This window comes from Xanthobacter nonsaccharivorans (assembly GCF_043194755.2).
GTDB lineage: Bacteria > Pseudomonadota > Alphaproteobacteria > Rhizobiales > Xanthobacteraceae > Xanthobacter > Xanthobacter autotrophicus_G.
Map to the genome: position 1 here is coordinate 4,938,358 of NZ_CM195526.1, position 44,143 is coordinate 4,982,500.

At 69.4% G+C, this 44,143-nt stretch carries 47 protein-coding genes (2 of these 47 running past the window's edge); 18 read left to right on the forward strand and 29 right to left on the reverse strand.

Translation table 11 applies throughout. The annotated features are described in order from the left end of the window. From V5F59_RS22585 to V5F59_RS22610, 6 genes are all read right to left on the reverse strand, one after another. Window positions 1–28, reverse strand: the 5' end (the start) of a protein-coding gene (locus V5F59_RS22585) for a lysophospholipid acyltransferase family protein (RefSeq protein WP_393980546.1). Its footprint begins 800 nt before the window's first position; only the first 28 of its 828 coding nucleotides appear in the window; the start codon lies at window positions 26–28; the stop codon falls past the left edge of the window. Between the two features lie 34 nt (window positions 29–62). Then, window positions 63–827: a YdcF family protein gene (locus V5F59_RS22590; RefSeq protein ID WP_393980544.1), complete on the reverse strand. Its 765-nt coding sequence runs from the start codon at window positions 825–827 to the stop codon at window positions 63–65. A gap of 76 nt (window positions 828–903) precedes the next feature. Further along, window positions 904–1,911, reverse strand: coding sequence for a cell division protein FtsX (locus tag V5F59_RS22595; RefSeq protein WP_393980542.1), 1,008 nt, complete (start codon window positions 1,909–1,911; stop codon window positions 904–906). Then, the gene (gene ftsE, locus V5F59_RS22600) at window positions 1,898–2,557 is read right to left on the reverse strand and encodes a cell division ATP-binding protein FtsE (protein WP_393980540.1); all 660 of its coding nucleotides are present in this window, start codon (window positions 2,555–2,557) and stop codon (window positions 1,898–1,900) included. The genes V5F59_RS22595 and ftsE overlap by 14 nt, the downstream gene beginning before the upstream one ends. A 90-nt stretch (window positions 2,558–2,647) precedes the next feature. Continuing rightward, entirely contained in the window at window positions 2,648–3,370 is a 723-nt protein-coding gene (tolA, locus tag V5F59_RS22605) for a cell envelope integrity protein TolA (protein ID WP_393980538.1), read from the reverse strand. Window positions 3,371–3,426: 56 nt separating this feature from the next. Continuing rightward, entirely contained in the window at window positions 3,427–4,365 is a 939-nt protein-coding gene (locus tag V5F59_RS22610) for a tetratricopeptide repeat protein (protein ID WP_393980536.1), read from the reverse strand. 197 nt (window positions 4,366–4,562) lie between these two features. On the opposite strand from V5F59_RS22610, the gene hpt reads away from it, so the two are divergent. Continuing rightward, the gene (gene hpt / locus V5F59_RS22615; protein WP_393980534.1) at window positions 4,563–5,099 is read left to right on the forward strand and encodes a hypoxanthine phosphoribosyltransferase; all 537 of its coding nucleotides are present in this window, start codon (window positions 4,563–4,565) and stop codon (window positions 5,097–5,099) included. A 104-nt stretch (window positions 5,100–5,203) separates the two neighbouring features. Here the strand turns inward: hpt and V5F59_RS22620 are convergent, their stop codons facing one another. The 7 genes from V5F59_RS22620 to V5F59_RS22650 form a co-directional block, all read right to left on the reverse strand. Then, entirely contained in the window at window positions 5,204–6,544 is a 1,341-nt protein-coding gene (locus V5F59_RS22620) for a bifunctional folylpolyglutamate synthase/dihydrofolate synthase (protein WP_393980532.1), read from the reverse strand. Window positions 6,545–6,586: 42 nt separating this feature from the next. After that, window positions 6,587–7,480, reverse strand: coding sequence for an acetyl-CoA carboxylase, carboxyltransferase subunit beta (gene accD / locus V5F59_RS22625; protein ID WP_393980530.1), 894 nt, complete (start codon window positions 7,478–7,480; stop codon window positions 6,587–6,589). 160 nt (window positions 7,481–7,640) lie between these two features. Next, window positions 7,641–8,468: a tryptophan synthase subunit alpha gene (gene trpA / locus V5F59_RS22630; protein ID WP_393980528.1), complete on the reverse strand. Its 828-nt coding sequence runs from the start codon at window positions 8,466–8,468 to the stop codon at window positions 7,641–7,643. A gap of 43 nt (window positions 8,469–8,511) precedes the next feature. Further along, window positions 8,512–8,841 carry a hypothetical protein gene (locus tag V5F59_RS22635; protein WP_393980526.1) on the reverse strand — a complete coding sequence of 110 codons (330 nt, stop codon included), beginning with the start codon at window positions 8,839–8,841 and terminating at the stop codon, window positions 8,512–8,514. Beyond that, window positions 8,838–10,049: a tryptophan synthase subunit beta gene (gene trpB / locus V5F59_RS22640; protein ID WP_393980524.1), complete on the reverse strand. Its 1,212-nt coding sequence runs from the start codon at window positions 10,047–10,049 to the stop codon at window positions 8,838–8,840. Before trpB ends, V5F59_RS22635 begins: the two co-directional genes overlap by 4 nt. Continuing rightward, window positions 10,046–10,783, reverse strand: coding sequence for a phosphoribosylanthranilate isomerase (locus V5F59_RS22645; RefSeq protein ID WP_393980522.1), 738 nt, complete (start codon window positions 10,781–10,783; stop codon window positions 10,046–10,048). Before V5F59_RS22645 ends, trpB begins: the two co-directional genes overlap by 4 nt. Before the next feature lie 64 nt (window positions 10,784–10,847). Continuing rightward, complete coding sequence (locus V5F59_RS22650) at window positions 10,848–11,834, reverse strand: complex I NDUFA9 subunit family protein (RefSeq protein ID WP_393980520.1); 987 nt, start codon at window positions 11,832–11,834, stop codon at window positions 10,848–10,850. A gap of 301 nt (window positions 11,835–12,135) precedes the next feature. Here V5F59_RS22650 and rpsT point away from each other — a divergent pair, with 301 nt between their 5' ends. The 4 genes from rpsT to recF all read left to right on the forward strand — a co-directional run bounded on the left by rpsT (window position 12,136) and on the right by recF (window position 17,718). Next, window positions 12,136–12,402, forward strand: a complete 267-nt coding sequence (rpsT, locus tag V5F59_RS22655) for a 30S ribosomal protein S20 (RefSeq protein ID WP_393980518.1) — start codon at window positions 12,136–12,138, stop codon at window positions 12,400–12,402. Window positions 12,403–13,534: 1,132 nt separating this feature from the next. After that, on the forward strand, window positions 13,535–15,052 hold the full coding sequence (gene dnaA / locus V5F59_RS22660; protein WP_393981169.1) for a chromosomal replication initiator protein DnaA: 1,518 nt from the start codon (window positions 13,535–13,537) through the stop codon (window positions 15,050–15,052). A gap of 321 nt (window positions 15,053–15,373) precedes the next feature. Further along, entirely contained in the window at window positions 15,374–16,495 is a 1,122-nt protein-coding gene (gene dnaN / locus V5F59_RS22665; RefSeq protein WP_393980516.1) for a DNA polymerase III subunit beta, read from the forward strand. 77 nt (window positions 16,496–16,572) lie between these two features. Then, window positions 16,573–17,718 carry a DNA replication/repair protein RecF gene (recF, locus tag V5F59_RS22670; RefSeq protein ID WP_393980514.1) on the forward strand — a complete coding sequence of 382 codons (1,146 nt, stop codon included), beginning with the start codon at window positions 16,573–16,575 and terminating at the stop codon, window positions 17,716–17,718. Here the strand turns inward: recF and V5F59_RS22675 are convergent. The 4 genes from V5F59_RS22675 to ribA all read right to left on the reverse strand — a co-directional run bounded on the left by V5F59_RS22675 (window position 17,715) and on the right by ribA (window position 21,508). Continuing rightward, window positions 17,715–18,197 (reverse strand): DUF2269 family protein, encoded by a 483-nt coding sequence (locus V5F59_RS22675; RefSeq protein ID WP_393980512.1) that lies wholly within the window; start codon window positions 18,195–18,197, stop codon window positions 17,715–17,717. The genes recF and V5F59_RS22675 overlap by 4 nt on opposite strands. Beyond that, window positions 18,197–19,486 (reverse strand): SDR family oxidoreductase, encoded by a 1,290-nt coding sequence (locus tag V5F59_RS22680; protein ID WP_393980510.1) that lies wholly within the window; start codon window positions 19,484–19,486, stop codon window positions 18,197–18,199. The genes V5F59_RS22675 and V5F59_RS22680 overlap by 1 nt, the downstream gene beginning before the upstream one ends. Window positions 19,487–19,567: 81 nt before the next feature. Continuing rightward, window positions 19,568–20,314 carry an SDR family oxidoreductase gene (locus V5F59_RS22685; RefSeq protein WP_393980508.1) on the reverse strand — a complete coding sequence of 249 codons (747 nt, stop codon included), beginning with the start codon at window positions 20,312–20,314 and terminating at the stop codon, window positions 19,568–19,570. A gap of 81 nt (window positions 20,315–20,395) precedes the next feature. Further along, window positions 20,396–21,508, reverse strand: a complete 1,113-nt coding sequence (ribA, locus tag V5F59_RS22690; protein ID WP_393980506.1) for a GTP cyclohydrolase II RibA — start codon at window positions 21,506–21,508, stop codon at window positions 20,396–20,398. A gap of 99 nt (window positions 21,509–21,607) precedes the next feature. Here ribA and V5F59_RS22695 point away from each other — a divergent pair, with 99 nt between their 5' ends. The 4 genes from V5F59_RS22695 (at window position 21,608) to ptsN (ending at window position 24,395) form a co-directional block, all read left to right on the forward strand. Next, a complete protein-coding gene (locus tag V5F59_RS22695) occupies window positions 21,608–22,438 on the forward strand; it encodes a RibD family protein (protein ID WP_393980504.1) in 831 nt (276 codons plus the stop codon). 16 nt (window positions 22,439–22,454) lie between these two features. Continuing rightward, window positions 22,455–22,946, forward strand: a complete 492-nt coding sequence (locus V5F59_RS22700) for a cytochrome b/b6 domain-containing protein (protein ID WP_509211142.1) — start codon at window positions 22,455–22,457, stop codon at window positions 22,944–22,946. Between the two features lie 159 nt (window positions 22,947–23,105). After that, window positions 23,106–23,681 carry a ribosome hibernation-promoting factor, HPF/YfiA family gene (hpf, locus tag V5F59_RS22705; protein WP_393980500.1) on the forward strand — a complete coding sequence of 192 codons (576 nt, stop codon included), beginning with the start codon at window positions 23,106–23,108 and terminating at the stop codon, window positions 23,679–23,681. Between the two features lie 249 nt (window positions 23,682–23,930). Then, window positions 23,931–24,395: a PTS IIA-like nitrogen regulatory protein PtsN gene (gene ptsN / locus V5F59_RS22710; protein WP_393980498.1), complete on the forward strand. Its 465-nt coding sequence runs from the start codon at window positions 23,931–23,933 to the stop codon at window positions 24,393–24,395. 61 nt (window positions 24,396–24,456) lie between these two features. On the opposite strand, the gene V5F59_RS22715 is transcribed toward ptsN, so the two are convergent. The 6 genes from V5F59_RS22715 to V5F59_RS22740 form a co-directional block, all read right to left on the reverse strand. Further along, entirely contained in the window at window positions 24,457–24,720 is a 264-nt protein-coding gene (locus tag V5F59_RS22715; RefSeq protein WP_393980496.1) for a BQ00720 family protein, read from the reverse strand. Window positions 24,721–24,762: 42 nt separating this feature from the next. Then, window positions 24,763–25,188 (reverse strand): Hsp20 family protein, encoded by a 426-nt coding sequence (locus V5F59_RS22720; protein ID WP_393980494.1) that lies wholly within the window; start codon window positions 25,186–25,188, stop codon window positions 24,763–24,765. A 129-nt stretch (window positions 25,189–25,317) separates the two neighbouring features. Beyond that, window positions 25,318–26,940 carry an FMN-binding glutamate synthase family protein gene (locus tag V5F59_RS22725; RefSeq protein ID WP_393981167.1) on the reverse strand — a complete coding sequence of 541 codons (1,623 nt, stop codon included), beginning with the start codon at window positions 26,938–26,940 and terminating at the stop codon, window positions 25,318–25,320. A 209-nt stretch (window positions 26,941–27,149) separates the two neighbouring features. Next, window positions 27,150–28,073 (reverse strand): sugar phosphate isomerase/epimerase family protein, encoded by a 924-nt coding sequence (locus V5F59_RS22730; protein ID WP_393980492.1) that lies wholly within the window; start codon window positions 28,071–28,073, stop codon window positions 27,150–27,152. Between the two features lie 247 nt (window positions 28,074–28,320). Continuing rightward, window positions 28,321–29,052 carry a glutamine amidotransferase gene (locus tag V5F59_RS22735; RefSeq protein WP_393981165.1) on the reverse strand — a complete coding sequence of 244 codons (732 nt, stop codon included), beginning with the start codon at window positions 29,050–29,052 and terminating at the stop codon, window positions 28,321–28,323. A 16-nt stretch (window positions 29,053–29,068) separates the two neighbouring features. Continuing rightward, a complete protein-coding gene (locus tag V5F59_RS22740; protein ID WP_393980490.1) occupies window positions 29,069–29,857 on the reverse strand; it encodes a tellurite resistance TerB family protein in 789 nt (262 codons plus the stop codon). Between the two features lie 200 nt (window positions 29,858–30,057). Between V5F59_RS22740 and V5F59_RS22745 the strand changes: the two genes are divergently transcribed. Continuing rightward, window positions 30,058–32,913, forward strand: a complete 2,856-nt coding sequence (locus V5F59_RS22745; RefSeq protein ID WP_393980488.1) for a response regulator — start codon at window positions 30,058–30,060, stop codon at window positions 32,911–32,913. Between the two features lie 9 nt (window positions 32,914–32,922). On the opposite strand, the gene V5F59_RS22750 is transcribed toward V5F59_RS22745, so the two are convergent. Continuing rightward, the gene (locus tag V5F59_RS22750) at window positions 32,923–33,222 is read right to left on the reverse strand and encodes a hypothetical protein (protein WP_393980486.1); all 300 of its coding nucleotides are present in this window, start codon (window positions 33,220–33,222) and stop codon (window positions 32,923–32,925) included. 23 nt (window positions 33,223–33,245) lie between these two features. Further along, the gene (locus tag V5F59_RS22755; RefSeq protein ID WP_393980484.1) at window positions 33,246–34,052 is read right to left on the reverse strand and encodes a response regulator; all 807 of its coding nucleotides are present in this window, start codon (window positions 34,050–34,052) and stop codon (window positions 33,246–33,248) included. Window positions 34,053–34,311: 259 nt separating this feature from the next. Here V5F59_RS22755 and V5F59_RS22760 point away from each other — a divergent pair, with 259 nt between their 5' ends. From V5F59_RS22760 to V5F59_RS22770, 3 genes are all read left to right on the forward strand, one after another. Continuing rightward, a complete protein-coding gene (locus V5F59_RS22760) occupies window positions 34,312–36,069 on the forward strand; it encodes a sensor histidine kinase (RefSeq protein WP_393980482.1) in 1,758 nt (585 codons plus the stop codon). 208 nt (window positions 36,070–36,277) lie between these two features. Continuing rightward, entirely contained in the window at window positions 36,278–36,568 is a 291-nt protein-coding gene (locus V5F59_RS22765; protein ID WP_393980480.1) for a con-10 family general stress protein, read from the forward strand. Window positions 36,569–36,847: 279 nt separating this feature from the next. Continuing rightward, window positions 36,848–37,387 carry a sigma-70 family RNA polymerase sigma factor gene (locus V5F59_RS22770; RefSeq protein ID WP_393980478.1) on the forward strand — a complete coding sequence of 180 codons (540 nt, stop codon included), beginning with the start codon at window positions 36,848–36,850 and terminating at the stop codon, window positions 37,385–37,387. Window positions 37,388–37,402: 15 nt separating this feature from the next. Here the strand turns inward: V5F59_RS22770 and V5F59_RS22775 are convergent, their stop codons facing one another. Together V5F59_RS22775 and gloB are read right to left on the reverse strand one after the other, a co-directional pair. Continuing rightward, a complete protein-coding gene (locus tag V5F59_RS22775; protein ID WP_509211238.1) occupies window positions 37,403–37,780 on the reverse strand; it encodes a cupin domain-containing protein in 378 nt (125 codons plus the stop codon). Between the two features lie 65 nt (window positions 37,781–37,845). Continuing rightward, window positions 37,846–38,619, reverse strand: coding sequence for a hydroxyacylglutathione hydrolase (gene gloB, locus V5F59_RS22780; RefSeq protein WP_393980474.1), 774 nt, complete (start codon window positions 38,617–38,619; stop codon window positions 37,846–37,848). Window positions 38,620–38,834: 215 nt separating this feature from the next. Between gloB and V5F59_RS22785 the strand changes: the two genes are divergently transcribed. Then, window positions 38,835–39,590, forward strand: coding sequence for a class I SAM-dependent methyltransferase (locus V5F59_RS22785; RefSeq protein WP_393980472.1), 756 nt, complete (start codon window positions 38,835–38,837; stop codon window positions 39,588–39,590). Here the strand turns inward: V5F59_RS22785 and metW are convergent. Beyond that, window positions 39,574–40,227 carry a methionine biosynthesis protein MetW gene (metW, locus tag V5F59_RS22790; RefSeq protein ID WP_393980470.1) on the reverse strand — a complete coding sequence of 218 codons (654 nt, stop codon included), beginning with the start codon at window positions 40,225–40,227 and terminating at the stop codon, window positions 39,574–39,576. The genes V5F59_RS22785 and metW overlap by 17 nt on opposite strands. A gap of 3 nt (window positions 40,228–40,230) precedes the next feature. Further along, window positions 40,231–41,457, reverse strand: coding sequence for a homoserine O-acetyltransferase MetX (metX, locus tag V5F59_RS22795; protein ID WP_393980468.1), 1,227 nt, complete (start codon window positions 41,455–41,457; stop codon window positions 40,231–40,233). 199 nt (window positions 41,458–41,656) lie between these two features. On the opposite strand from metX, the gene V5F59_RS22800 reads away from it, so the two are divergent. The 4 genes from V5F59_RS22800 to V5F59_RS22815 form a co-directional block, all read left to right on the forward strand. Next, a complete protein-coding gene (locus V5F59_RS22800; protein ID WP_393980466.1) occupies window positions 41,657–42,148 on the forward strand; it encodes a MarR family winged helix-turn-helix transcriptional regulator in 492 nt (163 codons plus the stop codon). Between the two features lie 187 nt (window positions 42,149–42,335). Next, on the forward strand, window positions 42,336–43,088 hold the full coding sequence (locus V5F59_RS22805) for an SDR family NAD(P)-dependent oxidoreductase (protein WP_393980464.1): 753 nt from the start codon (window positions 42,336–42,338) through the stop codon (window positions 43,086–43,088). Window positions 43,089–43,097: 9 nt separating this feature from the next. Next, a complete protein-coding gene (locus tag V5F59_RS22810; protein ID WP_393980462.1) occupies window positions 43,098–44,000 on the forward strand; it encodes a DMT family transporter in 903 nt (300 codons plus the stop codon). Between the two features lie 75 nt (window positions 44,001–44,075). Next, on the forward strand, window positions 44,076–44,143 hold the start of the coding sequence (locus V5F59_RS22815; RefSeq protein ID WP_393980460.1) for a type 1 glutamine amidotransferase. Its footprint extends 802 nt past the window's final position; only the first 68 of its 870 coding nucleotides appear in the window; it begins with the start codon at window positions 44,076–44,078; its stop codon lies off the right edge, out of view.

The window sequence follows — 44,143 nt, forward strand, 5'->3', positions numbered from 1 at the left end:
GGATGGTCGGCAAGCGGGCGGTCAGCACACGGGTCTCCTCCATGGCCCCGGCCGGGGCCGCGTCACCGGGAGACGCGGGCCTCCACCGGCGCGGCGTGGAGAAGGGCCGACGCCGGAGCATCCGCCGGGCCGGCCAGCGCCTGGGCCGGCCGGATCTTCACCATCGCCATGATATACTTCACATATTCCTTGATGAGCAGCCGCGCCGTGGCGAAATCGCTCCACCACCGCTCCGTCTGCTGCGTCGTGGCGACCACGGGATAGGCCACCAGGTCCACTTCCGGCAAGACGCGCGCAAGCTCCATCATCGCCCGCGGCATGTGCCAGGCGGACGTGACCACCACCAGGGACCGGAAGCTGCGGCCGCGCGCCCACTCCGCGACCTCGATGGCATTGCCCCGCGTGTTCAGGGCCTTGTGGCCGAGATCGATGCAGCAGCGCATGAGGCGCTCACCGTCCGGCAGCACGCGGCTGAGATCCTCGGCGGAGAGGGACGGGTTCACGCCCGAGATGAGCAGCCGCCGCCCGCGCCCGTCCGTCAGCAGGGCCAAGCCGTCGAGGATCCGGGCGGGCCCACCGGTGAGCACAACGATGGCATCCGCCGGCTTCACGGCAACGGTGAGCGGCTCGCGCGGGGAAATCTGTGCGGTGAAGGCGAGGAAGCCTGCGACCCCAGCCACTCCGACGAGGCCCACGGACAGCACGAGCACGGTCAGAATGCGGCGCAGGATGGTGCGGCGGCGGGCGCGGCCATCCCCTGCCCGTCCTCCCCCGCTTTCCTGCGCGCCCTCCCGGCACGGCGCCATACGGCCATCCGCCTTGGACATGGTCATGCTCCGGACCATGCCTGTGGAATGCGGCGGAGGCGAGGACATCCCCGGCATCGCCCGTCGTGGGCGACAATCATTGGATTGTCCTCAACGTCCGGTAAACGGTGACCCGCGAGGTGAGCGCGGTCGCCAGCGCCACCACCACCACCGCCGCGGCGATGCCGAGAAAGCCCCAGATGCCCGGATGCAGCCAGCCGAACACGGCGGGCACCTCCGGGTCACTGCCGAGGCCGAGGCGCGGCAGCAGCGCCACGAGCCCGAACACGGCGGTGGCGGCAAGCCCGCCGATCAGGCCGCCCTGCGCGCCGATCTTCAGGAAATGGCGCTGGAACTGGGCGGCGATGAAGCCATCCCGCGCGCCGACGAAATGCAGCACCTCCACCACGGCGCGGTTGGTGGCCACCGCGGCGCGGGTGGCGAACACCACCGAAAGCACGGTCGCGAGCCCCACCAGGGCAAGCAGCACCACGCCCACCAGCATCACCCCGTCGGTCACCGCCACCAGGCGGCGGGACCAGCCGCGGTGGTCGTCCAGCGTGGCGGTGGGGATCTTGTCGGTGAGCGTGCGGCGCAGGCGGGCGAGGTCGGCGGCGCCGGCCCCGTCCAGCTTCAGCACCACCACGCGCGGCACCGGCAGATCGGCGAGATCAAGGCCGGAGCCGAGCCAGGGCTCCAGCAGCTTGGCCGTCTCCTCCGGCGTGAGGACGTGGGCATCGCCGATGCCCGGGGTCTTGCGAGCGATGTCCGCCGCGGCCTGCACCTGCGCATCGGTGGTCTGCCGGTCGCCGGCGCGGATCTCGATGGTGACTTCCCGCGTCACGTCGGCGCGCCACTGGCTGGCGGTGCCGCGCACGGCGAGCGCGGTGCCGATGGTAAGTCCGGCAAGGAAGGTCATGATGGCCACCACCGCCACCAGCGCCCGCCCGGCGATGGTGGCCGAGGGCACGATGGAGGCCTGGCCCCGCCCGCTGCGCGGGCGCGGCGCCTCGCCCGCCTTGGCGGGCTTGGCCGGAGCGGATCCGCCGGGCACGATGCCGGAAGGGGGGCCGGCCTTGGCGCGGCCAGGGTCAGTCGTAGACATAGAGGCGTCCGTCGGCGATCACGAGGCGGCGGGCGTCGTACTGGTCCATGAGCGCAATGTCGTGGGTCGCGAGCAGCACCGAGGTGCCCGACTTGTTGAGCTCGATGAACAGCCGCAGCAGCCGGCGCGCCAGCGTCGGGTCCACATTCCCCGTGGGCTCATCCGCCAGCAGGAACTCGGGCCGGCCGATGAGGGCGCGGGCGATGGCGGCGCGCTGCTTCTCGCCGCCCGAGAGCACCGGCGGCAACGCCTGCATGCGATCGCCGAGGCCGACCCACTGGAGGATTTCCGTCACCTCCGCACGGTAGGCGGCTTCCTCCTTGCCGAGCACGCGCAGCGGCAGAGCCACGTTCTCATAGGTGGTGAGGTGGTCGAGCAGGCGAAAATCCTGGAACACGATGCCGATTCGCCGGCGCAGCACCGCCACCTCGTCCGGGTCGAGGGAGGACACATCCCTCCCGAACAGGGTGATGAGCCCGCGCGTGGGCTTCAGCGAAAGGAAGAGCAGGCGCATGAGCGTCGTCTTCCCCGCGCCGGACGGGCCGGTCAGGAACTGGAACGAATTGGGCTCGATGCCGAAGGAGACGTCCTTCAGCACTTCGGGGCCCATCCCGTATCTCAGGCCGACATTCTCGAACCGGACCAACGCCCCACCCCTTGGTCGAATCGCGCCGTTGCGTAGCGGTCAAACATAAACCAAGCGTGGACGCCTGCCACCGCCAGCCATGCGAGGCGGTCAGTTGAGGGCGAGCAGCCCGTCCGGCGTGAATTCGAGCCGCATCGCCTTCCACTGGTCATAGCCCGTCGAGGGGAGCGTGTAAGGCGCACAACGGTTGATGGCGCGCATCAGCGCGAGGGCGAAGGCGGCGGCGCTCTCGCCGATGTCCGCCGCGACCAGGGTTGGGCTGGAGGCGAGCGAGCCGTCGCGGTTGAGCGCGACGGAAACCACCGCCTTCGTTCGCGCGGGGAACTCCCCGGCGCCGAACGACCAGCACCGGCGCACCGCGGACCGGAATTCCGACAGGCCGTCGACCGGGCTCGCAGGGGGCGGCGGCTGGCGCTTTGGCAACGCCGCGGCCGCCGGCGCGGCAGAGGTCTGCTGCGGCACGTCGCAGAAGGCGGTCTGGATGGAGCACTTGCGCCCCCCCTCGCTGCAATCCACCAGCGCTTTCTCGCGCGCCTGGTGGATGTCCTCGCCGGAGGTCCATGCCGCGAACCCGTTCTCCCGCGCCACCGACAGGGCGACGCAATGGCCCCGGCCGGACATCACCACCTGGCACCCCTTGAGGTCGCAGCCCTCGAGGGCGGATCTGCGCGCCGCCTCGATGGTGGGAGCGCTGTGGATGGAGCCATAGGCCCAGCGCTTGCCGCTGCGCCCGAAGGCCAGCGCATAATCCGCGCAGGCGGGCTGGATGAGAAGCCCGCCCAGGGCGGGACCCAGGATGATGGCCCTCCACATGCGCCTCTCCCCCAGCCTCTCCCCCCAGCCCCGGAAGCGGACCGCATGGGCCGTCATCAGGGGCATTTGCCGAGACCCGCCAAGGTCTCCAGCTCCTTCTGCACCTGTGGCGTGCTCCGCTCCACCGGGGCGTAGCTGACGTATTGCACGAGTGGCTTCATGGCATCGCAATAGCGGCCTGCCATCTTCAAGGCGTTGGATGCGTTCCAGAATTCGGCATACACCACGTTGGAGGGGTTGCTCCACAGCGTGAGCGAGCGCTGGAAGGCGTCCGCGGCTTCGGAATAGCGGCCGAGCTTCATGAGGGAACGGCCGATCCAGGCCGGCCAGAGGGCCGTGTTGGGGGTGAGGCGCTCGTTCGCCCGGGCCATCTGCAACGCCTTGGCGGCATCGCCCGCCTCGTAATAGGCCATCGTCGTCTGGTAGGCGATGCCGTTGTCCGCTCCGCAATTGGCAAGAAAGGCATCGCCCAGTCCTGCCGCCGCCCTGCTGTTCTGCCCCTGGCTCAGCCGCGTGACGAGAGCGAGCAGGGCTTGGGGATTGCAAAGATTGTCCTGCACCTGACGGGCCAGGCGTCGTGTATCGGCGCTGCTGGTCGTCTCGATCACGGTGGCGAGAAGGTCCGCAGGCGTCACATTTCCGGGAACGGCGACGAGGCAGTGCCGGCTGTGGCCGCGCCGCACCGACGAGGCGAGGTCCTTGCGCCCCGCATCCGCCAGGGCATCGGCGAGCGCGGAGGTTTCGATATTGCTGCAGGGATTGGCCGACAACCGCGCCAGCTTCTCGCTCACCATGGGAATGTTGGCGATGATCTTGGGAATAGGCGCCATGCCGAGGCGCGCGTAGATCGGGTCGTACTTCCTGTCTTCCACATAGAGGAGATAGGCGACGATCCCCGCCCCGATGGTGAGGAGCGCCCCCGCCAGCACCCACACCAGCGCTCGCACCGGATTGGGACGAGCGAACTCTGGCTGCGGAACCGGACGATCCAGCATTCTGGCAACCTTCAAGCTCGGCAATGGCGACATTGGACCAGAGCAGGCAGCCCGCTGCAACCAAAAGTTAGGTTGGAGATATTTGCCAGCTTTTGAAGGCCGAGCGCACCTTGCGGAGACATCCGCGGCCGGAATGCCCCCCGTCTGGACGCACCGGCCCGGAGGGTCCATGCTCGCGCGCCTTGCGACGAGGAACCATGCATCTGCCGAACATCACCGTTCTCTATGACGAGAACCGCATCGCCGCCCGCAACCACGCCCTTGCCGCCGAGATCGCGACGCTCGCGCCGGAGCGGCTGCTCGCCGTCGCGGTGCTGAAAGGCTCCTTCATCTTCGCTGCCGACCTGCTCCGTGCCATGCACACGTCCGGCCTGTCGCCGGAGGTGGAGTTCATGCACCTGTCCTCCTACCGGGAGGCGACCATCTCCTCCGGCCAGGTGGAGATCCTGAAGGATGTGGAGAGCGACGTGCGTGACCGCGACGTGCTGCTCATCGACGACATCCTGGAATCGGGGCGCACCCTCGCCTTTGCCAAGGACCTGCTGATGGCCCGCGGGGCGCGGCGGGTGCTGGTGTGCGTGCTGCTGGAGAAGCCCGGCAAGCGGGCTGTGCAGATCCAGGCCGACTTCGTGGGCTTCACCTGCCCGGACGTGTTCGTGGTGGGCTATGGCATGGACGTGGCCCACGCCTGCCGCCAGCTGCCCTTCATCGGGCACATCCAGGGGCTGGAGTGAGGCTTCATGGCAGGTGCGGATGCTGACGCGTCGGCACGGTGGCGCGCTCGCCCGCCGGCCTGCTTAGCTGAAATACGATCAGTCGAGCGCAGCGCGCTTCGGCATCAGGCCGGCTCCGCGCCGTTTGCGGCGAGCACCGCGCCGGCGAGATAGAGCGAGCCGGTGATGAGCACCCGCGGCGGCGGCACCACCGCCGCCCGGCCGATGCGCTCCAGCGCGCTGCCCACATCCCGCGCCACACTGGCGGGAATGCCCAAGCCGGCGGCCGCTGCCGCGACATCCTCCGGCTTCAGGCCCGCGTGCTCCCCCGGCACCGGCACCGCGATCGCTTCGCGCACCAGGCCCGAGAACGGCGCGAGGAAACCCGTCACATCCTTGGTGCCCAGCATACCGAGGATGAGCACCAGCGGGCGCGAATAGCGCTCCTCCAGCTCGCACAAGGCGTGGGCGAGGGCGGCCCCGCCGGCCGCATTGTGCCCGCCGTCGAGCCAGACCTCCACGCCCGCGGGCGCGCGCGCCACCAGCGGGCCGTTGACGAGGCGTTGCAGCCGTGCCGGCCAGTCTGCGCGCAGGATTCCCGCCTGGAGCAGGCCCGCATCATGCGCCGCCGGGAGCTTGACGGCACGCAGGGTGGCGACCGCGAGACCGGCATTGTCGATCTGGTGAGGCCCCACGAGGCGCGGCCGCGGCAGGTCGAGCAGGCCATCCTCGTCGGCATAGACGAGCCGGCCGCCCTCCTCCTGCACGTGCCACTGCTGGCCGCGCACGAACAGGGGCGCGAACTTCCGCGCGGCGACCCGCTCGATCACCGCCAGGGCTTCCGGCGGCTGCGCGCCCACCACCACCGGCGCGCGCAGCTTGATGATGCCGGCCTTCTCGGCGGCGATGCTCTCCACGGTGGGGCCGAGGAAATCCACATGGTCGATGGACACCGGGGTGATGACGCTGGCCAGCGGCCGCTCGACCAGATTGGTGGCGTCGAGCCGCCCGCCGAGCCCCACCTCCAGCAGCAGCACGTCCGCCGGATGCTCCGCGAACAGGATGAAGGCGGCCGCCGTGGTGATCTCGAACAGGGTGATGGGGGCGCCGGCATTGGCCGCCTCCGCCCGGTCGAGGGCGTCCGCGAGGGCCGCGTCCGAAACGAGGGTGCCGCCCCCGGCCGCGCCGAGGCGGATGCGCTCGTTGAAGCGCACCAGGTGGGGCGAGGTGTAGACGTGCACCCGCTGCCCCGCCGCCTCCAGCATGGCCCGCATGAAGGCGATGGTGGAGCCCTTGCCGTTGGTGCCGGCCACGTGGATCACCGGCGGCAGGCGCCGCTCGGGATGGCCGAGCGCCTCCAGCAGCCGCTCCATCCGCGCGAGCGACAGGTCGATCTTCTTGGGGTGCAGGGCCGCGAGGCGGGAGAGGATCTCGTCCGTGGCGTGGGCGGGCTGGGGCAGGGCCATCGTCGTTCCGGCCGGGACGGAGGGCCGCCCCGCTTCAAGTCGTCAGGCAGCCTCGGGGCGCGGCAGGCGTCCCTTGGGCGGGAGGGCCGGCGCCTTCATAAGAAGGCGGCACAGGCGGCCCAGGGTTTCACGCATCTGGTGGCGGTGCACCACCATGTCGATCATGCCATGGTCGCGCAGATACTCGGCACGCTGGAAGCCCTCGGGGAGCTTCTCGCGGATGGTCTGCTCGATCACGCGCGGACCGGCGAAGCCGATGAGGGCGCCGGGCTCGGAAATCTGCACGTCCCCCAGCATGGCATAGGAGGCGGTGACGCCGCCCGTGGTGGGGTTGGTGAGTACGACGATGTAGGGCTTCTTCGCCTCGCGCAGCTCCTGGATGGCTGCCGTGGTGCGCGGCATCTGCATGAGGGAGAGGATGCCCTCCTGCATGCGCGCGCCGCCGGAGGCCGCGAACATGATGAAGGGCGTGCCCTTCTGCGCCGCGGTCTCGAGCCCCTTCACCACCGCCTCGCCGGCGGCCATGCCGAGCGAGCCGCCCATGAAGCCGAAGTCCTGCACGGCAATGGTCACCGGCAGCTCGTCGAGCTGGCCGGTCGCCACCTTCACCGCGTCCTGGTAGCCGGTCTTGGCGCGGGCGTCCTTCAGCCGGTCGATATAGCGGCGCTCGTCGCGGAACTTGAGCGGATCGGTGGCAGCCTCCGGAAGCGGCACCTCCTCATAGACGCCGTTGTCGAAAGTGGCCTTCAGCCGCGTCACCGCATCCATGCGCATATGGTAGCCGGATGCGGGAATGACGTAGAGATTCGCCTCGAGATCCTTGTGGAACACCATCTGCCCCGTCTCAGGGCATTTCACCCAGAGGTTCTCGGGCACCTCGCGCCGCGCCAGGAAGTCGCGGATCTTGGGGCGGACGACGTTGGAAATCCAGTTCACGGGATCATCTCCGGCAGGCGGACGGCGGCGCTGCAGCGCACACCGGCGCGTCTCCATGTAATGCCAAGGACGCCGCGGCGAAAGTGCGGCAGGATGCGGCGCTCATGGTCACACGCCTCCGGAATGGCGGAAAAGGACGGGGTGGCGGCGCCCCGGCTCCTCACTTCCGGACCGAGCGGACCGCGTCGGCAAGCTCCTCGGCGAGGGCGACGACGCCCTGGAGGGTGTTTGCGGTGGCCTTGCCTTGGGCATCGAGGGTGCGGCGGACCACCTCCACCAGGGCCGAGCCCACCACGACCGCGTCGGCCCCCGCGGCGATGGCGGCGGCCTGCTCGGGCGTCTTCACGCCGAAGCCCACGGCCACCGGCAGGTCGGTGTGGCCCTTGATGCGCTTCACCGCCGACGCCACCGCATCCGCGTCCGGCGTGGCCGAGCCGGTGATGCCGGTGATGGAGACGTAATAGACGAAGCCCGCGGTGTGCTTCAGCACCGCCGGCAGGCGCTTGTCATCGGTGGTGGGCGTGGCGAGGCGGATGAAGTCGAGCCCGGCATCGAGGGCCGGGATGCACAGCTCGTCGTCCTCCTCGGGGGGCAGGTCCACCACGATGAGGCCGTCCACGCCCGCATCCCTGGCGTCGGCGAGGAAGCGCTCAACTCCATAGACATAGATGGGGTTGAAATAGCCCATGAGGACGATGGGGGTGAGCTGGTCCTCCTCGCGGAAGGCGCGGACCATGCCGATGGTCTTGGCCAGGGTCTGCCCGCCCTTCAGCGCGCGCAGGCCCGCCGCCTGGATGGCCGGGCCGTCGGCCATGGGATCGGTGAAGGGCACGCCAAGCTCGATCACGTCGGCCCCCGCACCCGGCAGCGCCTTCAGGATGGCGAGGGAGGTTTCCCCGTCCGGATCGCCCGCCGTGACGAAGGTGACGAGGCCGGGCCGGCCTTCCTCTTTCAGCGCGGCGAAACGGGTGGAGATACGGGTGGTCATTGGCCTGCCTGGATGGGGAGGAGAAGGGAGGGCGAGGAACGCCCTATTTCTGGCCGGTGATGGCGCATTTGGCGCTCTTGGCGGAGGTCCCGCCGAGCAGGCGCACCTGGTCCGTCCCGGTCACGCCGCCCACGATGGAGAACAGGGTGGTGGAGGACTTGCCGAGCGAGCGGCTGCCGGCGAAGAACTCGCAGGTCACGTAGGCCTCGGCCACGGTGGCGCTGCCGGTATTCTTCACCGCCACGCTCACATAGGCGCCGGCCGCATCGGTGAACACCTTGCCGGGAGTGAGCTGCAGGGTGGCCGCATCAGCGAGCGCCGGCCCGGCAACCACGAGGAGAAGGCCGGCGAGAAGGGTGGAGAAAGGCTTCATAGTCTCGTCCCCAGAATCTCCGCCACCTGGGGCACGTCCTTGTCCCCACGGCCGGAGAGGTTCACCACCATGAGGTGGTCGGCCGGCCGCTTGGGCGCGAGCTCGACCACCTTGGCAATCGCATGGGCGGATTCCAGCGCGGGAATGATGCCCTCGAGCCGGGTCAGCAGCTGGAAGGCGTCGAGCGCCTCCTGGTCGGTGCAGGACAGATAGGTCACCCGGCCCACGTCGTTCAGCCAGGAATGCTCCGGCCCGATGCCGGGATAGTCGAGGCCGGCCGAGATGGAGTGGGCCTCGGTGATCTGGCCGTCGCCGTCCATCAGCAGATAGGTGCGGTTGCCGTGCAGCACGCCCGGGCGGCCGCCGGCGATGGACGCGGCATGCTCATGGGTATCGAGGCCGCGGCCCGCCGCCTCCACGCCGAAGATCTCCACCGAGGGATCGTCGAGGAAGGGATGGAACAGGCCCATGGCGTTGGAGCCACCGCCCACGCAGGCGACGAGGCTGTCCGGCAGCCGGCCCTCCATCTCCTGCATCTGCGCGCGCGTCTCGCGGCCGATGATGGACTGGAAGTCGCGCACCATGGCCGGATAGGGGTGCGGGCCGGCCACCGTGCCGATGCAATAGAAGGTGTCGTGCACGTTGGTCACCCAGTCGCGCAGCGCCTCGTTCATGGCGTCCTTCAGGGTGCGCGAGCCGGACTGCACGGGCACCACCTCGGCGCCCAGCATCTTCATGCGGAACACGTTGGGGGCCTGGCGCTCCACGTCCACCGCGCCCATGTAGACCACGCACTTCAGCCCGAAGCGCGCGCACAGGGTGGCGGTGGCGACCCCGTGCTGGCCGGCGCCGGTCTCGGCGATGATGCGCTGCTTGCCCATGCGGCGGGCCAGCATGATCTGGCCGAGCACGTTGTTCACCTTGTGGGAGCCGGTGTGGTTCAGCTCCTCGCGCTTCAGATAGACCTTGGCGCCGCCGAGATGCGCGGTGAGGCGCTCGGCGAAATAGAGCGGCGAGGGCCGGCCCACGTAATGGGTGAGATAGCCGGCCATCTCGGCGTGGAATGCGGGATCGGCCTTCGCCACCTCGTAGGCCTGCTCCAGGTCGAGGATCAACGGCATCAGCGTCTCGGCGACAAAGCGCCCGCCATGGATGCCGAAATGTCCCCGGTGATCCGGGCCGGTGCGATAGGAATTCAGAGCGGTCACGACGCACGCACTTTCGATGAGAGATTTTCGGGCCCGTCCGCGCCGGCGGCGGGCAAGGGCTTGTCGGAGAAGCCGGCGACGGCGCGACGGGCCGCAGCGACGAAGGCGCGGATCTTCTCGGGGCTCTTCACGCCGGGGGCATCTTCCACACCAGACGATACGTCCACCCCGTCCATCCGGGCCTCGGCGAGGGCCTGCGACACATTGTCGGCATTGAGCCCACCGGAAAGCATGAGTGGACGACCGACGTCAAGGCCGGCGACGAGGCGCCAGTCGAACGGGCGCCCGTTGCCGCCCGGCAGCAGCGCGCCGGGATCGGGCTTGGCGTCGAACAGGATGCGGTCGGCGACCCCGGCATAGGCGGGCAGGACGGCAAGGTCCTCCCGCCGGCCCACCGGCAGGGCCTTCATCACCGGCAGGCCGAAACGCGCGCGGATGGCGGCGACCCGCTCCGGCGTCTCGTGTCCGTGCAGTTGCAGGATGTCGGGAGAGAAGGCCGCGACCACCTGCTCCAGCAGGGGATCGTCGGGGTCCACCAGCAGCGCCACCACCTTCGCCCGGCCGCCGACGCGGGCGACGAGCGCGGGCGCCTCGGCGAGGGACAGATGACGGGGGCTCTTCGGGAAGTGCACGAACCCCACGAGATCCGCCCCCGCCGCCAGGGCAGCGTCCAGGGCTTCCGCGGTCTTGATGCCGCAGATCTTCACCTCGAGGCGCCGATCGTCGCTTCCCATCACTTGAAACCTTGCGGCTACCGCCTGCCCCCGGGGCCGGCGGGCGGGACGCGGCGCGTCCCGGTCACGTCTCCACGCGGGTGAACTGTCCGGCCTTGCGGAAGCGCCAGAGATAGGTGGGCAGCACCGCGGCGAGCGCCGTCGGCGAGAGCTCCAGCCCGGCGAAGGTGCGGCCCTCCGCCCTGGCGGCCTCGGAGACCACGTTGTCGACGCGCAGCATGGCCACCTGGTCGGTGGTCAGCGGCGCGCCCGGAGCCCACTGGGTCAGCCGGGCGATGAGATCCGCGAGGCCGAACGGCAGGTCCATGAGGATGCGCTTGGCGCCGATCTCGTGCAGCATCAGCTCCATGAGCTCGCGGAAGGTGCGCACCTCGGGCCCGCCCAATTCGTAGGTGGCGCCGGCCTGCGCCTTGCCGTCCACGGCCTTGAGCACGGCGACGGCGACATCGCCCACGAACACCGGCTGGAACCTGGTGGCCCCGCCGCCGATCAGCGGCAGCACCGGGGACAGGCGCGCCATGGCGGCGAAGCGGTTGAAGAAAGTATCCTCCGGCCCAAACATGATGGAGGGGCGGAAGATGACGGCATCGGGCACCGCGGCCCGCACCGCGGCCTCGCCCTCCGCCTTGCTGCGGCCGTAGCCGGACGGCGAGCCGGGATCGGCGCCGATGGCGGAGATGTGGACCAGCGGCGCGCCCTGGGCCGCGGTCGCCGCGGCGATGGCGCGGGCGCCGAAGACGTGAAGCGCATCGAAGCTCTGGCGTCCACCCTCGGCCAGCACGCCCACGAGGTTCACCACCGCCTCGGCGCCGTCCACGGCGCGGGCGACGCTCTCCGGATACCGCACGTTGGCCTGGGAGACCTGGACCTGACCCACGAAGCCGAGGGGCTGGAGGAAGCCGGCGAGCTCGGGCCGCCGCACCGCCACCCGCACGCGGTAGCCGCGCATGGCCAGCGCGCGCACCACGTGGCGGCCGAGGAAGCCCGACCCGCCGAACACCGTCACCAGGCTCTCGTTCACCGGACGATCGGTCACCGTCACATCGCTCATGCCGAACCCCCGCCTTGCCGGCCCCGTGCCGGCCCTCTGCCGGACCTGCGAACCGCGCCGACAGTCCTCTATATAGAGTGCGCGCAGCACATACGCGATGCGGGCAGCATCCGTAAAGGCGCCGCAACGCCGCCGGCCGGCCCGGATTCTCGCGACGGTGAGTTGACGCAGGCGCGCGTCCCCACTATAAGCCCGGCACTTCGTTGGCGGCGCAAGTCGCCGGCAGACTTCGTCATTCATGCGCGACGCGGCAGGGCCGTATGACCCTTTCCCGCCGGGCGCGAACCAGCAAGGATGGCCGATGGCCAATACGCCTTCCGCCAAGAAGGCGGTGCGCAAGATCGCGCGCCGCACCGAAGTGAACCGCTCTCGCCGGTCCCGCGTGCGCACCTACCTGCGCAAGCTCGAGGACGCGCTGTCGACGGGCGACGCCACGGCTGCCACCGCGGCCTTCAAGGCGGCCGAGCCGGAGATCATGCGCGCCGTTACCAAGGGCGTGCTTCACAAGAACACCGCCTCCCGCAAGGTGTCCCGCCTTGCGGCGCGTGTGAAGAAGCTCAGCGCCTGATCTAGATCAGTCAAACAGACTGACTTTCTGTAAAGGCCCGGTCACGCCGGGCCTTTTGCTTTGCGCCAGCCCGAGAACTCTTTTGGCGGCGCGTCCGGCTCCCGGGAGCCCCCGCCGGGCGGCGGCTTGCCGCAGACACGCCCGGCGGACGGCAGAAGCCGATTCCCTCCGACCGTCAAGGGGGCATGTCGGGCGCCCCTTTGCCGGCACCGCATCCTCCCCCCGGGCCGCTCAGAAAAAAAACATCCCGGTGAAGAGCTTAGAGGCAAAGGCTCGAAGAAGGGCCGCAACGGCCCCTTTCCTCCGGTACTTGATGACCAGGGGCGACGCAACGGCCGCCAACGCGGGAGGTTCGGACAGGCGAGGGAATCTCGTTGCAGCAACAGAGGTTTGCCGGCTGACTTCAGGATGTTTGCAAGACGGGACGCCGGGGGTCTTACCCCCGTTATCCCACGGCGCGGGGGAAAGGCGTTGCACCCCTCAGAGGGCCTGTGTATGTTCAGACCCACTCCGGGAGCGACACCGGACTTCACCGACAGACTGAAGATCTCTAGGCTCTTCGTGGATGAGGAGGGGGCTGTTTTGTCTGTATTCACCTATTCCCCCTTCGTATTCTTACGTACCGCGCGTAGCTGGAAGCTTCGTCCGTCGCAGCTATGCTGAGAGTGGACATCAGGTCCCACTCTGGGCACGTTTGAGAACAAACAAAAATCTGCTTGAATCCAAAAGCTGCCGATGGTTTTTCATCGGCGGGAATGGGGCGGCTATGACTTCTGGGATTAACGCGGCAGCGGATGCAGCGCATTTTGGCTTTCCCCCTGCGGTTCCGCATCTCGCGGGCTCCGGGGCAAGCGCAAGCCCTCCGACCGTGCCGTGCTGCCCCCCGTTCGACGCCGTCAAGGTTCGCGCATGAAAGTGCGCTGAAGCCTGAAGTCTCCTGAGAGACACCGCCGAACCGATTCAACCATATCCGCACGAAGCCGCGCAGCCCGCGAGGGCGCGAAGGGCTTTTGCGTCACAACCAGGGAACCGCCTTGCGGGCGGACGGAGCTTTATGCTCAAGCCTCATTCCCCGGACGCCTCGCGCGCCGGCTCTTCCTCCTTTCAGCCCGCCCTTGCGGAGACCGTCGGCATGGATTGCGCCTCGACACCTTGGGAGCGCGTGCGTCAGCGCCTGCGCGAGGAGATCGGGGAGGAGAAGTTCACGAGCTGGTTCGCGCGCATGGACCTCGACGCCCTCACCGGCGATACGATTCGCCTCTCGGTGCCGACCCGCTTCCTGAAATCGTGGATCCAGGACAACTACCTGCCGCGTATCGCCGACATCTGGGCCGAGGAGAGCGGCGCCCGGCGCCGCGTCGACCTGTCCGTCCGCAATGCTTTCGCCCGACCGGTGGCCCTCAAGGCGAGCGCCCCGCGTGAGGTGGTAACCGAGCGCCCCGAGACGCGTGGCCCCCAGGCGCGCCAGCCGGACGGCCGTGCCCAGGATAGCCGCGCCCAGGACGCCCGTGCCGAGGCGCGCCCCGCCGATGCCCGGCCCGATTCCGCCCGCAGCGCCGAGGGGCGTTCGGAAGGTCGCGAATCCGCCATCGTCGGCGATGTGGCCTCCGGCTCGCCCCTGGACCCGCGCCTCACCTTCGAGAGCTTCGTGGTGGGCAAGTCCAACTCGCTCGCCTTCGCCGCCGCCCGGCAGGTGGCCGAGGCGGCCAGCGGCACCGCGCCGATCTTCAACCCCCTCTATCTCCATGCGGCCGTCGGCCTCGGCAAGACGCACCTTCTGCAGGCGGTGGCGCGCGCCGGCGCCCTTCACGGCCGCCGGACCACCTACCTCACCGCCGAGCGCTTCATGTACGGCTTCGTCGCCGCGCTGAAGAGCCATTCGGCCATCGCCTTCAAGGACACGCTGCGCACCATCGACACCCTGGTGATCGATGACCTTCAGTTCCTGAAGGGCAACAACCTCCAGCAGGAATTCTGCCACACCCTCAACGCCTTGCTCGACGGCGGCCGGCAGGTCGTGGTGGCTGCGGACTGCGTGCCCGGGGACCTGGAGCACCTTGACGAGCGCGTGCGCTCGCGCCTCGCCGGCGGTCTGGTGGTAGAGCTCGGCCCGCTGGAGGAAGACCTGCGGCTGGAAATCCTGAAGGCCCGCTACCAGACCCTCACCGAGCTGCATCGCGGCTTCACCGTCCCCGCCCCGGTGCTCGAGTTCCTCGCCCGCTGCGTGGGCCAGAGCGGCCGCGACCTCGACGGCGCGCTCAACAAGCTGCTCGCCTTCAACCAGCTGACCGGCGAGCCGGTGACGCTGGAGATGGCGGAGAATGCGGTCAAGGACCTCATCCGTCCCACCGACCCCAAGCGGGTGCGCGTGGACGACATCCTGCGGGTCGTGGCCAAGCACTACAACGTCACGCGCGCGGACCTGCTCTCCCAGCGCCGCACCGCCACGGTGGTGAAGCCGCGCCAGATCGCCATGTATCTCGCCAAGACGCTCACCCTGCGCTCGCTTCCGGAAATCGGCCGGCGCTTCGGCGGGCGCGACCACACCACGGTGCTCCACGCCGTGCGCAAGATCGATGGCCTGGTGTCCAGCGATCGTGCCCTGGCGGAGGAAATCGAGGTGCTGAAGCGGCTCGTGCTGGAGGCCTGAGGCGGCTCGTCCGTCCCCTGGGACGGACCCGGCGCGGCACCGGTCGCGTTAAAATTCCGCCCGGCTCCTGCCGTCCAACCCTTGCCTTGGCGCTCAGCGGGCGGCAATGTCTGCGGCCCGGCGCCCGTTCGTTCGGGCGCCCCGCGCGGCGATGTTCTCGTTGCAGCGCGGCAGCCACACCGGTGCACGTTCCGTCCGGCCGCAGCGGCAGTCGGAAGGGCCTGCGTGCTCCATCCCTGAATCTCGAGGCGACCCCGCCGGCGGAATCCGAAGGCTTCCGCGGCAGGCCGGCTCAGAGCGAAGAGTGAACGGGCCCAGACCATGAAGGTCACCGTCGAGCGCGCCGAACTTCTCAAATCGCTCAGCCACGTGCACCGTGTGGTGGAGCGGCGCAACACCATCCCGATCCTCGCCAACGTGCTGATCAAGGCCGGCAAGGGCGGGCTGGAGCTGAAAGCCACGGACCTCGACCTCGAGGTGGTGGAGAGCGTGCCGGCGGAAATCGGCCAGGCGGGCGCCACCACCGTGCCGGCCCACGTTCTCTACGACATCGTGCGGAAGCTGCCTGAAGGCGCCCAAGTTCAGCTCGAGGCTGGCGGCGACCGCGGCACCCTGACGGTGCGCGCCTCCCGCGCCCGCTTCTCGCTCCAGACCCTGCCGGAAGCCGACTTCCCGGACCTCGCCGCGGGGGAATTCTCCCATACCTTCAAGGTGAAGGGCGCGGAGTTCCGGCGCCTGGTGGACAAGACCCAGTTCGCCATCTCCACCGAGGAGACGCGTTATTACCTGAACGGCATCTACCTGCACGTGACCGAGGGCGCCGCCGGCAAGTCCATGCTCCGCGCCGTCGCCACCGACGGCCACCGCCTCGCCCAGGCCGAGCTGGAAGCCCCGGCCGGCGCTGCCGGTCTGCCGGGCGTGATCGTGCCGCGCAAGACCGTCGCGGAAATCCAGAAGCTGTTGGAGGACAAGGAGGCGGAGGCCACCATCTCGCTCTCCAGCACCAAGATCCGGGTGCAGGTGGGCGGCATCGTCCTCACCTCGAAGCTGATCGACGGCACCTTCCCGGACTATGGCCGCGTGATCCCGCAGGGCAACGACAAGATCCTGAACGTGGACAAGGACGAGTTCGCCGCCGCGGTGGACCGCGTGTCCACCGTGTCCAGCGAACGCGGCCGCGCGGTGAAGCTGTCGCTCGGGGACGGCAAGATGACACTGTCCGTCACCAATCCCGATTCGGGCAGCGCCACCGAGGAGCTGGAGGTGGACTACGCCGCCGAACCCCTCGATATCGGCTTCAACTCCCGCTACCTGCTGGACATCACCTCCCAGCTCGAAGGCGACACGGCGGAGCTGAAGCTCGCCGACCCCGGCTCGCCCACGCTGGTGCGCGATTCCACCAAGACCGACGCGCTGTACGTCCTCATGCCCATGCGGGTGTGAGGCTGAAGGGGCACGGAAGCGACGCGCCTGCCGGGGACCGCCTCCGGCCGGCGCCTGCCCAGCCCTGATGCGCCGCCATGCTCCGCGCCACCGTCCGCAAGCTCACCCTCACCCGCTTCCGCTCCTATGCGGGGGCGCAGCTGAGCGTCGGCGCGGGCCCCGTGGTGCTCACCGGCCCCAACGGCGCCGGCAAGACCAACGTTCTCGAAGCCGTCTCCTTCCTGTCTCCCGGCCGCGGTCTTCGACGCGCCCAGCTGGCCGAGGTCGGCCAACGGGAGGCGGACCTCGGCGAGGACGCAGCTTCCGCCGCCTGGGCGGTGTCCGCCCTCGTGGATGGCGCGCTCGGCGAGGCCCGGCTCGGCACCGGGTTCGACCCGGCACAGGATGGCAGCCAGCGGCGCTGCCGCATCGATGGGGAACCCGCCTCCTCCGCCAACGCTTTCCTCGATCATCTGAAGGTGCTCTGGCTGACGCCGGAGATGGATGGCCTGTTCCTTGGTCCGCCGGGCGACCGCCGCCGCTATCTCGATCGGCTGGTGCTGGCGGTGGATGGCGCCCACGGCACACGGGTGAACGGCCTTGAGCGCGCCCTGCGCTCGCGCAACCGCCTCTTGGAGGAGAACGGCTCGGCCCGCTTCCTCGATGCGGTGGAGCACGAGGTGGCTGAGCTCGCGGTGGCGGTGGCGGCGGCGCGGCTGGAGACGGTGGCGCGCCTCGCGGCGGAGATCATCGCCCATCGCGACGAGGCCTCCCCCTTCCCGTTTGCCGGGATCGCCCTCGACGGCGCCGTGGAGCGGTTGCTCGCCACCCATCCGGCGCTGGAGGTGGAAGACCGCTACCGCGCCGTGCTCCGTGACAACCGTCCGCGCGACCGCGCCGCCGGGCGCACGCTGGAAGGCCCCCACCTCACGGATTTGTCGGTGAGCCATGGTGAGAAACGCCTGCCCGCGGCGCGCTGCTCCACGGGGGAGCAGAAATCCCTGCTCATCGGCCTCACCTTGTCCCATGCGCGGCTGGTGGGGGCCATGCAGGGGCTCTCGCCGGTGCTGCTTCTGGACGACGTGGTGGCCTACCTGGACGCCGCCCGGCGGGCAGGCCTGTTCCAGGCGCTGCGCCGCCTCGGCGCGCAGGTCTGGATGACAGGGGCCGACCCCACGGCCTTCGCCGCCCTGGAGCAGGCTGAGCGCTTCAGCATCTCCCCCGGCCGGATCGCACCGGCCTAGAACGTGAAGACCGAAACGTCCGGCCGCGCGATCATGAGCCAGAAGATGGCGAGCACCGCCGCAAAGGCGGGAAAGCCGAAGGCGAACCAGGTCCAGAACAGCCGGTGATAGGCCGCCGGCAGGCTTACCCCGGCCAAGGCAGCCGCTTCCGCCAGGTCCCGCATGCGCATCTGCATGAACACCACGGGCAGCCAGAAAGCGCCTGTCAGGAGATAGAGCAGGATCGACAGCACGATCCACCCCTCCCCCAGCCGATAGCCGGCCGTCATGGCGAGCAGTCCCCCCGTGACCGGCTGCAGCAGCACGGCGGTGGCCGTGAAGACGAAATCCGCCAGCACTACGATGCGCGCGACCGCCGCCGCCTTCACCGCTTCCCCCGTGAGATGGGCCGCCACCATGAAAAAGGCGATCCCGGCCCCGGTGCCCAGCAGCACGGTCGCGCCGATCACATGCAGGTACTTCAGGACGAAATAGGTCATCAGCGGTCCCTCAGCAAAGCGAGGGCCACCACGTGCAACATGGCAATGGGCACGATCTTCACCAGCGGCCCCAGCGGGTCCGCCCACAGGTGCGGCGCGAGAAGGGTGGCCGAGGCGGCATAGAACAGGCTGAGGCCGAGCCCCGCGCCCAAGGCCATGCGCGCCGTCTTGCGCAAGGCGATGCCCATGCCAATCGCCAGGTCGGCCAGCGCTCCTGCGACTGCCAGCGGCAGCGCCAGCGCGCCGGCGCCCGCCTCCACCAGGATCGCGTGGCCCGCCGGCAATGCGGGCCCCAGCGACAGGATGCCGGTGACGGCCCAGAAGAGCGCGAGCGTGATGAGGACCAGGGGCTTCAGCAGGTACAGAGTCGCAAACCAGCGCTCCTGCACCCCGGCGGGCTCCGCGGTCAACGCCGCCGACAGGGAGCGGGGCGCAATACCGGTCATCCTCGTCCAGGTCGCCGGATCACCCGAGGCGCCGCGGCGGATCTCCGTGAGGATGGTGGTGCGCATCGGCGGGCGCCAGCCGAACAAGCCGGCGAGGTCGCCGAGGCGGAAGAGGACGGACGCCATCGCCAGCGGCAGGATCACTTCCCGTGCCGGACGATAGCCGAGCCAGCGCCGGTAGAGGCGGATCACATCCGCAAAGGCCAGATGCTCCGGGCCCGGCAGGTCAAGCACCATCCCGGCCGGAGCGCCGGGCCGCAGGAAATAGGCGATGGTCTCGGCCAGATCATCGAGCTGCACGATGTCGAGGGTGCCGGTGCCCGGCACCACAGGCAGGATGGGCAGCGCGGCGAGGCCGCGGAACAGGGCACTGCCGCCATAGGCCTGACGCCCCACCACCACGGCCGGGCGCAGCACCACCACGTCGAGCCCGCTCGCCAGAAGGGCCGCGTCGCCCGCCCTTTTGGTTCGCGAGAAAGCAGTAGGCGTCGCGCTGTCGAGACCGATGGCCGAGATTTGGACGATGCGCTTCACGCCGGCGGCCAGGCACGCCTGCGCCAGCGCCGCCGCGGCGGTCTCGTGGATGGCGCGGACGCTTTCGCCCGGCGCATCCTGGAGCAGGCCGGCGCAGTTCACCACCGCATCCATGCCCGCGAGATGGCCGGCGAGCGCTACGGCGGACAGGCGGGCGACGTCGAGGGCGAGCCACCGCACATCCGGGCGGCTTGCGGCGGCCCCGGCAACGGAGCGGGCCATGCCCAGCACCTCGTGCCCGTCCGCCCGCAGGCGCGCCACCACGGCGGAACCGATGAGGCCGGTCGCGCCCAGCACCGCGACACGCATGGCAAATCCTGACTGCCGGCACATGGGTCGTGCCGGCCGTTTCGGCTTACCTCAGGCTTGGGAGTCCTGTCACCTGCACCATCAGCCGCGGCCGACGAGCGGCATCTTGGTGGCCATCACGGTCATGAACTGCACGTTGGCTTCCAGCGGCAGGCTGGCCATGTAGACCACCGCGCTCGCCACATGGGCGACATCCATCACCGGCTCGGCCTTGATGGAGCCGTCGGCCTGCGGCACGCCAACCTTCATCCTCTGCGCCATGGGCGTGTCGGCGTTGCCGATGTCGATCTGCCCGCAGGCGATGTCATGGGCGCGGCCGTCCAGCGAGGTGGACTTGGTGAGGCCGGTCATCGCGTGCTTGGTGGCGGTGTAGGGGGCCGAGAAAGGCCGCGGCGCTGTGGCGGAGATGGAGCCGTTGTTGATGATGCGTCCGCCGCGCGGCGTCTGCGCCTTCATCACCCGGAAGGCCTGCTGCGTGCACAGGAAGGGACCGGTGAGATTGGTGTCCACCACCGCCTTCCACTGGGCGAAGGTGAGATCCTCCATCGGTACGGCGGGGGCACCGGTGCCGGCATTGTTGAACAGGAGGTCCAGACGGCCGTACTTCTCGACGGTGGCGGCAAAGAGCGTGCGCACCGAATCGGGATCGGTCACATCCGTGGGCAGGCACAAGGTGTCCGCGCCGGGCATGCCGGCCACCGTCTCCTCCAGCGCCTCCAGCCGGCGACCGGCGAGGGCCACTGCATAGCCGGCCGCGCCAAGCGCCACCGCGACGGCGCGTCCCACGCCCGAGCCCGCTCCGGTGACAATGGCGATCTTCCTGCTCATGGCCGCTCCTCCCCTTTTTCCTGTGCGTTGCCGGGGGGTATTAAATCGTTTTGAGGAGCGGCGACAACTCCCCTCGGCACCTCAATCCGGCACGCGGGCGGCGAGGCTGTCGAAATCGATGTAGTGACCGGCGCGGTCGCGCTTGGAGGCGAGGTAACGGACATTCTCCGCCGTGGGCCGGCCGAGCACCCGCTGGTCCGCCACCACGTCGAGCCCGCCCGCCTTCAAAGCGGCGATCTTCAGCGGGTTGTTGGTGAAGACGCGCACCGTCCGCACCCCCAGCTGGCGCAGCATCTCCGCGGCGAAGTCGAACCGGCGCTGGTCGAGGCCGAAGCCGAGGGCCGCATCGGCGTCGAAGGTGTCGAAACCCTGCGCCTGCAGAGCGTAGGCGCGCATCTTGTTGGAGATGCCGTTGCCGCGGCCTTCCTGGTCCAGATAGAGCAGGATGCCGCCCTGCCCTTCCGCCATGCGGTGCACGGTGTCGCGCAGCTGGTCGCCGCAATCGCATTTCAGCGAGCCGAAGAGGTCGCCGGTGAGGCAGGCGGAATGCAGCCGCACCGCGACGGGCCCCGACAGGTCCGGCCGACCCACCACGATGGCCACCTGGTCGCGCAAGCCCTCGCCGCCCCGAAACACCACGAACTCCGTCTCCCCCGCCCCCTCAAGGGGCACCGGGGCGCGGCCGACCATGCGCAGCTGTGCCACTTGCGTGGCGCGGTAGGCCATCACGTCTTCAAGCCGGACGCGAACCGCGCCCTCCGTCGCCGCCGCCGGCAGGGTGAGGACAACAGCCGCCGGCAACACCAAGGCGAGGCGCAGCAGCTCCAGCGCGGCCGCATCGAAATCGGACGCCGGAGCGACCGGAGCATCGATATGCGCGTCGATGGACAGGGCGAGATGGGCGATACGCGACGCGTCTAGCCGCGGCAGAGCGACGGAGCCGGACTTCTCGCGCGCCGCCCCGAGCCGCGTCAGGCGCGGCGCCGGCAGAACCAGACGGGCGTCACCCGCGCCCAAGGCCCCGAGCGCATCCGCCGCGACCGCCTCGAAGGTCTCCGCGGCCATGACGAGGGCGGCAGCTCCCGGTCCCTCCAGAAGCACGGCACGGCCCGCGCGCACCTCGGCGAGCGCACGCTCCACCGCGATCTCGCCCGAGGCGCGGGCAAGGCCGAGACCGTCTATCGCAAGCGTCATGTCGACCTCTCAAAGCGATCCGCGCCGAAGGCCGGAACGTAACAAAATCCGTGTATTGGCGTTCCTGCCATATGCGACGCTTACGGCAGGACCGCACCGATGGATGAGATGACCGCGCAACGACGGCCCGGGCGCCATGCTCCCGGCCCGGAGGAGGTGGCGACACCCGCAAGCGTGCGCAAGGGCGATGCGCTGGCCGAACGACCGTTCGTGATCGCCCAGCTGGGCCAGTCCCTGGACGGGCGGATCGCCACCACATCCGGAGAATCCAAGTATATCAACGGCCCGCATGCCCTCGACCACCTGCACGCCTTGCGGGCCTCGGTGGATGCGGTTGTGGTGGGGGTCGGCACCGTGATGGCCGACGATCCCCTGCTCACGGTGCGGCGGACCGCCGGCCGCAGCCCTGCGCGGGTGGTGATCGATCCCTCCGGGCGGGCCGATCCCCACGCCCGCTGCTTCCAGGCGGATGGCGCCCGACGCCTGGTGGTGCGCCGACCGGGCGTGTCGACCCCGCCGCCCCCCGACATCGAGGTCGTGCCGATGGACGGCGCCGGCGCCCTGTCCCCCGCCGCCATCCTCAAGGCATTGCTGGGGCATGGCTTTTCCCGGATCCTCGTGGAGGGCGGGCCGCGCACGCTCAGGTCATTCCTCGATGCCGGAGCCATCGACCGGCTTCACATCTTCGTGTCCCCGGTCATCCTCGGCGCGGGGCGCATCGGCCTCGAGCGCAGCGCGTGCGACAGTCTCGCCGATGCCCTGCGGCCGCCCACGCGGGTCGAGGTCTTCCCGGACGGGGACGTGCTGTTCGAATGCGACCTTTCGGGCACGCAGCCGGCAACAGGTGAAACGGAGGCGACATCCCGTGACCCCAACCCCGACACCCCAAGCGCCCACGCCCCAGCCCATTCCCTACGCGCCGCCGGCTAGGCGGCTGCACTGGATCATGGCGGCGCTGGTGCTCACCGTGATTCCCGCCGGATTCATCATGATGAACATGCCGTCGGGACCCGCCCAGGATCAGCTGTTCGACCTGCACCGCTCCATCGGCTTCACCATCCTTTGCCTCGCCGTGGTCCGCGTCACCGTGCGCCTGCTCATCCCGCCGCCACCACCGCCGGCAAGCCTGCCTGTGCTTCAATGGCGGGTGGCGGAGACGGTGCACTACGCGCTTTATGCGCTGCTGCTCGGGATGCCCGTGCTGGGGTGGCTCGCCTCCAACGCCTTCGGCTCGACGGTGAGCGTGTTCGGACTGTTCAACTTGCCGGACATCATCAGGAAGGACGACGCCCTCGCCGACCTGTTCGGCACATGGCATGCGCGACTCGGCTACACGATCTCCGGCCTTCTCGTCGTGCACATCGGCGTCGGGCTTTGGCACGGCTTCATCAAGCGCGACGGGATACTGTCGCGGATGCTGCCATCCATTTCGCGCTGAGCCGGCTGAGCACACCTATTGCATTGCAGCACAGACGACCGGCGTGGAACGAAGGGTCTGCGTTGACATGCCGGCGAAGCACTCCTACCACTTGTAGGCCGGCCGGTTTGTAATGCAGGACGGGGCCATCCCGGCTCCGTTCATAGGGGATCAAATCGCATGGCCCTACGCGTGTCCGGAAAGAACATCGACGTCGGCGAGGCTCTTCGCCAGCGTCTTACCGAGCGGGTCTCCGAAGTCCTCGCGAAATATTTCGACGGTGGATGGTCGGGACACGTCACCGTCGCCAGGGACGGCTCCGGTTACCGCTCCGAATGCATGCTCCATCTCGATTCGGGCGTGAACCTGCAGGCGCATGGCGCCGCGCAGGATCCCAATGCCTGCGCCGATTCGGCGGTGGAGAAGATCGAGAAGCGCCTGCGACGCTACAAGCAGCGGCTGAAGGGCCGTCAGGCTCACGCCGCCAATGGCTTCGCAGCCCAGAGCTACGTGCTCAGTGCCGCTCCCGAAGCTGAGACCGAGGACGAGCTCGAAGGCTGGAGCCCCACCGTGGTGGCCGAGCAGGTGACGCGCCTGCGCAGCCTTTCGGTGGCCGATGCGGTGGTGGAACTCGACATCACCGGGGCGCCGGTGGTGGTGTTCCGACATGCCGGCCATGGCCGGGTGAGCGTCGTCTATCGACGTCCGGACGGGCATGTGGGGTGGATCGACCCCGGCGCAGAGGAACTGCACTGAGCCCAGGCCACTGCGGGCCTCGGTTCCCGACGCGGCTTAAGGCTGTGTCTTCAGACGACGCAGCTTGAGACTTGGGCGCGATCCCTTTAAGGAGGCGCGAAGATGACCTCCGGGGGGCGCGCCCTCCGCGTGTAGAACAGAGACGGATCTGGCTTTGCGGGGGGCCGCCGGGCTGTTCCTCCCGCAAAGCATCCGGCTCTTGCGTCCGCCGCCTTTCGAGCCTCGGCCGCTCGCCGCAGGGATCCGATCATGCCTCTCGCCGACCTTCTCTCCCCCAACGCGGTGTTCCCGATGCTGCGGGCGAGTAGCAAGAAACAGGCGCTCCAGGAATTGTCGCACCAGGCGTCGCTCCTGATGGGTCGCGATCAGCGCGAGATTTTCGAGACGCTTCTGCAACGCGAGCGCCTCGGGTCCACAGGTGTCGGCAACGGGATCGCCATTCCGCACGGCAAGCTGCCGGGCCTCCCCAAGCTGTTCGGCCTGTTCGCCCGGCTGGAAAAGCCCATCGACTTCGAATCGCTCGACGGGGCACCGGTGGACCTGGTCTTCCTGCTGCTCGCGCCGGAAGCCGCGGGCGCCGACCATCTGAAGGCCCTCGCCCGCGTTGCGCGCATGCTGCGCGATCCGGATATCGTGGAAAAGCTCCGCGCCACCCGCGATGCGGGCGCCATCCACACGCTTCTGACGGCGTCCTCCGCCTCCAACGCGGCATAGCAAAGAGCGCGGCCCCTTCGGACCGCGCCCCGATTCCCAGCTCACCGCCCGATGCACGCCGTCAGTGCACGCTCATGGTCACCAGCTGGTGTTCCTTGGCGTTGGCAAGCGCCGCCTCGCGGCTGTCGGTCAGCATGATGGGCGTGCCGTCCGCGGCGTGCAGCGTGAACAGCGTCATCCCCGGCGCGATCTCGGGCGCCTGCGGAAAGAGCTGCTGCACCTCCTCCGAGCGGATGCTGCGCACATAAGCGATCTGCCCGCCGCCCAGCACCGCGAGGGCCTCGGGGCTCATCTCGTGATCGGTCTCGTGTGTTTCGTATGTCATGGCCTTACTCCTCACTCCTGGCAGCGCGGCACGCCTCGCCCCTCACGGGCGGGAGACAATGTCGATGCGCTTGGCGTGGCGAGCGGGCTCCGGACGCACCAGATCCACGGACAGAAGTCCGTTCTTCAGTTCCGCTCCGAGCACGTTCATGCCCTCGGCCAGAACAAAGGTGCGCTGGAACTGGCGGGCGGCGATGCCCCGATGCAGGAAGATGCGGCCCTGCCCATCCTCGACCTGCCGGCCCCTGATGGTCAGCTCCTTCTCTTCGAGGACGACCTCGAGCTGCTCTGCCGTGAAGCCTGCCACCGCCAGCGTGATTCGCAGGCGAAGCGGCTCCCCGGCCGACTCAACCCTCTCCACATTGTAGGGAGGATACCCGTCGGCGCTCTTGGCCACCCGGTCGAGCGCCCGCTCGACCTCGTCGAACCCCAGAAGAAAGGGGGACGACAGCGAAGACATCCGCGACATCGGTCAAAGCCCTCGTCAAGCGACTTTGCGTTGCCGGGCGCGCACCTATCCGGCCGCGCCCGCCGGGGCCCTTACGGCACCCCGACAGATGCCATATGGGGACGCGCGACTGCCGCTGCAAGGCATGGCTCAGGCCGCGCGGCGCGGCCCCACCGCTGCCACCGGGGCAAAGCTGTCGGCATCGGCGGCGGCCCAGTCGAGGGCATAGGGTGTTTCTTCCGGCATCTCCAGGAGCGACCCGGCCCCGATGAAGGGATAGATGCGGTCGAGCGGCTTCACCTCGATGGGGCTGACCCGGTGCCACACATGGTGCGGCAGCAGCTCCCGGGGATGGGAGAGCCCGGCTGCCGCCACCAGGTCCGCCAGGGCGCTCACCGTGCGATGGTGGAAGCTCGTGACCCGCGCCGCCTTCTCCGGCACCACGAGTCCGCGCTGGAGGTGGGCGTCGTTGGTGGTGACGCCGGTGGGGCAGGAACCCGTGTGACAGCGCATGGACATGACGCAGCCCAGCGAGAACATGAAGGCGCGGGCGGCGTTGCACCAGTCCGCGCCGATGGCCATGTTCGCCGCCATGGAGAAACCGGACGTGACCTTGCCGGACGCGGCAAGCCGCACCTCCGAGCGCACGCCCGTGCCCACCAGCGCATTGCGCATCAGGATGAGCCCCTCGCGAAGCGGCATGCCGAGATGATCGGCAAGCTCGTGCGGGGCGGCGCCGGTGCCGCCCTCGGCCCCGTCCACCGCGATGAAGTCCGGCCGGATGCCCGTCTTCACCATGGCCTTGGCGAGGGCGAACACCTCGCTCGGATGGCCCACGCAGAGCTTGAAGCCCACCGGCTTGCCGCCGGACAGCTCGCGCAGCTGCGCCACGAACTCCATCAGCTCCGCCGGGGTGGAGAAGGCCGAGTGGCGCGAGGGGGAGATGCAGTCCTCGCCCATGGCGATGCCGCGGGTCTCGGCGATCTCCGCCGTCACCTTGGCCGCCGGGAGCACACCGCCATGCCCGGGCTTGGCGCCCTGGGACAGCTTGATCTCCACCATCTTCACCTGATCGTCCGCCGCCCGCTCGGCGAAGCGTTCCGGCGAGAAGGTGCCGTCGCGGTTGCGGCAGCCGAAATAGCCCGAGCCCAGCTCCCAGACGATGTCGCCGCCATGGATGCGGTGATAGGGCGAGAAGCCGCCCTCGCCCGTGTCGTGGTAAAAGTGGCCGTTGCGGGCGCCGAGGTTCAGGGCCTCGATGGCATTGCGCCCCAGCGAGCCGAAGCTCATCGCGGAAATGTTGAGCACCGAGGCCGAATAGGGCCTGGCGCAATCCGGCCCGCCCACCTCCACCCGGAACGGCTCCTTGCTCACCGGCGCGGGGGCGAGCGAATGGGTCATCCACTCATACTCCGCGGCATAGGTGTCGAGCTGGGTACCGAAGGGCTGGCGGTCCTCCTCGTTCTTCGCCCGTGCGTAGATGATGGAGCGATCTTCCCGGTTGAACGGGCGCTCGGACAGGTCATCCTCGATGAGGTATTGCCGCAGATAGGGGCGCACGGCCTCGAAGATCCAGCGCACCGAGCCGATGACCGGATAATTGCGCAGCAGGGAATGCTCGGACTGGGTGATGTCGAACACCCCCACCAGCACCAGCGGGAAGAGCAGGCAGAAGCCCACCAGCCACACGGACCTTGCAGTGAAGGACAGGAGGAGGCACGCCAGCGCTGCCGCCACGAGGGCGATGAAGACGCCGTAGCGCTTCAGGAGCATGCGGCTCGAGGGCGAGACGAACTCACGCCGAAGCGACGGCGCGGCAGGCATCTTCGCGGGATCGGCGATGGTCATGGCGACGGTCCTCCCATCGCCAAGCTAGAGCATTTTTCCGCTCCCATGGATACCGTTTCCATCGGAAAACACGGATATAACAAGATCTTGCCCGCACCTATCGCTGCTGCGTCGCAGCAGGGCGAAGGACCGCCTCAGGCCAGCTCCACCGCGGTGGCGGCGAACTTCCCGGCGAGCGCGCGCACGATGCCGACCTGGCTCTTCAGCTCGCTCCAGTAGCGCCGGTGCAGCTCCAGATTGACCACCGTCCCGGCGCCGAAGCTGCAGCGGCGCGCCACCTCGTCCCAGTCGATGCCGCCCCAGCCCACGGGCAGATGCAGGTCACCCTCCCCCAAAGCGGCGCGCTCGGCCTCGTCAAGGGCCCAGCTCTCCTGCGGACGACCGAAGCTGTCGTGCACATGGACATGACGGGCATAGGGGGCGAGGGCTGCGATCTCGGCCATGAAGCTGGCGCGCGCGTCGGTGCAGCGCAGGAAGGCGTGGCTCACGTCCAGCGTGGCACGGACATGGGGATGGTCCACCGCATCAAGCTCGGCGGCGAGGCGGGACGGCAGCGCGGTCTCGCGCATGGGCTCGAAGCGGAAGATGTTCTCCACGCACAGCACCACGTCGGCCGCGGCGGCCTTGTCGCCGGCGCGGGAGAGGGCGTCGCGCTGGCGCTTGTAGGCCACGGCGATGTCGTCCTCGCCGCGGACGCAGCCGGAATGGAGCACGAGGTTGGTGGCCCCCAGGGCCCCGGAGATGGCAATCGCCGCATCCAGCGCGGCCTCGTGCCGGGGCAGCGCCCCCAGCGGGGACATGAGATTGATGGCGAGCGGGCCGTGCACCGTATAGCCGAAGGGGCGGTCGCGGGTCGCCTTCACCAGCCGGTCGAGGCGGTCGGATCGCACCTTCCCGTCCACCACGAGGGTCCAGGCGAATATGGGAAGTTCAACGAATTCGACGCCGGTTTCCTCGGCTTCGTCGAGCTTTTCGACGATATCATCGAACTCGGGCGAGTTGGCGCGGATCGAGTAGCCGATACCCCGAATGGGGGCAGCCGGAGCGCGAGCGTCCATGGTGAGTCTCCCTCTGATTTCGCTGCTTCCCCCGGCAGGATGCGCCCGGCGACAGGTTGACCCCGGGCTGAGATCGCCCGATGGGCCAAGCACGCGCGCACTCTTCCCGGCTGCCCATTCTGTGGGGCAGTCCGTGCCTACCGCTGTTCGATGACGATAATACTTCCATGCCGCAGCGCCGAATGGTTTTTGCGACGCAAACAGCCCCACCTTGCGCAGGTGGCCGAGCGGGACCTTCGGGACGCCTTCAGACGGGGGCGAGCCAGGTGTCCAGGAAGGCGTCCAGCCAGCGGCAGACGGCCTCGTCGTGACGGCTGAAGCCGGTGAGGTGCGCCTCGGCCGGCTGGGCGCCGGGGCGGGTGAGCATGTGGGCGCCACGCACGGTCCAGGCCGCCATCATCTCCCGCGTCACCTCGGGATGGAACTGCAGCCCGTAGGCATTCTGCCCGTAGCGGAAGGCCTGGTTGGGGAAGGCCTCCCCGGTGGCCAGGAGCTCCGCGCCGCGGGGCACCTCGAAGCCTTCCGAATGCCAGTGGTAGACATGGCCTGGCCAGGGCATCAGCGCCTCGCCCGCCGCGGTCGCCCGGAGCGGGTAGTAGCCGATCTCGCACATCCCCTCCGCATGGGTGGCCACCGCGGCGCCGAGCGCCCGCGCCATGAGCTGGGCACCGAGGCAGATGCCCAGCGCCGGCACATGGTCCGTGAGCGCGCGCTCCAGGAGCAGCGTCTCTTCCTTGATGAAGGGGTTGGGGTCGTTGGCGCTCATGGGCCCGCCGAACACCACGACGCCGCAGTGGCGGTCGAGCGTCTCGGGCAGGGGTTCGTCGAGGGAGGGGCGGCGCACGTCGAGCACATAGCCGCGGCGCTGGAGGCGCTCGCCGATGCGCCCGGGCGTCGACCGCGCCTGGTGCAGAACCACCAGCACCGTCCCCGAGGGCGCAGCCAAGCCTTCCGCCGTCTCGACGCTGCAGCGGGCCAGGCCCTCGCCGTCCGACCTACTCCTGTCGCTCACCGCCCGTTTCCGTCTCCTCTCGGACCTCGCGCCGGATGCGGATGCGATCGCGCGAGCCCACGTTCAACAGCTCGGCCGCGCGCCAAACCAGATTGTCCTCGAACTCGCTCAGGCCCCCATCGGCATAAGCGACCTCGAACATCATCTCCACGATCCGGAGGCGGCCCTCGTCGTCCAGCGCGCGATTGAGCACGCTGGTGAAGGCATAAAGATCCACTGCTTCGGCATCCTTGGCAATGGCAAGCTCCACCAGCGCCTCGCCTTCCTGCGCATCGAGGCCGAAGCGGGTGGCGAGGATGTCCTTGAGCACGATGCGCTCATCGTCGGTCACGGCACCGTCGATGGACATCACATGCACCAGAAGCGCAGCCGCGGCGAGGCGGTAGTCGTTCTCGTCGAACGCCTGCGCCTCCCGGCTGCCCCCGGTGATGTCGGAGATGAAGTCGGACAGGGTGCGGAACATGCGCCTTAAATCCTCGGCTCGGGGCTGTTCCGCCTGTGCCATGCCACTCCGCCGCGTGCAAGGCCCCCGCCGCCACCAGTCTTTTTCCCGCGCCGCCGGGAAAACCTCAGGGAGGCGAATGACCTGCTGATGGATCACTCGGGCACCATCGTCGCCGCCGTGATCGACCTGGGCGGCCTCCTCGGCATCGGCGAGAAGCGGGGCCGTTTCGTTCGCCTCCGTGGAGGTGATGCGCGACGGCAAGGGCGAGCTGAAGGTCGCCTCCACCTTCGCCAGGCCAGGACACCACCCCGGCACCACGGGCAGCATCGGCCCCCGCCCCGCGGCCACGTCTCCGGCGGCCGCCCGCCAGCCCGGATGGCAGGTCGAGTCTGCACGCCATGCGTGCATAAGAGCAACGGGGCGGGAGCAAGGGCTTTCGCCCTGTGCGCATCTGCAATCATGACGCGAAGGTTGAACCCGGCGGCCTGGAAAGGGCATGGTGTGCCCCCGGTGGCGCAGGAGCAAGGATGGAGCAGTCCAGTCGGGGTCTGGCCGGCCCCTTCCTAGAGATCATTTCCCGGCAGCGGCCGCTCGGCTGGCGGCTGGGCTTCGCTGCGATAGTGGTTGCCGTCGCGATTCTGCTGCGCACCACCGTGGCCCTGTCGCAGCCGGACCTCGCGCCCTTCATGGTCCATATCGGCGCCATCTTCACGGCGACGCTGGTGTGCGGGGGACGCATCGGCCTCGGCGTGGCCGCGGTGCTGATTGCCGGTGAAGCCGGGCTCGCGGTCCTGAGCCACGGGGAAAAGGCCAACCCCCTCGCCGCCGGCCCGGCCCGCTCGACCCTCGTCTCATTCGGCGTCAGCGGTTTCGTCGCGCTCGTCATGGGCATCACCCTCGGCGCCGGGCTGCGGCGGCTGGAGGCCGCGCGCGGCCGGCTGGCCGCGGCGGTGGCCCAGCAGGACGTGACGGTGGCGACCCTCGAGGCGCTGCTCGACCACGCGCCCGTGGGCTTCGCCTTCTTCGACCGCCAGCTGCGCTTCGTGCGCGTGAACGAGATGCTGGCGCGGATGGACGGCATCCCCGTTTCCTCCCATCCCGGCCGCTCCCTCACCGATCTCCTGCCCCAACTCTCCGAGGCGCTCACGCCCGGCATCGCCCGGGTGGTCCAGACCGGCGGCGTCATCGCCGGCGTGGAGGTGGAGGGCGCGACCCCCGCTGCCCCCGCCGTGTGGCGGCATTTTCTGGCGAGCTATTTCCCCGTGCGCACGCAGGGCCCTGGCGGCGACGGCCCGGGCGCGGTCCCGGACATCGGCCTCGTCGGCATGATCGTGGTGGAGATCACCGAGCGGAAGAAGGCGGAGCGCGACATCGCCGAGAGCGAACGCCGCTACCGCCTGCTGGCCGAGGCCCTGCCCAAGATGGTGTGGACCAGCACCCCCGACGGCACCGGAGACTATTACAATCGCCACTGGACGGAGTTCACCGGCGACCGCGCGGGCCGCGAATGGCATGCCTTCCTGCATCCGGACGATCTGCGGCCGGCGACGGAGGCGTGGCAGGCCTCCCTCTCCAGCGGTAATCCCTTCACCCGCGAGTGCCGGCTGCGGGCCGCCGATGGCAGCTACCGGTGGTTCCTGTGCCGCGCCCTGCCGGTGCGCGACGAGACGGGACGCATCGACCGCTGGTACGGCAGCTGCACCGACATTTCCGAGATCGTTGCCGCCCGCGAGGCCCTCGCCCGCACCAACGAGGACCTGGAACGCCTCGCCGCCGCCCGCACCACCGAGCTTGCCCGCGCCAACGAGCGCCTCAAGCAGGAGATGGCGGACCGCCTGAAGGCCGAGGCGCAGCTGCGGCAGGCGCAGAAGATGGAGGCCGTCGGCCAGCTCACCGGCGGCATCGCCCACGATTTCAACAACCTGCTCACGGTGATCATCGGTAATCTGGAGGCCGCGGAGCGGCGCGTCGCCCCCGAGGCGACCGAGATCCGCCGCTTCCTCGACTATGGCCGGCAGGGAGCGCTGCGCGCGGCGACGCTCACCCAGCGCCTGCTCGCCTTCTCCCGCCGCCAGCCCCTCGACCCCCGCCCCACCGACGTGAACCGCCTGGTTCTTGCCATGTCGCAGATGCTGCGCAGCGCGCTCGGCGAGCGGATGAACGTGGAGACCCGGCTCGCCGACGCCTTGTGGCGGACGGAGATCGACCACAACCAGCTGGAGAATGCCATCCTCAACCTCGCGGTGAACGCCCGGGACGCCATGCCCGCCGGCGGCACCCTCACCATCGAGACCGCCAACGCCTACCTCGACGAAGCCTATTGCGCCGAGCATGAGGACATCGCGCCCGGGCATTATGTGGCGGTGAGCGTCAGCGACACCGGCATCGGCATGACCCAGGACGTGCGCGCCCGCGCCTTCGAGCCCTTCTTCACAACCAAGGGCCCCCGCGACGGCACCGGTCTCGGCCTGAGCCAGGTCTATGGCTTCGTGAAGCAGTCCGGCGGGCATGTGATGATCTACAGCGCCCGCGGCGAGGGCACGACCGTGAAGCTCTATCTGCGCCGTCTCGTGGAAACCGGGCTGGCGGAGAACACGCCGCCCCGGCCGGCGCGCAAGGGGGCAGGCGCCACGGCCAGCGTGATGGTGGTGGAGGACGACCCCCAGCTGCGCGCCCTTTCCGTCTCCATCCTGCGCGAGGCCGGCCACGATGTGATCGAGGCCAAGGATGCCGCCGGCGCGCTCGGCCGTCTCGACGACGGCGCGCGGCCGGACCTCCTGTTCACCGACGTGCGTCTGGGCGAAGGCATGGACGGCACCGCGCTGGCGGAGGAGGTACGCCGGCGCCTGGCCAATATCCGGGTGCTATTCACCACCGCTTATGCGAAAAATGCGCGGGCCCTGGCCGGACGGTCGGGCCCTCAGGATCGCTTGCTGGCAAAGCCATTCAGCCAGGCGGAGCTTGTGGGGAAGGTGAAGGATATCCTGGACGAGCCGGCGAAGCGGGGCGTGGTCCTGCTGGTGGAGGACGAGCCCTTCGTGGCGCTCGTCGCCCGGCAGATCCTGGAGGACCACGGCTTCGAGGTCATCGTCGCCTCCCACGGGCAGGCGGCGCTGGAGCATGCGCGGGGGCCGGCGGCCCCCGGCATCGTGCTGGCGGTGGTGGACGTGGGCCTGCCGGACATGCGCGGCGACGACGTGGTCCGCGCCCTCGCCGGCATCCGCCCCGACCTGCCGGTGATCATCGCCACCGGCTACGGCACCAGCGAGCTGGAGGGCGAGTTCGGCGCCTCGGCCCGCATCGCGCTCATGGGCAAGCCCTATGATGGCGCAACCCTGCGGGAGGGCCTGCGCCGCCTCGGGTTCGAGGTGTCGGAGGAATAGGGCGCCGGCTCAGCGGCGCAGCAGGATCTGCCCCAGGATCACGCCGACCCCGGCGGCAATGGCGCAGGCGGTGATGGGCTGCTCGCGGATGGTTTCGCGCAGGGTCTGGTACTGCCCTTCCGCCCAGTCGGTCACGTCGCCGGCGGCCGCCTCGGCCTCGCCGGTGGCGCCCTTCACTCCGTTGCGGGCGGTCTTGCCGAGGGTGTCGAGGAGGCGGGCGAAGTCCGCCCGGAGCTGGTCGAGATCCTCACGCACGTCGGTGAGGCTCGGGTCCACGGCGGGCTTTGCGGCTTCGGACTTCTCGGCCATTTTCAAATGTCTCCGGGCAACGGTCATGGATTGGCAGCGGCGGTGCGGGGGGCGGGCGTGCCCTCGGGCAGGGCCCGCGCCTCGTGGAAGAACAGCGCCTGGGCGATGGTGGCCTTCACCGTCTCGGTGAGGAACGGCTTGGTGATGAGATAGGTGGGCTCCGGCCGCTCGCCGGTGAGCAGGCGGTCGGGGAAGGCGGTGATGAAGATCACCGGGACGTTGAAGCTCTCCAGGATCTCGGTGACCGCCTCGATGCCCGAGGAGCCGTCGGCGAGCTGGATATCGGCGAGCACGAGGCCGAAATTGCCGGCCCGGGCCAGTTCCACCGCCTTGGAATGGGTAGGCGCGACGCCGATCACCTCGTGGCCGAGCTCGGCCACCAGGGTCTTCAGGTCGAGGGCGATCACCCATTCGTCCTCGATGATGAGGACCCGGGTGGCGATCTGCCGGTCGATCTCACGCTGGGCGGCGACGACCTGCGCCTCCACCTCCGAGACCGTGGTGCCGAGGATGTTGGCGGCCTCCGCGAAGGAGAAGCCTTCCATGGCCGTGAGCAGCAGCGCCACGCGCGAGGCGGGGTCGATGGCCTGCAGCCGCGCATCGGCGCGCGAGGCGGCGGCGCCAGCTCCGCCACGGGGGCTCCACACCTCGTGAAACGCCTTGTAGAGGGCGACGCGGGGCGACACGGAGGCGTCCACGGCAACCTTTCCGTCAAGGACGGCCTTCAGGGTGTTCTGCACCAGCAGATCGCCTGCCGCCTGCGACCCGACCAGCGCCCTCGCATAGCGGCGCAGGAACGGAAGCTGCTTGACGAGCGAAGTCTGGGCCATGCGGTATCCCTTGGAAGCTGCTCTAAATACCAGATGCGGGCGCCACGCTGTCTAACGCCAACGTTGGGGTTAAGTTCCCGCACGGCGTGGAACCCGTTGCGGCGCGACGCATTATAGTGCGTGCGGCGGACACTTGCAGCCGCCACCTTGCAGCCGGACTTTGCAGCCGCACCAGGCAGGAGTCGGCCGGGCTTCACCGCTCACATTCAATCGCCTCTCGCGGTTCGATGTGATCTGATCCGGCTCAGGCGGAGTGATCATGGACTTGAGGAAGGCGGCGGCGGCAAGGGCACGCAACAAGGAGCGAAGCGCGATCTTCGCCTCCGTTGCGGGACAGCCGCGTACCCTCTTCGACAGCGTCCGCCGGCGGCTGGTGCTGGTGGTGCTGCTGGCCATGGCGCCCATCGCCGCCCTCAACATCATCCAGGGGGTGATGCAGCTGAACGGGGCGGAGGAAGAGGCGCGCCAGCATCTCGTCCAGCGCGCCCTCGGCGCGGCGGCCACCCAGGAGAGCGTGTTCGCCTCCGCAGAGAACGTGCTGTACGCCCTGCGCAACGTGGAGGACGTCTACAATAGCGGGCCGTCGTGCCAGGCGACCCTGCGCGGCGCCACCGTGAGCCTGCCCTTCGTCGCCAACATCAGCGTGCTTGATCCATCCGGCCGCGTGCTGTGCGCGGCCATCGAGTCGTCCGACCGCGATGTGGGCGACGAGGCCTGGTGGCAGGGCGCCATCCGCAACCCCGGCTTCAGCCTCACCGGACGGGTGGAGAGCTCCGCCGCCCGGGCCCAGGTGCTGGTGGGCATCTTGCCCCTGCGCACCGCGTCCGGGCAATTGGAAGGGGCGCTCGCCATCGGCATCGACACCCGCTGGCTCGACAACCTGCTGCGCCAGCAGACGCCCCCCTCCATCGGAGTCGCCACCCTGTTCTCGGCCGCCGGTGAAGAGCTCGCCACCAATTCTCATGGCGCGAGCGCGGCGCTGTTCGATCCGGCGCGGGTGCTCGGAAGCGGCGATAGCGCCGGTGCCCGCACGGGCCTGCGCGAAAGCCGCGACCAGGCGGGGGGGAGCTGGACCTTCGCCACCGCGCGGCTCGAACGCCAGAAGCTCACCATGGCCTTCGCCATGCCGTCCGACCGCCTGTTCGGCTGGACCTTCCTCGCCATCACCGCCAGCCTGGCGCTGCCGGCGGTGATCATGGCGCTGTCGCTCGTGGTGCTCTGGGTAGCGGTGGACCGCATGATCCTGCGCTGGCTGCTCTATCTGCGGCGCGTCACCGCGGTCTACGCCCAGGGGCACTACGGCTTCCGGCCGAGCCGGCTCGATGCCGCGCCGAGCGAGTTCCGCATTCTCGGCCATGCGGTGGAGAACATGGCCTTCGCCGTGCGCCAGCGGGACGCCCGGCTGCGGGAAGGCCTTGCCGAGAAGACCGCCTTGGTGCGGGAGATCCACCACCGCATTAAGAACAGCCTGCAGGTGGTGGTCAGCCTGCTCAGCCTGTACGGGAGCGGCATCGGCCGCGGGGAAAACCGGCGCCGGTTCGAGCAGCTGCGCACCCGCGTCAACACCCTCGCCCTAGTCCACCGCATCCTCTACGAGGCCAGCGACGGATCTCAGGTTCGCCTGCGCGAGCTGCTGCGCGAGCTCGCCTCGCTTCTCGAGGGCAGCACGGACAGCAGCGCCCGCATCGCGGTGGAGGCCGAGGATCTCAACCTGCCCACGGACATGGCCGTGCCGCTCGCCCTGATGGTGGTGGAGCTGGTGCTCTCCCTGGCGCCGCGGACGGGTGCCAGCCCGGCGCAGATGGTGCTCAGGGGCGGGACGGTGGGGGCATGCCTGCGCCTCACCGTGCGCAGCGTCGGCGAGAACCAGGACGAGCCGGCGGAACAGGCCAGCCTGGCCGGCGGCTTCGCGACCCAGCTCGGCGGCGGCCTCAAGCGCAGCATCGAGGCGGACGGCGCCGTCGTCGTCACCGGGGACTTCCCCTGCCGCCCCCGTCCGGCGGAAGACCCGTATTAAGCGGAAATTTACCCTGCGCCGAATCCACGCCCGTCCGGAAAAGCGCCCCGGGTACAATGCACTAGGCCCGCGGACACGGCCCCCTGCGCCCCGTTTGGCCCCATTTCCTGCGCTGCCAAGCCACCTCAACCGGAACCGGACGGCGTCTGCTTCGTTCTTCCTTGAGACGAACGCCGCGATGCGTTTCCAGATCGGAGGAGCACAGCACATGGACAAGGCTCGATCCAAGGGCGCCTCCCAGCGCGGATTTGCGGCGATGGACGCCGAAAAGCAGCGCGCCATCGCGCGCAAGGGCGGGGAGAGCGTGCCTGCGGAGAAGCGGAGCTTCTTCCAGAACCGTGCCCTTGCCGCGGAAGCCGGCCGGAAGGGCGGACAGAGCGTCGCGGATGAACATCGCAGCTTCTCGCGCGACCGCACCCTGGCCTCCCAGGCGGGCCAGAAGGGGGGACAGAAGAGCGGCCAGTCCGGTGGCGCCCAGAACTCCGGCGACGGCGCGTGAGGCAGGATCCGCCTCCGGCGGCGGGTTGAGCATCGGCACCCGCGCAATCGTTACACGACAAAAGCTCGGTGTCGCCTATGCTGGATGGTGCGAAGGAAGCGGAGGGGAGAACCCGCTGTTTCCGCGCATTCCACAGTGGAGAGCCGCGTGAGCGGCGCGCTGTCGGAGAGCGGCGCCCGACATCCATTTCCTGCCGAAAGTAGGGGTACGATGGATTCGACAGGGGAGCCCCACAGGGACGGCCAGAGCGATCCGCCCGCCCGGGAGCAGCGGCGGGAGATGGACGCCGACAACCTGCGTCATCAGGTTCTGGAGTTTCTTCCGGCGCTGCGGGCTTTCGCGCGCTCGCTGACACGCAACCGCACCGAGGCCGATGACCTTGTGCAGGAGACGCTGCTCAAGGCGCTGTCGAACATCGACAAGTTCGACCCCGGCACCAACCTCAGGGCGTGGCTGTTCACCATTCTGCGCAACACCTATTACACCGAGATCCGCAAGCGCCGCCGCGAGAGCGACGGCATCTCGGCGCTGTCGCACCAGGACACCAACATCGGCCCGAGCCAGGAATGGTCCGCCACCCTCAGCTCGCTCAAGGACGCCCTGTCCCACCTGCCCGACGACCAGCGCGAGGCGCTGGTGCTGGTGGGCGCGGCCGGCCTCTCCTACGAGGAAGCGGCGGAGGTGTGCGGCTGCGCGCTGGGCACCATCAAGAGCCGGGTGAACCGCGCGCGCAACAAGCTGCTCGCCCTGATGGGCGCGGACGAGACCGCCGACGTGGTGGCGAGCGACGCGGTCACCCTTTCCGCCGCACGCAGCTGATCCGGTCCGTCCCGGTCAGCCCGGCTCCCATCCGGAGGGCGCCAGCTCGAAGCCGGCGAAATCGAAGGCGGGCGCCACCGTGCAGCCCACCAGCGTCCACGCCCCGAGGCTCTCGGCCGCCTGCCAGGCGTGGGGCGGGACAATGCCCTGCGGACGCGCCCCGCCACGCAGGTCAGGGCCCAGCAGCACGTCGCGGCGCTCGCGTCCCTCGGCGATGGAGAGCCGCAGCGGGGCGCCGGCATGCCAGTGCCAGACCTCCGCGGCATCCACCCGGTGCCAATGGGACCGCTCGCCCGCCCGCAGCAAGAAATAGATGGCGGTGGAGGCGCCGCGCGCCGTGCCGTCGCCATCGCGGAAGGTCTCGCGGAAATGCCCGCCTTCCGGATGTGGCATGAGGCCGAGGAGCGCGATGATCTCCTCGGGCGTCACCGGATCGGGATCGCGGCCGGACACGCCCGTCAGCCCTTGAAGCTGCTTTTGCGCTCGCGCAGCTCGGTGAAGACCGCCGCCGGATCGGCGCCGGCAAGGCCCAGGCGCTCCGCCATGGCCGGATCGTCCGCGCGCAGGAAGGGATTGGCGAGGATCTCGTCGGCGAGCCGGGAGGGGATGGTGGGCAGCCCCTCCGCCCTCCTGGCCTCGGCCTCGGCGAACATGCGGGCGAGGTCGGCGTTGTCGGGGTCGACGCTCAGGGCGAACCGGGCGTTGGAGAGGGTGTATTCGTGGCCGCTGAACACCCTGAGCGTCTCCGGCAGGCCGCGCAGGCGCAGCAGGGACGCCCAGAGCACCGGCGGATCACACTCGAACGGCCGGCCGCAGCCGAGGGTGAAGAGCGTGTCGCCGGAGAACAGCAGGTCCTCCCCTTCAAACAGATAGGAGACGTGGCCCTTGGTATGGCCGGGCGTTTCCAGCACCCGGCCGACGAGGGAGCCCACGGCGACGGGGTCGCCATCCACCACCGCCACGTCGAGGCCGGGGATCTCCGCCGCCTCGGCCTTGGGGCCGACCACGGTGGCGCCGTAGCGCGCCTTCACGGCGGGGATGCCCTGGGTGTGGTCGGCGTGGTGATGGGTGATGAGGATGTGGGTCGGCGTCCAGCCCTCCTTCTCGAGGGCTTCGATCACCGGCGTCGCTTCCGGCACGTCCACGACGGCGGTGGCGTCCGTGACATCGTCGTGCAGGAGCACCGCGTAATTGTCGCTGAGGCAGGGAACGAGGCGAATTTCGGCCGGCACGGTCTCATTCTCCGGATTCGGGGGCGAAGGGACGGAAGGCGGAGCCTGCGCCAGGAGCCGATTGGGCTCCACCGGTGACCGGACGGCGCAGATATTGCGGACCCGGCACGCATGATCCTCTATTAGGACGAGAAGCGGAAGAGCAGTCCGCCCGGCAGGGCGGTGGACTGCGCGCATGGGGCGCAGCCGGAGAGCGATCCGGGATGAGAGGATCCATGTTTCTGGACGTTGTCGACCTGCGCAATTTCTACGCCCTGCCCATCGGCATCATGACGCGGCGCCTGCTGGGGCGGGCCATCCGGGCGCGGTTCGACAATGTGACCGGCATGCGCGTGCTCGGCCTCGGCTATGCCACGCCCTATCTCGGCGTGTTCCGCGAGGAGGCGGAGCGCTGCATCGCCGTGATGCCGGCGGCACAGGGCGTGGTGCGCTGGCCTTCGGCCGCTCCCACCCTCGCCACCCTTGCCGACGAGACCCTTCTGCCGCTGCCCACCGCCAGCATGGACCGGGTGGTGGCGGTGCACGCTTTGGAAATGACCCCCAACGCCGCGGAGATGCTGAGCGAGGTGTGGCGCGTGCTCGCGCCCGGCGGACGGCTGCTGGCGGTGGTGCCGAACCGGCGGGGCGTCTGGGCGCGGCTCGACACCACCCCTTTCGGCAACGGCCGGCCCTTCTCCCGCGGGCAGGTGGTGACGCTGCTGCGCGAGGCCCTGTTCACCCCCGTGGGCTGGGACGAAGCGCTCTATGCCCCGCCGAGCCGCTGGTTCCTGCGCACCGCGGTGGCGTGGGAGCGCGTCGGCGCGCGCCTCTCGCTGCCCTTCTCCGGCGTGCTGGTGGTGGAGGCGACGAAGCAGCTCTATCGCCCGGTCCCGGTGCGCAAGCCGCGCCTCGCCCCGGTGCTGGAGCCGGCGCTGGAAGGCCGGCTCGTGGGTGGCGCCGCCCCGGCGGGACGCGTTACTTCTTTCGGTTGAGCAGGAACACCGCCTGCTCGCCGAGCAGGTTCCACACCCACCAGGGCATGTTCACCCGCACCCGATGGCCGGAGCTGTCGAGCGCCACCGCCTTCTCGATGCGCGCATCCAGCAGCTCCACCAGGGCCACGAAATCGCGGATGGTGCAGAAGTGGATGTTGGGCGTCTCGTACCAGGCGATGGGCATGTTGTCCGTCACCGGCATGCGGCCGTAGATCATCAGGTCGAGGCGCGAGCGCCAGTGCCCGAAATTGGGGAAGGAGACGATGGCCTTGCGGCCGATGCGCAGCATCTGCTCCAGCACCCAGCGGGGCCGGCGGGTGGCCTGCAGCGTCTGCGACAGGATCACGTAGTCGAAGGCATCGTCGGGATAATGGGCAAGGTCCACGTCGGCGTCGCCCTGGACCACCGCGAGGCCACGCGCCACGCCCGCATTCACCCCTTCCCGCGACAGCTCGATGCCACGGGCATCGCAGCCGCGGGTGGTGGCGAGCAAGTCCAGAAGCTCGCCCTCGCCCGAGCCCACGTCGAGCACGCGGGAGCCGGGCGCCACCATCTCGGCCACCACCACGAGGTCGACGCGGCCGCCCTGCTGGCGCACCACGCCTTCGTCCAGAACCGGTTCACGCGAGGACATGGGTCAGTCTTTCCGGGCCGGCGGCAGGCCGAAGGCCCGCGCGGCGCTGTCGAGGAAGCCGCGGGCGATGGCGAACAGCTCCGGCTCATGAAGCAGGAAGGCGTCGTGGCCCTTGTCGCTCTCGATCTCGGTGAAGGACACGCTCGCGCCGGAGGCATTGAGCGCGTGCACGATGGTGCGCGCCTCCTCCGTCGGGAACAGCCAGTCGGAGGTGAAGGAGGCCAAGCAGAAGCGCGTCTTGGAGCCGCGGAAGGCATTGGCCAGCGCCCCGCCGTAATCGGCAGCGAGGTCGAAATAGTCCATGGCGCGCGTCACGTAGAGATAGGAATTGGGATCGAAGCGCTGCACGAACGATTCGCCCTGGTGGCGCAGATAGCTCTCCACCTGGAAGTCGGCATCGAAGCCGAAGGTGGGCATGTCCCGGTTCTGCAGCCGGCGGCCGAACTTGCGGTGCAGGGACTGGTCCGACATGTAGGTGATGTGCGCCGCCATGCGCGCCACCGCGAGGCCGCGGTTGGGCGTGACCCCTTCGGCGAGATAGCGCCCGCCGCGCCAGTCCGGATCGGCCATCACCGCCTGCCGCCCCACCTCGTGGAAGGCGATGTTCTGCGCCGAATGGCGCGCGCCGGTGGCGATGGGAAGCGCGGCGAAGACGCGCTCGGGATAGCTCGCCGCCCATTGCAGCACCTGCATGCCCCCCATGGAGCCGCCGGCCACGCACAACAGCTGGTCGATGCCCAGATGATCGAGCAGCATGGCCTGCGCATTCACCATGTCGCGGATGGTGACGAGCGGCATGTCGAGCCCGTAGGGCTGCCCGCTGACGGGGCTGGAGGAGGCCGGCCCGGTGGTCCCCATGCAGCCGCCCAGGACATTGGAGCAGATGACGTAGAAGCGCTCCGTGTCGATGGGCTTGCCGGGCCCCACCATGGTGTCCCACCAGCCCGGCTTGCCGGTGACGGGATTGAGGCTCGCCGCATGCTGGTCGCCGGTGAGGGCGTGGCAGAGCAGGATGGCGTTGGAGCGCGCGGCGTTGGGCTCGCCATAGGTCTGGTAAGCGATCTGCAGGTGCGGCAGCTCCACCCCCGCGTCGAGCTTCAGCGGAGCTTTGGCGCCGAAGCGCGCCACGGGGGAATGCGGATCGTCCGCCTCGCGCCGCGCCGGAGCGGCAGATGGGGCAGCAGCCTGTGCGGCCGAGAGGGCGACGTCCGTCTCAACGGAAGATGTCATGCCGGAACCAAGCGACGGGCGTGCGGCCCTGTCAAGCGGCGGCGAAGGCGGGATCGCACACGGATGCGGTACCTTCGCAAAATTGTAAGCCGGCACGTGGATAAGTAGCGTCGCCACGGCCGGCGGGGCCCGCGCACATCCGCGCACATCCGCGCGCGGGGTGGCAGGGGCCATGCTTTGGCCCGTGTGGGGGGATGAGATGAAGGATCCCGTTCAGAAGTCCATCGGCTACCGGCTGACGCATACGGCGCGCCTGCAGAAGGCGCTGTCCGCCCGCTTGCTCGCCAATCTGGGCCTGTTCCCGGGACAGGAGGCGGTCATCAAGCTCTTGTGCGAGGAAGACGGGCGCACCATGGGTGATCTCGCCGGCGCGCTGCGGGTCCGCCCGCCCACCGCCTCCAAGACCATCGCCCGGCTGACCACCCAGGGCCTGGTGGAGCGCCGCGCCACCGATGGCGACGGACGCCTCGTGCGCGTCTTCCTCTCCGAGGCGGGCCGCGAGCGCGGCGCATCCATCGACGCGGTCTGGGAACAGCTCGAATCGGAGATGGTGGCGGGGCTCGACAACAAGGAGAAGAAGCGTCTGCGCAAGCTGCTGCGCAAGGTGGAGAAGAACCTCGCCCTGCGCCTCGGCGCGGACGGCGGCATGGACGACGAGGCCGAGTCGGCGGACGACGACGAGGAGGCGTGAGCCTCCCCCGGCGGACGCCCTGTCAGGGCCGGCCGCCGGAAACGCATGGACGGGCGCGAAGGCATGCATCTCGCGCCACTTCCCCTCCCCCCGTCGGGACGCTAAGACAGTTTCAAACGATTAAGCCCAGGCTCGAATGCAGCCTTGATGCTGAAGGAGCCGGCCAAGCCGGCCGGACGGGAGGACCATGCCCAACGCCATCGATCTTCAGAACCGCTTCGCCATCGTCACCGGCGGAGCGCAGGGTATCGGCCGCGCCGTGGTGGAGCGCTTCCTTGCCTCCGGCGCGCAGGTGGCCATCCTCGATCGCGACGCCGACCTCGCCGCGCGCACCGCCGATGCGCTGGGGCGCGACAAGGTGCTGCCGGTGGCGGTGGACGTGACGCGGCGCGCCGATGTGGAGCGCGCGGTCGCGGAAGCACATGCCGCCTTCGGGCGCATCGACATCCTGGTCAACAATGCGGGCATCTCCGGCCCCAACATGAAGCTGTGGGACTATCCCGAGGACGCCTGGCGGCAGGTGATGGCCATCAATCTCGACGGCCCCTTCCTGTGCTGCCGGGCGGTGGTCCCGCACATGATCGCCCAGGGCTACGGGCGCATCGTCAATGTCGCCTCCATCGCCGGCAAGGAGGGCAACCCCAACGCCTCGGCCTATTCGGCCTCCAAGGCGGGGGTGATCGCCCTCACCAAGTCCCTGGGCAAGGAGCTGGCCGAATACGACATCGCCGTGAATTGCGTGACGCCGGCGGCGGCGCGCACGGCCATCTTCGACCAGATGAGCCAGCAGCACATCGACTATATGCTGTCGAAGATCCCGCGCGGGCGATTCGTGTCGGTGGACGAGGTGGCTGCGACCATCGCGTTCGCCGCCTCTGCCGACTGCTCCTTCACCACCGGCGCCGTGTTCGACCTTTCGGGCGGCCGCGCCACCTATTGAGGCTTCGCCATGCGTGCGCCGGAAGGTCCGAAGGGCGCTCAGGCGCACGCCCCCTTCGTCGGCATCGCCCTGATGAGCCTTGCCGTGGTCACGTTCGCGGTGACCGACACCACGGCCAAATGGCTGAGCGGGCATATCAACGTGTTCGTGGTGGTGTGGGCGCGCTATGTCATCCATTTCGCGCTCTCGCTGGTGGTGTTCAACCCCTGGACCGTTCCGGGGCTGATGCGCACCTCGCGGCCGCTGCTGCAGATCGGCCGCTCGGCGCTCCTGTTCCTCACCACGGCGCTCAACTTCACCGCGCTCCAGTTCCTGCAGCTGGACCAGACGGTCTCCATCATGTTCTCGGTGCCCTTCTTCGTGGCGCTGTTCGCCGGGCCGATGCTCGGCGAACAGGTGGGCGCGCGGCGGTGGGTCGCCATCATGGTGGGCTTCAGCGGCATTCTCCTGGTGGTCCGGCCGGGCGCCGGGGGCATCCATCCCGCCGCCATCCTCTGTCTCGGCGCGGCCGCCACCTATGCCCTCTACGCCATCACGACGCGCATGCTGGCCAAGACCGATTCCAGCGCGACGACGCTCTTCTATTCCGCCCTGGTGGGCTCCATCGCCGCCAGCCTGCCGTTGCCCTTCGTCTGGGAAACTCCGCGCGAACCCGTGGTGATCGGCCTGATGCTGGAGCTGGGCGCGGTCGCCGGAGCGGGGCATTTCCTCCTCATCCTCGCCCATGCGCGCGCGCCGGCGGCGACGCTGGCGCCGTTCATCTACACCCAGATCATCAGCATGATCGTGCTGGGCTGGCTGGTGTTCGGCCAGGTGCCCAGCCTGTGGACGCTGGCGGGCGCGAGCATCGTCATCGCTTCCGGCGCCTACCTTCTGGTGATGGAGCGGCGGAACCGAGGGCTGGCCGGGTGATTTGCCGGCGATTTCTCGGTTTCGTCAAGAATCTGCTTATTCTTGATGATCATCGTCCCTATTCGCAGGATCATCATGCCCGCTGCCCGTCTTCTGGTTGTTGAAGGAAACACCGCCGAGGCGCGGGCACGACAGGTGGCAGT

Coding starts and splice junctions, on each gene's coding strand:
- V5F59_RS22590 (WP_393980544.1), bottom strand. CDS start 827: ATGTCCAAGGCGGATGGCCGTATGGCGCCGTGCCGGGAGGGCGCGCAG.
- V5F59_RS22595 (WP_393980542.1), bottom strand. CDS start 1,911: ATGTCTACGACTGACCCTGGCCGCGCCAAGGCCGGCCCCCCTTCCGGC.
- tolA (WP_393980538.1), bottom strand. CDS start 3,370: ATGTGGAGGGCCATCATCCTGGGTCCCGCCCTGGGCGGGCTTCTCATC.
- V5F59_RS22610 (WP_393980536.1), bottom strand. CDS start 4,365: ATGCTGGATCGTCCGGTTCCGCAGCCAGAGTTCGCTCGTCCCAATCCG.
- hpt (WP_393980534.1), top strand. CDS start 4,563: ATGCATCTGCCGAACATCACCGTTCTCTATGACGAGAACCGCATCGCC.
- V5F59_RS22620 (WP_393980532.1), bottom strand. CDS start 6,544: ATGGCCCTGCCCCAGCCCGCCCACGCCACGGACGAGATCCTCTCCCGC.
- trpA (WP_393980528.1), bottom strand. CDS start 8,468: ATGACCACCCGTATCTCCACCCGTTTCGCCGCGCTGAAAGAGGAAGGC.
- V5F59_RS22635 (WP_393980526.1), bottom strand. CDS start 8,841: ATGAAGCCTTTCTCCACCCTTCTCGCCGGCCTTCTCCTCGTGGTTGCC.
- V5F59_RS22645 (WP_393980522.1), bottom strand. CDS start 10,783: ATGGGAAGCGACGATCGGCGCCTCGAGGTGAAGATCTGCGGCATCAAG.
- V5F59_RS22650 (WP_393980520.1), bottom strand. CDS start 11,834: ATGAGCGATGTGACGGTGACCGATCGTCCGGTGAACGAGAGCCTGGTG.
- rpsT (WP_393980518.1), top strand. CDS start 12,136: ATGGCCAATACGCCTTCCGCCAAGAAGGCGGTGCGCAAGATCGCGCGC.
- dnaA (WP_393981169.1), top strand. CDS start 13,535: ATGGATTGCGCCTCGACACCTTGGGAGCGCGTGCGTCAGCGCCTGCGC.
- dnaN (WP_393980516.1), top strand. CDS start 15,374: ATGAAGGTCACCGTCGAGCGCGCCGAACTTCTCAAATCGCTCAGCCAC.
- recF (WP_393980514.1), top strand. CDS start 16,573: ATGCTCCGCGCCACCGTCCGCAAGCTCACCCTCACCCGCTTCCGCTCC.
- V5F59_RS22675 (WP_393980512.1), bottom strand. CDS start 18,197: ATGACCTATTTCGTCCTGAAGTACCTGCATGTGATCGGCGCGACCGTG.
- V5F59_RS22680 (WP_393980510.1), bottom strand. CDS start 19,486: ATGCGTGTCGCGGTGCTGGGCGCGACCGGCCTCATCGGTTCCGCCGTG.
- V5F59_RS22685 (WP_393980508.1), bottom strand. CDS start 20,314: ATGAGCAGGAAGATCGCCATTGTCACCGGAGCGGGCTCGGGCGTGGGA.
- ribA (WP_393980506.1), bottom strand. CDS start 21,508: ATGACGCTTGCGATAGACGGTCTCGGCCTTGCCCGCGCCTCGGGCGAG.
- V5F59_RS22695 (WP_393980504.1), top strand. CDS start 21,608: ATGGATGAGATGACCGCGCAACGACGGCCCGGGCGCCATGCTCCCGGC.
- V5F59_RS22700 (WP_509211142.1), top strand. CDS start 22,455: ATGGCGGCGCTGGTGCTCACCGTGATTCCCGCCGGATTCATCATGATG.
- hpf (WP_393980500.1), top strand. CDS start 23,106: ATGGCCCTACGCGTGTCCGGAAAGAACATCGACGTCGGCGAGGCTCTT.
- ptsN (WP_393980498.1), top strand. CDS start 23,931: ATGCCTCTCGCCGACCTTCTCTCCCCCAACGCGGTGTTCCCGATGCTG.
- V5F59_RS22715 (WP_393980496.1), bottom strand. CDS start 24,720: ATGACATACGAAACACACGAGACCGATCACGAGATGAGCCCCGAGGCC.
- V5F59_RS22720 (WP_393980494.1), bottom strand. CDS start 25,188: ATGTCGCGGATGTCTTCGCTGTCGTCCCCCTTTCTTCTGGGGTTCGAC.
- V5F59_RS22725 (WP_393981167.1), bottom strand. CDS start 26,940: ATGCTCCTGAAGCGCTACGGCGTCTTCATCGCCCTCGTGGCGGCAGCG.
- V5F59_RS22730 (WP_393980492.1), bottom strand. CDS start 28,073: ATGGACGCTCGCGCTCCGGCTGCCCCCATTCGGGGTATCGGCTACTCG.
- V5F59_RS22740 (WP_393980490.1), bottom strand. CDS start 29,857: ATGCTGCCCGTGGTGCCGGGGTGGTGTCCTGGCCTGGCGAAGGTGGAG.
- V5F59_RS22745 (WP_393980488.1), top strand. CDS start 30,058: ATGGAGCAGTCCAGTCGGGGTCTGGCCGGCCCCTTCCTAGAGATCATT.
- V5F59_RS22750 (WP_393980486.1), bottom strand. CDS start 33,222: ATGGCCGAGAAGTCCGAAGCCGCAAAGCCCGCCGTGGACCCGAGCCTC.
- V5F59_RS22755 (WP_393980484.1), bottom strand. CDS start 34,052: ATGGCCCAGACTTCGCTCGTCAAGCAGCTTCCGTTCCTGCGCCGCTAT.
- V5F59_RS22760 (WP_393980482.1), top strand. CDS start 34,312: ATGGACTTGAGGAAGGCGGCGGCGGCAAGGGCACGCAACAAGGAGCGA.
- V5F59_RS22765 (WP_393980480.1), top strand. CDS start 36,278: ATGGACAAGGCTCGATCCAAGGGCGCCTCCCAGCGCGGATTTGCGGCG.
- V5F59_RS22770 (WP_393980478.1), top strand. CDS start 36,848: ATGGACGCCGACAACCTGCGTCATCAGGTTCTGGAGTTTCTTCCGGCG.
- V5F59_RS22775 (WP_509211238.1), bottom strand. CDS start 37,780: ATGCCACATCCGGAAGGCGGGCATTTCCGCGAGACCTTCCGCGATGGC.
- V5F59_RS22785 (WP_393980472.1), top strand. CDS start 38,835: ATGTTTCTGGACGTTGTCGACCTGCGCAATTTCTACGCCCTGCCCATC.
- metW (WP_393980470.1), bottom strand. CDS start 40,227: ATGTCCTCGCGTGAACCGGTTCTGGACGAAGGCGTGGTGCGCCAGCAG.
- metX (WP_393980468.1), bottom strand. CDS start 41,457: ATGACATCTTCCGTTGAGACGGACGTCGCCCTCTCGGCCGCACAGGCT.
- V5F59_RS22800 (WP_393980466.1), top strand. CDS start 41,657: ATGAAGGATCCCGTTCAGAAGTCCATCGGCTACCGGCTGACGCATACG.
- V5F59_RS22805 (WP_393980464.1), top strand. CDS start 42,336: ATGCCCAACGCCATCGATCTTCAGAACCGCTTCGCCATCGTCACCGGC.
- V5F59_RS22810 (WP_393980462.1), top strand. CDS start 43,098: ATGCGTGCGCCGGAAGGTCCGAAGGGCGCTCAGGCGCACGCCCCCTTC.